This is a genomic window from Coraliomargarita sinensis (assembly GCF_003185655.1).
Lineage (GTDB): Bacteria > Verrucomicrobiota > Verrucomicrobiia > Opitutales > Coraliomargaritaceae > Coraliomargarita_B > Coraliomargarita_B sinensis.
In genome coordinates this window covers 57,672-99,443 of the sequence record NZ_QHJQ01000011.1, presented here as the reverse complement: position 1 = coordinate 99,443, position 41,772 = coordinate 57,672, and the positions used below count along the sequence as shown (strand labels likewise).

At 55.4% G+C, this 41,772-nt stretch carries 31 protein-coding genes and 1 tRNA gene (1 of these 32 cut by a window edge); 24 read left to right on the top strand and 8 right to left on the bottom strand.

The genetic code is table 11. The features are described 5' to 3' along the window. Nucleotides 1-239: 239 nt before the first annotated feature. Nucleotides 240-315, bottom strand: a tRNA-Ala gene (locus tag DDZ13_RS13470). A 20-nt stretch (nucleotides 316-335) separates the two neighbouring features. Here DDZ13_RS13470 and DDZ13_RS15540 point away from each other — a divergent pair. Next, nucleotides 336-491 carry a hypothetical protein gene (locus DDZ13_RS15540; protein WP_158279923.1) on the top strand — a complete coding sequence of 52 codons (156 nt, stop codon included), beginning with the start codon at nucleotides 336-338 and terminating at the stop codon, nucleotides 489-491. A 191-nt stretch (nucleotides 492-682) separates the two neighbouring features. On the opposite strand, the gene dnaX is transcribed toward DDZ13_RS15540, so the two are convergent. The 4 genes from dnaX to DDZ13_RS13450 all read right to left on the bottom strand — a co-directional run bounded on the left by dnaX (nucleotide 683) and on the right by DDZ13_RS13450 (nucleotide 5,552). Continuing rightward, nucleotides 683-1,849, bottom strand: a complete 1,167-nt coding sequence (gene dnaX, locus DDZ13_RS13465; protein ID WP_110131980.1) for a DNA polymerase III subunit gamma/tau — start codon at nucleotides 1,847-1,849, stop codon at nucleotides 683-685. Nucleotides 1,850-2,039: 190 nt separating this feature from the next. Then, nucleotides 2,040-3,149, bottom strand: coding sequence for an aminopeptidase (locus DDZ13_RS13460; protein ID WP_199221131.1), 1,110 nt, complete (start codon nucleotides 3,147-3,149; stop codon nucleotides 2,040-2,042). Between the two features lie 151 nt (nucleotides 3,150-3,300). Further along, entirely contained in the window at nucleotides 3,301-4,146 is an 846-nt protein-coding gene (locus tag DDZ13_RS13455; protein ID WP_110131978.1) for a class I SAM-dependent methyltransferase, read from the bottom strand. Beyond that, a complete protein-coding gene (locus tag DDZ13_RS13450) occupies nucleotides 4,146-5,552 on the bottom strand; it encodes a PQQ-dependent sugar dehydrogenase (protein WP_110131985.1) in 1,407 nt (468 codons plus the stop codon). Before DDZ13_RS13450 ends, DDZ13_RS13455 begins: the two co-directional genes overlap by 1 nt. Nucleotides 5,553-5,605: 53 nt before the next feature. Here DDZ13_RS13450 and DDZ13_RS13445 point away from each other — a divergent pair, with 53 nt between their 5' ends. From DDZ13_RS13445 to DDZ13_RS13435, 3 genes are read left to right on the top strand one after another with little or no spacing between them, the layout of a single operon-like run. Beyond that, nucleotides 5,606-6,895, top strand: a complete 1,290-nt coding sequence (locus DDZ13_RS13445; RefSeq protein ID WP_110131977.1) for a mechanosensitive ion channel family protein — start codon at nucleotides 5,606-5,608, stop codon at nucleotides 6,893-6,895. Nucleotides 6,896-6,901: 6 nt separating this feature from the next. Then, a complete protein-coding gene (locus tag DDZ13_RS13440; protein ID WP_110131976.1) occupies nucleotides 6,902-7,663 on the top strand; it encodes a TlyA family RNA methyltransferase in 762 nt (253 codons plus the stop codon). 51 nt (nucleotides 7,664-7,714) lie between these two features. Beyond that, nucleotides 7,715-7,963: a hypothetical protein gene (locus tag DDZ13_RS13435; protein ID WP_110131975.1), complete on the top strand. Its 249-nt coding sequence runs from the start codon at nucleotides 7,715-7,717 to the stop codon at nucleotides 7,961-7,963. Between the two features lie 61 nt (nucleotides 7,964-8,024). Here DDZ13_RS13435 and tatC read toward each other — a convergent pair whose 3' ends face one another. Next, nucleotides 8,025-9,164: a twin-arginine translocase subunit TatC gene (gene tatC / locus DDZ13_RS13430; protein WP_110131974.1), complete on the bottom strand. Its 1,140-nt coding sequence runs from the start codon at nucleotides 9,162-9,164 to the stop codon at nucleotides 8,025-8,027. A gap of 215 nt (nucleotides 9,165-9,379) precedes the next feature. On the opposite strand from tatC, the gene ppdK reads away from it, so the two are divergent. The 16 genes from ppdK (at nucleotide 9,380) to DDZ13_RS13350 (ending at nucleotide 31,032) form a co-directional block, all read left to right on the top strand. After that, a complete protein-coding gene (gene ppdK, locus DDZ13_RS13425) occupies nucleotides 9,380-12,118 on the top strand; it encodes a pyruvate, phosphate dikinase (protein WP_110131984.1) in 2,739 nt (912 codons plus the stop codon). Between the two features lie 146 nt (nucleotides 12,119-12,264). Next, nucleotides 12,265-13,128 carry a response regulator gene (locus DDZ13_RS13420; RefSeq protein WP_110131973.1) on the top strand — a complete coding sequence of 288 codons (864 nt, stop codon included), beginning with the start codon at nucleotides 12,265-12,267 and terminating at the stop codon, nucleotides 13,126-13,128. An 8-nt stretch (nucleotides 13,129-13,136) separates the two neighbouring features. Next, the gene (locus DDZ13_RS13415) at nucleotides 13,137-13,949 is read left to right on the top strand and encodes a GYF domain-containing protein (RefSeq protein WP_110131972.1); all 813 of its coding nucleotides are present in this window, start codon (nucleotides 13,137-13,139) and stop codon (nucleotides 13,947-13,949) included. Between the two features lie 20 nt (nucleotides 13,950-13,969). After that, a complete protein-coding gene (locus tag DDZ13_RS13410; protein WP_110131971.1) occupies nucleotides 13,970-15,391 on the top strand; it encodes a YhjD/YihY/BrkB family envelope integrity protein in 1,422 nt (473 codons plus the stop codon). A 79-nt stretch (nucleotides 15,392-15,470) separates the two neighbouring features. After that, nucleotides 15,471-17,168 (top strand): peptidyl-prolyl isomerase family protein, encoded by a 1,698-nt coding sequence (locus DDZ13_RS13405; RefSeq protein WP_110131970.1) that lies wholly within the window; start codon nucleotides 15,471-15,473, stop codon nucleotides 17,166-17,168. Nucleotides 17,169-17,186: 18 nt separating this feature from the next. After that, nucleotides 17,187-17,375, top strand: coding sequence for a DUF4250 domain-containing protein (locus DDZ13_RS13400; protein ID WP_110131969.1), 189 nt, complete (start codon nucleotides 17,187-17,189; stop codon nucleotides 17,373-17,375). A gap of 182 nt (nucleotides 17,376-17,557) precedes the next feature. Further along, nucleotides 17,558-19,435, top strand: coding sequence for a molecular chaperone HtpG (gene htpG, locus DDZ13_RS13395; protein WP_110131968.1), 1,878 nt, complete (start codon nucleotides 17,558-17,560; stop codon nucleotides 19,433-19,435). Nucleotides 19,436-19,460: 25 nt separating this feature from the next. After that, nucleotides 19,461-20,831: a sulfatase family protein gene (locus DDZ13_RS13390; protein WP_110131967.1), complete on the top strand. Its 1,371-nt coding sequence runs from the start codon at nucleotides 19,461-19,463 to the stop codon at nucleotides 20,829-20,831. A gap of 102 nt (nucleotides 20,832-20,933) precedes the next feature. Continuing rightward, a complete protein-coding gene (locus DDZ13_RS13385) occupies nucleotides 20,934-22,436 on the top strand; it encodes a glycoside hydrolase family protein (protein ID WP_110131966.1) in 1,503 nt (500 codons plus the stop codon). Nucleotides 22,437-22,488: 52 nt separating this feature from the next. Next, nucleotides 22,489-23,286, top strand: coding sequence for a heme-dependent oxidative N-demethylase subunit alpha family protein (locus DDZ13_RS13380; RefSeq protein ID WP_110131965.1), 798 nt, complete (start codon nucleotides 22,489-22,491; stop codon nucleotides 23,284-23,286). A gap of 73 nt (nucleotides 23,287-23,359) precedes the next feature. Next, on the top strand, nucleotides 23,360-24,715 hold the full coding sequence (locus DDZ13_RS13375) for a Gfo/Idh/MocA family oxidoreductase (protein WP_110131983.1): 1,356 nt from the start codon (nucleotides 23,360-23,362) through the stop codon (nucleotides 24,713-24,715). A 48-nt stretch (nucleotides 24,716-24,763) separates the two neighbouring features. Further along, on the top strand, nucleotides 24,764-25,909 hold the full coding sequence (locus DDZ13_RS13370; protein ID WP_110131964.1) for a cytochrome P450: 1,146 nt from the start codon (nucleotides 24,764-24,766) through the stop codon (nucleotides 25,907-25,909). An 18-nt stretch (nucleotides 25,910-25,927) separates the two neighbouring features. Next, nucleotides 25,928-27,409: a sulfatase gene (locus tag DDZ13_RS13365; RefSeq protein WP_110131963.1), complete on the top strand. Its 1,482-nt coding sequence runs from the start codon at nucleotides 25,928-25,930 to the stop codon at nucleotides 27,407-27,409. Nucleotides 27,410-27,536: 127 nt separating this feature from the next. After that, entirely contained in the window at nucleotides 27,537-29,012 is a 1,476-nt protein-coding gene (locus tag DDZ13_RS13360; protein WP_110131962.1) for a sialate O-acetylesterase family protein, read from the top strand. A 234-nt stretch (nucleotides 29,013-29,246) separates the two neighbouring features. Beyond that, on the top strand, nucleotides 29,247-30,308 hold the full coding sequence (locus DDZ13_RS13355; protein WP_110131961.1) for a hypothetical protein: 1,062 nt from the start codon (nucleotides 29,247-29,249) through the stop codon (nucleotides 30,306-30,308). Between the two features lie 10 nt (nucleotides 30,309-30,318). Then, nucleotides 30,319-31,032, top strand: a complete 714-nt coding sequence (locus tag DDZ13_RS13350) for an SGNH/GDSL hydrolase family protein (RefSeq protein WP_110131960.1) — start codon at nucleotides 30,319-30,321, stop codon at nucleotides 31,030-31,032. A 138-nt stretch (nucleotides 31,033-31,170) separates the two neighbouring features. On the opposite strand, the gene DDZ13_RS13345 is transcribed toward DDZ13_RS13350, so the two are convergent. Further along, nucleotides 31,171-33,381, bottom strand: a complete 2,211-nt coding sequence (locus tag DDZ13_RS13345; protein WP_199221130.1) for a sulfatase/phosphatase domain-containing protein — start codon at nucleotides 33,379-33,381, stop codon at nucleotides 31,171-31,173. Between the two features lie 183 nt (nucleotides 33,382-33,564). Between DDZ13_RS13345 and DDZ13_RS13340 the strand changes: the two genes are divergently transcribed. Further along, a complete protein-coding gene (locus DDZ13_RS13340) occupies nucleotides 33,565-34,977 on the top strand; it encodes a sulfatase-like hydrolase/transferase (protein ID WP_110131958.1) in 1,413 nt (470 codons plus the stop codon). Between the two features lie 73 nt (nucleotides 34,978-35,050). Here DDZ13_RS13340 and msrB read toward each other — a convergent pair whose 3' ends face one another. Continuing rightward, nucleotides 35,051-35,611: a peptide-methionine (R)-S-oxide reductase MsrB gene (gene msrB, locus DDZ13_RS13335; protein ID WP_233246165.1), complete on the bottom strand. Its 561-nt coding sequence runs from the start codon at nucleotides 35,609-35,611 to the stop codon at nucleotides 35,051-35,053. A gap of 202 nt (nucleotides 35,612-35,813) precedes the next feature. Here msrB and DDZ13_RS13330 point away from each other — a divergent pair, with 202 nt between their 5' ends. The 3 genes from DDZ13_RS13330 to DDZ13_RS13320 all read left to right on the top strand — a co-directional run. After that, a complete protein-coding gene (locus DDZ13_RS13330; protein ID WP_110131982.1) occupies nucleotides 35,814-39,029 on the top strand; it encodes a PVC-type heme-binding CxxCH protein in 3,216 nt (1,071 codons plus the stop codon). A 31-nt stretch (nucleotides 39,030-39,060) separates the two neighbouring features. Further along, nucleotides 39,061-40,875: an alpha-L-fucosidase gene (locus DDZ13_RS13325; RefSeq protein ID WP_110131956.1), complete on the top strand. Its 1,815-nt coding sequence runs from the start codon at nucleotides 39,061-39,063 to the stop codon at nucleotides 40,873-40,875. Between the two features lie 100 nt (nucleotides 40,876-40,975). Next, nucleotides 40,976-41,772, top strand: the 5' portion of a protein-coding gene (locus DDZ13_RS13320; RefSeq protein WP_110131955.1) for a hypothetical protein. It continues 310 nt past the right edge of the window; the window shows 797 of its 1,107 coding nt (coding positions 1-797); the start codon lies at nucleotides 40,976-40,978; its stop codon lies off the right edge, out of view.

The following is a 41,772-nucleotide window of genomic DNA, read 5'->3' as shown; positions in this document are numbered from 1 at the left end:
CAAAGACGCGCATACGGCTTCAAAAACTTTGATAACTACCGACTCAGAGTCATCGCCCAGTGCGGTTAAATATGAACCAAGAAAATAGAAAGGAAATGCTCCGGTCCCCAAACTTTGGTGTAGACCCTGCGGTTAAAGATGAACCACGAAAATAGAAAGGAAATGCTCCGGTCCCCAAACTTTGGTGTAGACCCATGCTCCGGTCCCCAAACTTTGGTGTAGACCCCCCAAGCGAAGGCTGGTGGAGCATAGGAGAGTCGAACTCCTGACCTCTTGCATGCCATGCAAGCGCTCTACCAACTGAGCTAATGCCCCTAAACAGGAAAGCAGGGAAAATGAAACAGTCACGTGGCTCGTCAACCGAAAACTTACTGGAAAAGCTGGTCTTTATCATCGAGCGCACGGATTTCCTCCAGACTTCCGTTAAATCTCTCTTCCAACACTTGCAATACTTCCGGCCCGAGTCGCTCGCTGGCCTCCTCCAAGGTTAAAGTCGGTGCCGGACGACCATTGGCCCTTTTCGCCACATCAGGCCTTGCCTCAGCAACACTCAGAGGATCGGTTGAATCCGCTTCCTCGTAGTCGGCGAAACGTGCTTCCTCTTCGGAAAATTCGTCTGGCGACTGGAACCGCGCTGTTTCAGGCGCATCGACGCCTGTCTCAGGATTGGCAGGAGGTGGAACTAGGGCTTTTTTTTTTCGCCGGACTCCCCGCCTGCCAGCCCTGAACCTGTCGAAGTGGTCGATGCCGTCGCGGCAACCTGCTTGATCAAACTATCGATGGCCCGGGAACGGGACTCTTCGGCCGCCTTGAGCAGGACCACCTCAAAGTTCACTTTCTCGGAAAGTCCTTTCTGAACGGAGGCTTCCCCGCGGTGTAGCGCGTCGAGCATCCGCATGATCGATTCCGTGCTCAGCGGGGTGCCCAGCTTCTCGGTTTTCCCGCCATTTTGGATGGCATCGAGCAAAGCGCCACGACAGTGAGCTTCAAGGTTGACGAGTACGCGGTAGAGGTCGCGCCCCTCTTCAACAAAGTGATCGACCGTGGAAATAATGGCCGGAAAATCGAGCGAGCCGAGAGCCTTGGCTAATTCAGCGATTCGATCAGCTGAAACGAGACCGTAGACATCGAGCACATCACTCTCCGTGATCTCGCTTCCACAGAAAGAAATCATTTGATCGAGAATCGACTGGGCATCGCGCATGCCGCCATTGGCAAGCAGGGCAATCGCCTTAAGTGCTTCGTCATCGATTTTAATATCTTCAGCCTGGGCAATCTGCGCGAGTTTTTCGGCAATGACGGCATCGGAGATGGGGCGAAATTCGAAGCGCTGGCAACGCGAGACAATAGTGGGCAGGACCTTATGCGCCTCGGTGGTGGCGAAGAAGAACTTAACGTGCTCGGGCGGCTCTTCAAGGGTCTTGAGCAGAGCATTAAAGGCCGCGGTCGAGAGCATGTGCACCTCGTCGATAATGTAGATCTTATAGGTGCACTGAGCCGGTGCGAATTGACACTCCTCACGCAGGCTGCGGACCTGCTCAACGCTGTTGTTGGAGGCACCATCGATCTCGATCACGTCCATACAGGAACCGCCCATGATCGCCTGACTGATCTCGGAATCATTGTCCGGGCTCACGCTTGGCCCACCTTCGGCATTCAGGGCCTTGGCAAAGAGCCGGGCCGTACTGGTCTTACCCGTACCACGGGGGCCGACGAACAGATAGGCATGCGCGATGCGGTTGGTCTCGATCGCATTGCGCAGGGTCCGGACAATATGGTCCTGCCCGACCAGTTCGTCGAACTGCTTCGGACGCCAGCGGCGGGCGATGACTTGGTATCCTGGCTCCATAAATTATGGTCCTAGAAAGCAACGGGGAGACGTGAGTGGCAAGGGGGATTTTGGGATTTCTTTGTCGTTCGGCAGGCAACCATTGCATGTCAAACGGGGTGCGGACATTCCTGTCCGCCCGCAAAAAGGCAAATCCCCCTACTGGGCCACGTGGCGGGACAAGAATGTCCCGGCTCCGCGAAATACCCTACTACGCCAGCAGATAATCCGGGTTGAGCTTGTCGAGCCCCGGCTTCACGAAGAGACCGTCTTTACGGATGACTTCACCGTCAAAGATGATTTCTCCGCCCCCGTATTCGGGACGCTGGATCTGGACCAGATCCCAGTGGACCTGCGAGCGGTTACCGTTATCGGCCTGCTCATAGGCCTGGCCCGGGGTAAAGTGGAAAGAGCCGGCCATTTTTTCATCGAAGAGGATGTCACGCATGGGCTCAAGGATATGCGGGTTGAAGCCGATAGCGAACTCACCGATGAAGCGGGCCCCCTCGTCCGAATCGAGGATCTCGTTCAGCCGCTTGGTGTGATTGGACTCTGCGTGGACGATCTTACCCTTTTCGAATTTTAAATGCACGTTGTCGAAGGAAACCCCCTGATAGACCGATGGCGTGTTATAGGTAATTTCCCCTTCGACCGAATCTATCACCGGGCAGGAAAAGACCTCGCCGTCCGGAATGTTGTGGCCTCCGCCTGACGGGATGGCACCGATACCTTTTATGGAAAAACGAAGATCGGTGTTCGGCCCCTTCAACTCGACGATATCGGTCTTGTTCATGAGCTCGACCAAGGCGTCCATGCCCTCCGTCATCCGTGCATAATCCATGGTACAGACGCGGAAGAAAAACTCCTCAAAGCTTCCGGTGCTCTGCATCGCCTGCTGGGCCATGGCCGGAGTCGGCCAACGGAGCACGACCCACTTGGTTTTGTTCACCCGGTGATCGAGGACAGGCTTCATTGCGCGCATGACCTGGGTCAGTTTCCCAGAATCCAAATCGGACATTTCGTAGATATTGTCCGAACCGCGCAAAGCGATGTAAGCATCCATCTTTTCCATTTGAGAGAGCTCCCAACCCGCTTTGGTCTCGAACTGCTCCGGCACCACATTATCCACCAACTCGCGGCTGATTCGCGCGTGCTGGACATTGACAAATGGTACGGCGCCGCGTTCACGCACGGAGCGGATCAGGGCGATGACCATCGTGTCCGGAATATCAAAGGCATCGATCAGCACACGCTCGCCCTTTTGAAGTTTGGTGGAATGGCCGGTCAAAACCGCAGCCAATTTCTCGTAATTTGGATCCATAGGAATAAAACCAACACAAAGAGTCCCGAGGTCAACCGCGGAGCAAAAGATTTAGTCGGCAGGGCCACTCGCGGCTGCGCTGATCATCAACCTCATGGATCGATGTAACGACCGTCCCCGTTGACACAATCATCGGCCTGACGAACCGATGCTAGGGTTGGGCCGACAATGAAAGATAAACATCATAGCGATTGCGCTTCCCTTCAATAATATGGCTGGGTTGCCGGTCCGTCAAAGCGGGAGCGACGCGCGGTCGCTTGACCACCACCCGATCGCGCGCCCGGAACAAGGCTTTTTCAAAAAGTTGAGTCGTATCATCATCCGGCCCCACCAGCCTGTGGAAGATCTGCATCTCTTTTTTCACCGCAGCCGATTTCTTCCGCTCGGGAAACATCGGGTCGAGGTAGACGACGTCCGGCACGTTGTCCTGCCCAAGTTCATCGAGATGTGCGATCGCGTCCGTTTGCACGAGCTGCATCCGTTTGAGAATCATCTCCAACTCAGTGTCATTCTCCCCGGCATAGTCCCGCGAACGTTCCAATCCATCACGCAAGAGGGCAGCTACTGCCGGAACCCGCTCTATCAAGGTAACCTGACAACCAAGACTCGCCAGCACGAAGGCATCTACCCCCAGGCCCGCCGTTGCATCTATCACCGTCGGCACTTTACCGCCTTTCAGGCCAACTGCTTTGGCGATCAGTTCCGAACGTCCGCCACCCTTATGTCGGCGATAATCCAGCCCCGAACCATGGAAGCCGGTATTGATGGCAAGAAAGCTCTGTTCCTCGATCAGCGCCAACTGCACGACATCCGACTCAACGACAAAGACCAGCGCAGGCAGTTCTGACAAGTGTTGTCGCAAGAGACGCAGGCGTTGCTTGGACGAGTTTAACTCGGGAACATCAACCTCGATCAAGGGTAATTTACCGTCACCGGCCAGAACGGAAGCCTTGTTCAGACTTTTCAGGTCCAAACTGTAAACGGCCGCAGGCTCCATCACTTCACGGGCACCAGGCGCACGATCCGGTCCGGCCCATTGAGAACAAGATAGAGGTATCCGTCCGGCCCGCTGGCCACGTCGCGGACCCGGCCGGCACCCTTCATAACGATGCTCGAGTTGGCAACTTCACCACTTTCGATTTCCAAGCGGTGCAATTCTTTCGAGGCAAGGCCGCCGGCAAACAGGTCATGCTTCCATTCGGGAAAAACATTACCTTCGTAAAAGTCGATCCCGCAGACGGCAATCGAGGGCGTCCAATACAACTTGGGCTGTTCCATACCCTCCATCTCGGTTTTCTCGGTGATCGGCGTGCCACTGTAATTCATCCCGTAGGTAATAACAGGCCAACCGTAGTTGATGCCGCGCTCAATACGGTTGATCTCGTCACCACCTCGCGGGCCGTGCTCGGATTCCCAGATCGCACCAGTTGTCGGATGCATATCCAGGCCTTGGGGATTACGATTGCCGTAGGTCCATATCGTGGGAAAGGCACCTGCCTTATCGGCAAAGGGATTATCTTCAGGCACGCGCCCGTCGTCATGGACCCGGTGTATTTTACCGTTGGGAAGCGATAAATCCTGAGCGTTCTCTTTTCGGCCGCGGTCGCCGATCGCGAAGTAAAGATAACCATCTTTGAAGACCAGACGGGTGCCGAAGTGGCGGCTTGTTGAGATGTAGGTTTCTTCAGGGGCCTCGAAGATCAGTTCTTCATCCAACCACATATTATCGATAATCCGACCGCGAACGATCTTCGTCATCCCCACACTGTCATTCTCTTCCCCGGCGGCGGAGTAGGCCAAATAGACCCACCCATTTTTACGGAAGTCGGGATGCAGGGCGACTTCCATCATACCGCCCTGCCCTTTGGCCCAGACATCCGGGGTATCTTCCACCGGAGGCAATAGCTCACCGTCTTCAAAGAGCCGTACCGGGCCAGGGCGCTCAGCAATCAGATAATCACCGTTCGGCAGAAAGGCCATTGACCACGGGATGTCCAAACCCTCGACCACAGTCTCCAGTTTAAAATCGTATCCACCGGAAGAATACACGCCTTTGGTATCGGCCTCCGGGGGATCCGCTTGCGCGATCTGGCGCTGTTCGTCGATATAAATTTCGAGCGCGCGAATTTGTGGCCGCGTCAACTTATCTTTAAAAGCGGGCATACCGGTCGCTGCGTTACCAGCAAGAACGTATTCCAGAAAAGTCTGATCCTTGCCGACAATCTTCCATGATTTGCGGTCGATCAATGAACCTCCTAGCCCCCCATCCAAATTCTCCCCGTGGCAAACCTGACAATGCTGGGTGTAAAGGCTTTCGACCTTACCCGTGCCGATACGAAGCTGGCCGAAACAGGAAACCGCCAAGCCGAGCAGAGAAGAACTGATTAGAATAAATTTGAGCATAATTGGTAAGTTGCGCGAAGCTTCATAAAAATCAAAAAGATTGCGCATGTAATATGCGACCCACTAGTCTGGACCATATTATGCAGGAAGCATGGCGCAAACTATTGATCCCGGATACCGGCTACGAAATTAGTGATCTTTGGCAGGTGCTACTTGTGCTGCTTGTTCTGCTGCTTAGTGCAAAATTCGTCCCCAGAACGCAAAAAGGCGAAGACAAGGTTTACAACGTCGGCCTCTGGTTTCGGGAGCAGCGCAGCTTCATCGTCTTTTGGGTGGCCGTACTTGTCCTGCATGTTGGTTTCGAACTGCTGACACCGCTCGAAACTTCGGTCTTCCAACTCTTCAACTACCTCGGGGCAGCCTGGTTCTTAATTGGTTTCGTCACCAGTTTTATCAAAAACCGTTTTTGGGCCGAATCCTGGGCCGCCGTCTTTTATCTGCTCACGGCTTACAGCATCCTCGCACTGGCCGGACCGGCAGTTGAATTTTTGGATGAGCTACGATTTGGCGTGGGGACGTTCAGTATATCCGCATGGCAGGTGCTGGCCGGCCTATTCACAATTCTTTTTGCACTCTGGATGAGCCTGGCCATTGCACGGCTCGTCGAACGCCAGGTTCAGCGGGTGCCCCGCATGAGCGGTTCGTTGAAAGTCCTGATTTCCAAAGTCGCGCGTATTTTAATTCTGGTCGTCGCAGGCATGATGGCCCTGAACGCGATGGGGATCGACCTCTCCGCGCTCACTGTCATGGGCGGAGCGATCGGCCTGGGCCTGGGCTTCGGCCTACAAAAAGTGGTGTCGAATTTCATCAGCGGCATCATTCTGTTAATGGACAACTCCATCAAACCCGGCGACGTCATCGAAATCGAAGGCACCTACGGCTGGATCAATAACCTGCGGGCCCGATATGCCTCCATTATCACGCGGGATGGCACCGAGCACCTCATCCCCAACGAGGATCTGATTACGCAAAAAGTCACGAATTGGTCGTTTACCGATAATCTTGTCCGTCAACGAATCCCCATCGGCGTTTCCTACGGCGCTGATCCGCATCAGTGTATCGAAATCGTCCTGGAAGCAGCGCGCTCAATTGACCGTATTCTCAAAGAGCCCGCTCCGGCCTGCCTGCTGACCGGTTTCGGCGACAGTTCGGTCGACCTTGAGCTGCGCATCTGGATCGCCGACCCGGCTAATGGTGTGGCCAACGTCAAAAGTGCAGCTCTCCTCGCGGTCTGGGACGCATTTAAGGCCAACGGTATCGAAATTCCGTTCCCGCAGCGCGATTTGCACATTCGCTCCAGCCATGTCGATTTCGTCAAACGGGAAGAGCCGGACCCGGAGTAACCTTTAATGCCGCCGCCTAAAAAAATACGGCTCGACGAACTACTCGTCGAAAAGGGACTGGCCGATTCACGCTCGCGGGCGAAAGCCTTGATCCTGGCCGGTAAAGTCCTTCTCGGGACCGAACGCCTGGATAAGCCGGGGCGCTCGCTTCCGGCTGACAGTGAATTGACCGTCGAGCAACCACCCCGCTTTGTCAGCCGGGGCGGTGAGAAACTGGAGGGGTTTCTTGATCGATTCGAAATCTCGATGGAGGGCCTGCCTATCCTCGATGTGGGCGCTTCAACCGGCGGGTTTACCGATTGCTGCCTGCAACGGGGCGCCACCAGCGCCACCTGTGTCGACGTCGGCCGGGCGCAGATGCATAATAAACTGATTCAAGACCCGCGTGTCACCAATCTGGAAAAGACCAACGCGCGCCACCTCAAACCCGGCGACCTCACACGCGACAGCTATCCGAGAATCGTGATGGATCTCTCCTTTATTTCACTGACTAAAGTGCTGCCCGCAGTCTGGACTTTTCTGGAGCCCGGCGGCTGCCTGATTGCGCTGGTCAAACCCCAGTTTGAAGCCCGGAAGGAAGAAGTCGATGCCGGCCGCGGCATCATCCGTGATGCCGCCGTCCATCAGCGTGTCCTCCAGGAAATTCGTGATTTCGCCCTTTCCGAACTATCCGGCGCCGAGCTCGTTGGCATGATCGACTCCCCCATTAAAGGAACCGACGGAAACCGCGAGTTTCTGATCGGACTTAGGAATAAGGGGCAGGGATAAGCGTAATTTCGTTTTGACAGACCGGTTTTCAGGGCTTCTCTCATCGACACGATGGAAAAATCCTACCAAAAGCTGCTCAATCCGGTGCACCATGTTATCGCCAACGTGCTCACTCTCGGATTCTACATATTCATGGCAGTCATCCTGCGTCCTTTTACTTTTTCGCCGGAACCGATGATCGCCCAGCTTCAGGCCTGCTTCGCCGCAGTCCCAGTGGCCGCCACCTTTTGGTTCGCGATCTACATGTTCCTGGTCGTGCTGATGGATCAGCTCAAGCAGCGCAAAGAGAACGCCAAATAATTTTTCCGCAGATAAAAAAAGGGCCGCCCCAAAAGAGGCGGCCCTTTTTTTTGTGTGCCCCCTACTCGAGAGCCTCGTCTTCTTCCTCGCGCTTCTTCCGTTCGATGCGCATTCCGGTCCAAATCGCCAATTCGTAAAGACCATACATGAAGCCGGTGGTTGTCGCCAACGAGATGGGGTCGCCGCCGGGCGAAACCAGCGCGGAGAATATCATAAGCCCCACGAAGACCATGCGCCGGACACGCTTGAGTGTCTCCGTATTGAGCACGCCCATGTAAACCAAGAGGACCACCACGAGCGGAAACTGAAAAAAGAACCCGATCGCAAGTGAAAACCAGACCACCATGTTATAGTAGTCGGAGGCAGCCCACAGGATATCAAAACCCAGATGCTCGTTCAGCCGGACAGTGAACCCCAAAGCCAGGGGAAGGATGATAAAGAACGCAAAGGATACCCCGATCAGGAATAACAGAAAGGCAGCGTAGCAGGCCGGGCGCAGAACTTTACGCTCTTTCTCGGTAAGTCCCGGAGCGACAAAGCTCCCCAGGAAATATAGCATGAAAGGCATGGAGAGCGTGAGCCCGCCGAGCAGGGCAATCTGGAAGAAAACCGAAATCACTCCCATCGCCTTGTAGGTAATCAGATTTTGCCCGGCCACCTCGGCGGAACCATAGGCTTTGTTCAGAGGCATTTGTATCCATTCGGCAATCGTCTTGTGAAAAATCACCACCACGGCGACACCGATAATGAAGGCGATCACACTGCGGCCGATCGTCCAGCGGAATTCCTCCAAATGCTCAAGGAAGGACATGCCTTCTTCGTCACTGTCTTCATCTTCCGAATCATCGCCTGACTCCTGAACACCTTCGTGCCTGCGCTCCCGGGTTAGAAAACGGCCCGCAGCAGACCGGGGCTTTCTTGGCACGTCGTATTCGTCCAGCCCGTAGTCCTCGATCTCATCATAATAATAATCGGAAAGGTCGGGATCCGTCTCTTCGTCAAATATCTCGTCAAACTTTTCCGCCTCGTCGATATCATCGATCGGGCTCGAGCTATCATCCGCTTTCTTGTCATCGGATGCGGCGTCGTCCTGACCCGAATCCGGGTCGGGTTTTTTGGGCCTTTCGTCCTCAGGGGCACCATTCGTCGGCTCTGATTCCTCAAAGTTTTCGTCATCCTTTTCAGGTCGGTCGTCACTCATTTGTTTTGGAGCTATGCAAGTGAGTCGGCGGCTGGCAACTCCAATAAGAAATTCCGTGCCGCATTTTTTGATTTTTGTTTTTCACCCGTCTACTTGCGTTCTAATCCGTTGACAGCCATGTCGAAATGCTTTTTCAACGCCACCTTCCACGCCGAAGGCGTCCCGAGGCCGGGACAAATTCGGACCTCAACTCGATCCAGAACAAGGTCGTTCCCATGCCAGCTAAGAAAGCAAAAAAAGCACAGAAGAAGACTGTCAAAAAGACAGTGAAATACAGCTATGACTTCGGTAAGAAGACCGACGGCAGCGCTAAACTACGTGAACTCCTGGGTGGCAAAGGTGCCAACCTCGCCGAAATGGCCCGCATTGGCCTGCCGGTCCCTCCGGGTTTCACGCTCACGACAGAAGTTTGCACCTACTTCTACGCCAACGGACGCAAATACCCGGCGACACTGGCCAAGGAAGTGAAGGCCTCCGTCGCCACGATCGAGAAGCAACTCGGCAAGAAGCTCGGCGCTGAGAAGAACCCGCTCCTCCTTTCCGTCCGCTCCGGTGCCCGCGAATCCATGCCGGGCATGATGGACACCATCCTCAATCTCGGTCTGAACGACAAGACCGTCAAGGCACTTGCCAAAGAGTCCGGCAACGAGGCATTCGCTTACGACTGCTACCGCCGCTTCATCCAGATGTACGGCGACGTCGTCATGGGCGTGCAGGCCCGCAGTGAGAACGAGCACTGCCCGTTCGAAGAAACGCTGGAAAAACTCCGCAAGGAAGTCGGCGTCGAATTGGACAACGAACTCACCGCCGCCGACCTGAAAGAATTGATCAAGCGCTACAAGGCTGTGATTAAAAAGCGCACCGGCACCTCCTTCCCCCAAGACGCCTACGAGCAACTCTGGGGCTCCGTCGGTGCCGTCTTCAAATCCTGGCAGAACGAGCGCGCCATCCTCTACCGTCAGAAGTATGGCATCCCCGCCGAGTGGGGCACCGCTGTTAACGTCCAAGCCATGGTCTTCGGCAATATGGGTGAGACCTGCGCCACTGGCGTGGCTTTCACCCGCGACCCCGCCAACGGCGAGAAGGTCTTCTACGGCGAGTACCTCATCAACGCCCAGGGCGAAGACGTGGTGGCCGGTATCCGCAACGCGAACCCGATCGCCAAGCTCGCCGAGGAAATGCCCAAGGCACACGCGGAACTCGTCTCCGTCTGCAAGAAACTGGAGAAGCACTTCAAGGACATGCAGGACTTCGAGTTCACGATCGAAGATCGCAAACTCTACATGCTGCAGACCCGTAACGGCAAGCGCACCGGCCTCGCCGCAGTTCGCATCGCTTACGAGATGAACAAGGAAAAGTTCATCGATCAGAAGACCGCGCTGAAGAAGATTCCGGCCGACTCCATCTCCTCGCTGCTCGTCGCGGTCTTCGACCCGGCTGCCGAGAAGAAGGCCAAGACGCTCGCGACCGGCCTGCCCGCCGGTCCCGGTGCCGCCTCCGGCAAGATCTGCTTCACAGCGGAAAAGGCTGAAGCCGTCGCCAACAAGGGCGGCCGCGCCATTCTCTGCCGCGTCGAAACGACACCGGAAGACCTTCGCGGTATGATCGCCGCCGACGGCATCCTCACCTCCCGTGGTGGTGTCTCCTCGCACGCCGCACTCGTGGCCCGTCAGATGAACAAGGTCTGCGTCTGTGGCGCTTCCGACGTCGTGATCAACTACGGCGCCGGCACACTCAAAGTGGGCGGCAAGACACTCCGCGATGGAGATGATATCTCCATCAACGGCACAACCGGCGCGATCTACGCTGGCTCCGTCGAGACCGCACCGTCCGAAGTCAACCAAGTGTTGAACGGCAAACTGAAGGCCAAGGACAGCTACACCTTCAAGATGTACGACCAGGTCATGAAATGGGCCGACAAGCATCGTAAGCTGGGTGTCCGGACCAACGCCGACACGCCGGACCAGTCCGCCGCCGCCGTCGCTTACGGCGCCGAGGGCATCGGTCTCTGCCGCACGGAGCACATGTTCTTCGAAGGCGACCGCATCACCTACATGCGTCAGATGATTCTGGCCACGGACGAGAAGGAACGCCGCAAGGCTCTCAAGAAGCTGCTGCCGTTCCAGCGCAGGGACTTCACCGGCCTGTTCAAGGCCATGGGTGGCCGCCCTGTGACGGTCCGCCTCCTCGACCCGCCTCTCCACGAGTTCCTCCCTCACGACGAGTCTTCCAAGCGCGAGCTGGCCAACTCACTCGACGTGAATGTGGACGTGATCTCCGAGCGCGTACACGCACTGCACGAGGCCAATCCGATGCTCGGCCACCGCGGCTGCCGTCTGGGCATTTCCTATCCGGAAATCACCGAGATGCAGGCTCGGGCCATCTTCGAGGCGGCTGCGGCCTGCTACAAGCTGAAGAAGCCGGTCAAGGTCATCCCGGAAGTCATGATTCCGCTGGTTGGTTTCGCCGACGAGCTCAAGAATCAGGTCGAAATCGTCCACCGCGTCGCCGCGGAGGTAATGGAGAAGAAGAAGGTGAAATTCAAGTACCTCGTCGGTACCATGATCGAGGTGCCGCGTGGCGCCTTGACCGCCGACGAGATCGCGGAAACCGCTGAATTCTTCAGCTTCGGCACCAACGACCTGACGCAGACCGGCCTCGGTATGAGCCGCGACGACGCCGGTTCCTTCCTCGGCAAGTACAAGGAACTCGACATCATGCCGCAGAACCCGTTCGCATCGATTGATGCCAAGGGTGTCGGCCAGCTGGTCGAGATCGGCGCTGAAAAGGGCCGCAAGACCAACAAGGACATCAAGCTCGGTATCTGTGGTGAGCACGGGGGCGACCCCGCCTCCATCAAGTTCTTCCACAATGTTGGACTGAACTACGTGTCCTGCTCGCCACCGCGCGTTCCGGTCGCACGTCTGGCTGCCGCGCAAGCCGCACTCAGCTAGTCGAGATCCCCGACTCGCTTTCACGAAGCCCCTCCCGAAAAGGAGGGGCTTTTTCGTGTCAACACTTCGTAAATCAAACGGTCGGTAAAAGCTTGGATTTGCTAGATGACTCGACAACATGAAGTTTATTAGAGCCAATATCTTTCATGAAGCATTCTCTGTCCTCCATCAAGACGCTTGCTGCAGCGCAAAGTGTACTCAGCAGTGAAGCAGATCAGGTTGCCCAACTTGAGGAAGTTCTCGGCCTGATCGGGCAAACGCTCGAGGCAGACCGCGTGGGCTTGTTCAAGTTGAGCCCGGATGCAGTGCTGCTGGAACCTCTGGCCCACTGGAGCGACGAAGGTGTCAGCAAACGGGACAATACTCCTCTGGTTGTCGATGCGCTTGAAGAACTGAGCACGGGGGTCGACAATGTGATCGGCGAGCCGATCTTTCAAGAACACCACTTCACCGGGATGCTCCTGATCGAAGCGGCCGGCACCGATGAGTCATCGGAGTTGGAAGCTAGGGAATTTATTCGAAATGCGACCGTAATGCTGGCTCCGAAAGTCGCCTCCGGCATTGATGCACCGCCGCCGCCAAAGCTCCACCGACCCGACGAGGAACCAAAAGCGGATAACTCCGACGACCTGCACATCCTGATTGTTGAGGATGACGAAGCCAACCTCTTCATGATTCAGAAGTTCATCGAAAGATTCGGAGCGGTTCCACATGCCGTGCGGAACGGGCATGATGCGATTCAAATCTGCAAAGAGATCAAATTCGATGTCATCCTGATGGACCTTACCATGCCGAAGCTCGACGGGTTTGACGCGACCCGTGAGATCGTGACCGGTGCCAACCTGAATCGCAACACACCCATCATCGCCGTTACCGCCGACGTTACAGACGGCATCGAGCGACGTTGCCGAAAAATCGGCATGCAGCATTACATTGCCAAACCGATTCGCCGGGACACAATTATACGTGCCCTGACAGACCTAACCAACAAAAAGCCTGAACAGAACTAGCCTGACTTATGCCTGACTACTATATCCGCACACCTGAGCAGGACGAGTCCCGGGGGCCCTTCAACATATCGAAGTTGCTTACGCTTGCCGAAGCAGGCCAGGTCACGGAAAACACGCTCTATTACGACGAGGAAAAAGAGGAATGGGTTCCTCTGGGGCTCAATGAAGAGTTGATGGCTCAAGTCTTTCCCAAAAAAGAGAGCATTAAACTCCGGATCGGGCACGACGAGGAGAAGGAGGGATCCGAAGAAGATTCAGGCGAGGCAGGTGGCATCAGTGTCGAAAACATGCTCAAGGCCGCTGAAGCCGACACCGAAGAAACCCGCCACTTGAAACAAAGCCAAAAGAGTTTCGAACGGGCCGTGGCACTTGCTTCCATGACGCTGGGCCTAATGATGCTCTTATCGGCGATCTCGTTTATTATTCCGCACCTTGACGCGATTCAGGGCGCATCGAACGAAGGCACTTACGGCAACCTTCTCAACCATCCCTTCTTTCTCGTGGGAATGTTCGATCTCATCATGGCAGTCCTGCTACTGCTTTCAGTCACTGACATTTATCCTCTGATTCGCGGTCGCGGCATGCTGGGCCTCGGCTTCGGCGTCTATGTCGGCTGGGCCTTGAGCGATCCACTGCTCATGCTGGCTTTCGGGTTAGGCGGAGCGGGCGTCTTCCTCGCCACCATCTCGCAACGACTTTCGATTATGCTCCTCTCTATTGTTATGGGGATCGGAGGGAACGGCGCTCTTGCCTACCTGGCCCTGAACGACCGCTTTGCGGAATTCTACAGCTCGATTCTGCTCAGCCTGTTCACGCAATAAGTGCCCCCGGGGGAAGAGTTTTGCACAACAACAAATCAGGCAAAAAAACGACCCCACTGGATGAACTGAAAGTTTATGCAGACCGGACACGTGACCTCATGGGGCGGGACATCTGGGAGCTGGAACATCTCGGGCGTAAGACCGTTCGTGCGCGGCTCTATCACCTTCTGCGTATACTCACACTCACCTGGCAGGGTCTGCGACGAAATAAGATCCCCGTTCAGGCGGCGGCGCTCACCTTCTACTCCCTGATCGGCATCGGCCCCTTGATTGCGCTCGGCATTATGATTTCCGGCTTTGCCCTTGAAAAAGGTAATAATGAAATTGTGATCGAAGGCATTTATAACGCGATCGCCTTTGCCGCTCCTCAAATCGCCCTCGAAGGTGAAGGCGGCGACACCCTCTCCGATCAGATGATTGAGATCATCAATCAGTTCAGCGCTGCCGCCAGTTCGGGCACGGTGGGTGCCGTCGGCCTGATCATGCTCTTCTTTATCGGCATTCAGGTACTGTCTTCGATCGAAGGTTCATTCAATTCACTCTGGGGGGTGGACAAAGGGCGGAAGATCGGTGAACGCATCGTCACTTACTGGACCTTTATCAGTCTGGGTGCAGTCGTCGGCACTTTGTCGCTGACCCTCATCGCGGCCAATGCATTTGTCCAGATTGCCAGTGACCTGCCTTTCGGCACGACACTGGCGTCACTTATCCAGTTTTTCTCCCCGGTCATCACCTTTGTCCTGATCTCGACACTACTGGCATTTTTCTTCCGGTTCATTCCGAATACGCGAGTCGAATGGCGGCCGGCTTTCTGTGGGGCCGTACTGGTCGTCATCCTCCTGCACCTCTACAATATGTTGTCGTTCCTCTACGTGAACCGCGTGGTCCAGACGAACAGCCTCTATGGCTCGGTCGGAATTATTGTCATTCTCATGCTGGGTCTCTTCATCTTCTGGCTGCTGATTCTTTTGGGAGGACAAGTCACTTACGCCGTGCAAAATGCCGACTTCCTGACCAATGAGAATGCCTGGCAAAAAACCAGTGAGCGGGCCCGGGAGGTCATTTCGCTCGGAATACTCTTACTTGCAACCAGACGCTTCCAGTCGGGACACCCACCCATTCATTCCAGCGAATTACTTGAAAAGCTTCGCGTTCCCAGCCATATTCTGAATACGAGTATTGCCCGCCTCTGTAAGATCGGCTACCTTGTGCCCATCGAAGGAAAAAACAGCGAGGAAGAGCGGAACCGCGCCTACCAACTGGGTAAACCGGCAGAGAGTATTACCCTGGGCGACTTCAAACAAAGTATTGAAGCCTACGGCAACAACGAGGGGCTGGATATCGTGACTGCGGTTGATCCGGCAATACGGGCCTATTTGGATGAGGTTCTTTCGCTAAAGGATTGCCCCAGTGCATCGCGCAAGCTGAGTGAACTAGTATAAGCGGCTTGATCGGCCAACCAATAGGTTGACAGGGCAGTAGCCGCACCTAACCTCCGTCGGTTTCTGATTTTCCCAACTCATGATTTCTTGGATTCAACACCACCTTATTCGCCACGGGCGCTGGATATTCCTCACCCTGTTGGCCGTCATCATTATTGCCTTCGTCTTTACGATCGGCAACACCCCCGGTTGCACGACAGACCGGTCGAACTATCAGGAAAGCCTTTTTTACGGCATTGACCTGAATTCCCGTCTGGAAGCAGGTGAGATCGGGCAAAAGGTTTCGTTGAGTGCGATGCTGAACGGACAGCAATTCCGCAGCGACCAACAGTTCCAAAATGCTCTCACCGGCCGAATTGCCATGTTGAGCCTGGCCGACGAGATCGGCATCCCGGCACCAAGCCAGGAGGCCCTTGCGGAGTACATCAGAACCAAAAACGCCTTTCGTGGCCCGGACGGCAATTTCAGCACCGACAGCTATGTGAATTTTGTCGACAGCTACGAGTCCAACCCCCGCGCACCCAAAGGTCTCGTGATCAAGGCACTTGAAGAGGACTACCGTATCGAACAGGTCAATGAGGCTCTGGCAGGACCGGGCTACCTTTTGCCTGCCGAAGCATCCGCGCAGGCCCGGCAAAGCCGCACCAAACTGAGTCTCGCTACAGCCGGGCTCGCTTACAATGACTTTCAACCGGAAATCGAACCGGACGAAGCAACGCTCAAGGCTTACTACGAAGAGAACAAACAACGCTACGAGATCCCGGAACGGGTGCAGGCCAGCTATGTACTTTTCGAGTCCGAGCGCTTCACTGGCCAAGCGGATGAAGCCGACGAGGCTGAATTACGCGAACACTTCGCCGCCAACCGTGCCGACTTCGTTGCCGGGTATGAGGCCGCCAACCAGACAGATGCCAGCAGTGACGGCGAAGAGGCTGAGGCGGAAGGAGATGCTGAACCGGAAAAACAGACTGAAACTGTCACTTTCGATAAAGTTCGTGAAGCCGTTGCCCAAAGCTATGCGGAGCAGCAGGCCTCGCTGGCAGCAAATGAAGCGGCTCAGGCGTTCGCCTATCAACTCTATCGTGACAGTATTGAACTCGACTCGGCCAGCTTCAACCAGTTGCTGAACGATAACGGAGTCAGCCTGACCGAGATCGAACCATACACCGAAGCGGGTGCACGTCAGCGTGCACTCTCACCGGAAATGCTTGAATCCGCTTTTGCTCTGACCGGCAAGCGCTACTACTCCGACGCTTATGAAGTCGATGGAGGCTATGCCGTCCTCATCTACAAGGGACGTATCGAACCCAAAATCCCACCCTACGAGGATGTGGCTGCTGAAGTCGCAACGGACTACAGCACCCAGGAGAAGCGTCGTCTTTTTAACGAGAAGGGCGAAAGCCTTAAAAGCGAACTGGAAACCGCGGTATCCGAAGGCACGGCGTTCGCTGAAGCCGCCGAGTCACTCGACCTTGAAGTCACAAGCTACGAAAGCTTCGAAGTGAAGGATGCTCCGTCAGATTTGAACCGCTCCGCATTGCAACAGGCACAGTCCTTGAATGAAGGTGAAATTTCGCCCATGCTGACTTTGCGGGGCACCGGAACCTTTGTCTATGTCAAGTCGAAGGAAGTGCCTGAACTCAGCGAAGAAGATCCTGATCTGGCACAAACGCGCACCATGCTTGAACGCTGGGCCAGCTTTACCACTCGTAGCGATTTGACCAACGAACTCATCCTACGTGGGCTACCTGCGGAGAGCACAGAAACAGCCGAGTAATCCACCTGCCGGAATTATATGGATTGGACGAAGTTTGAATCCATGGATCCCCACCTCTTGGTGGGATTGGTCAACACCGAACTGCGTAACCACTCGGACTCGCTGGAGGATCTCTGCCGCTCGCACGATATCGATGTGGAGTCGCTCAAGGCGAAACTGTCCAGCGCCGATTACCACTATCAAGCGGAACAGAACCAGTTCCGTTGACTTCTAGTGTCGCAGGTCCGGAGATCTGCGGCATGAAGCACGCCGCCCGGGAAAAGTGACCCGACCAGGCGCGATGCGAACCGGACCGCATCCCAGATCCCGCATCCCTCCCACCAACTCTTGATTTTTACTCAAGTCCTTCTAATTTCCCGTCTTTTCTTCTCTAGAAATCCAATCCAATCATGAGCACACAAGCACCTGAACGCCACGAATTCCAAGCCGAGGTCAAGCAAGTCCTCGATATCGTCGTCCACTCACTCTACACGGACAAAGAAATCTTCGTCCGTGAACTGGTCTCCAACGCTTCGGATGCCACTGAGAAACTGCGCCACACGCAACTCACGGAGAAAGAAATCTTCGATGCCGACCTGGACCTGGAAATTCAGGTCACTGCCGACGAAGAATCCGGCGAAGTCACCATCCGCGACTTCGGGATCGGCATGACCCACGATGAGTTGATTGAGAACCTCGGTACCATCGCCCACTCCGGTTCGAAAGCCTTTCTGAACGCACTCAAGGAATCCGGCGAGAAAAACGAAAACCTGATCGGCCAATTCGGTGTCGGATTCTACTCTGTCTTCATGGTCGCCGAGAAGGTCGATGTCTATACCCGCAGCTGGCACAAGGATGGCGAATGCCTCCGCTGGTCCAGCGACGGTTCCGGTGCCTACGAGATCGATACGGTCGAAGGTGAGCGCCGCGGCACCCGTATCGTCATCAAACTCAAGGAAGAATACAAAGAGTTCGCCAAAAAAGACCGGATCGAAGCAATCATTAAAAAGTATTCCGCCTTTGTGCAGTTCCCGGTCAAGGTTGAGGGCGAGGAGCTCAACACCGTGGGCGCGCTCTGGCTCAAGAATAAGAGCGAGATTACCGACGAGGAATACAAGGAGTTCTACAAGTTTCAAGCCAACGCCTTCGACGATCCGCGCTTCTGGCTGCATTTTTCCGCCGACGCCCCGCTTGAAATCAACAGTATCCTCTTTGCCCCCACCGAAAACATGGAAGGTTTTGGCTTTGGGCGCATGGAGCCCGGGGTGGCACTCTATTGCCGCAAAGTCCTGATCGACAGCGATCCGAAAAATCTGCTGCCGGAATGGTTGCGCTTCGTTCGCGGTGTCGTGGACAGTGCCGACCTGCCGCTCAACATTTCCCGCGAGTCGATGCAGGACAGCTCGCTGATCCAGAAACTCAACAAGGTCCTGACCAAGCGCTTCCTCAAGACCCTTGAAGAAAAGGCGAAGAAGGAGCCTGAGGTTTACGACGACTTCTGGCAAAACTTCGGCCTCTTCCTCAAGGAAGGCGTGACCACCGACTTCACCCACCGCGACCAGCTGCTCAAGCTGCTTCGCTTCGAATCCTCCTACACCGAGGAAGGTAAGACAACTAGCTTGTCCGACTACCTGAGCCGTGCGCCGGAAGGACAAAAGGAAATTTACTATCTCTCCGGGCCAAGCCGAAGCGCCATCGAATCCGGCCCCTACTTCGAGGCCTTCAAGGCCCGCAATATCGAAGTGCTCTATCTCTACGAGCCGATCGATGAGTTCGTGATGAATCACGCCCGCGCGTTCGAAGAGAAGAACTTTGTCTCAGCCGACAGCGACGACATCGACCTGGATGCGATTTCCCCGGAAACCGATACCGACAAGCCGGAAGCACTGGCTAAGGAAGACTCCGAAGCCCTCTGCTCCTTCATCAAAGAAAAGCTGGGCGATGAAGTCAGCGAAGTCACCACCAGCGAGCGCCTCGTCGGCAGCCCGGCCATGATTGTCAACGCCGACAAGATGATGACCGCGCAAATGCGCAAGATGATGAAGGCGATGCAACAAAAGGCAGGCGGCCCGGATATGGGCGGCGAACCACCGGTCAAGCTGCAGGTCAACCCGCGCCACCCGCTGGTGAAGAACCTTGCCGGACTTCGCGATTCCGATGGCGAACTCGCCACCCTCATCAGCCGGCAGCTTCTCGACAATGCCCGCGTCGCCGCCGGTCTGCTGGAAGACCCCAGCGCCATGCTCCAGCGCAATTACGAGATCCTGGAAAAAGTGAGTGCAAAATAATTATTAGCCTGACAGCCTTAATGGCATGCAGGCTTCTGTGATTTCCAAATATGCCGGTATCGCCCTACTGCTCTGCAGCGGCGCGATATCGGCATTTTCTTTGCCACAGTCATCACCCCCAAACGTCATCCTCTGCATGACGGACGACCAGGGCTGGGGCGATACGGCCTACAACGGCCACCCCGTCTTACGGACGCCGCATCTCGACCGGATGGCTGCCGAAGGGCTTCGCTTTGATCGCTTTTATTCGGCGGCACCGGTTTGCTCACCGACCCGGGGCAGTGCGCTCACCGGTCGTCATCCCTACCGCTACGGGATTTTTTATGCGAATGTTGGAAGCATGAAAGCGGAGGAAATGACCTTGGCTGAGATATTAAAGCGCAATGGTTACGCGACCGGCCACTTTGGCAAGTGGCACCTGGGGACACTCACGACGAAAATTAAGGATTCCAATCGCGGCGGCCCGGACAACTTGGATGAATATTCCCCGCCTTGGGAAAACGGCTTCGATAGCTGCTTCTCCACAGAGGCTAAAGTACCCACCTATTGGAAAGAGGGCGACTATGAGAAATATGGCACCCGCTACTGGACCGGCCCCGGCGAGATGGTGCCTCCTACTGAAATCTCGGGCGATGACTCCAAGCTGATCATGGATCGCGCGCTACCTTTTATACGAAAACAAAGCGAAGCGGGTATCCCCTTTTTCACTGTCATTTGGTTTCATACCCCGCACCTCCCGGTCGTCTCGGCTCCACCCTATACGGACGGCTACGAGGAGCATGGGGACTACTACGGTTGCCTGACCGCGATGGACGAACAAATGGGACGACTTCGCGCCGAGCTTGAATCACTCGGTGTGTCGAAAAATACCATGCTCTGGTTCTGTTCGGACAATGGACCAGAAGGCAATGACAGCGACCCCGGAAGAACCGGCGGCTTACGCGGGCGAAAACGTAGTTTGTATGAAGGTGGCGTACGCGTCCCGGGCTTACTGGTTTGGCCTGCCATGATTAAGGAAGCTCGCCGTGTCGATTTCCCGGCCAATACAAGCGACTATTTTCCAACAATTTTGGATGCATTGGGATACCGAATGCCTGAAGCACTGGCACGCCCCTACGACGGTGTCAGCCTGTTGCCTTTGATTCGCGCTAAGGTAACGCAGCGGCCCAGCCCCATGGCTTTTGAATCCAGGCAACAACTCTCTCTCACTGGCAACCGCTACAAAGTCTATAGCAAGGATGGTGGTAAAACCTACGCCCTCTACGATCTGATTTTCGATCCTGCGGAGACGACCGACATTTCCGAAAAACAACCGGAGGTGCTGGAGCAAATGATCCACGACCTGCAAACCTGGCAAGCGTCATGCGCGGCAAGCAACCGTGGAGAGGACTACTGAAGTCAAGAAGTCACCATTTGTAATGACTGATGCAAATAAAATAACCCTCCAATTCATCTTTAGACGACCCTTTTAACCAGAGAGCTTACTTCTTACAGAATAATGAAACACTGTTTGTTGATTTCGATTCTCCTTCTTTCTTTAAACACAGTTCGATCCGCTGAGATCTGGCAGATTGAAAGCACTTTGGGGTGGCATGCAGCCAAAGCGGAAAGCGAGGGGATTGACATTCTTGGTGGCATTGCCAAACCCGACGGCAAAACGGGTCGATTTCGAAGTATCCTAAAAAGATTCCCCCATAAGGTTTCCGCCCAAACAATCACCTTCTATCAGGCACCGCTTTGGTTAAACTGGCAACCTGTCGAAAAAGTGCTCCCAAGCAGCTTGGGGGATGCCCCGGTCTTCTTAAGTCTGGGCCCTGATAATTACTGGGCCTTCGGGCTCAACGAAGCGGGAGCTAGTGAAGGAACGGACGCTTCGCTCAAAGGCTTCGACATTCCGCTGAAGACCACGGAAGTGGGAAATGTCTTCGCCGCTCCGGGTGCTTTTTCGGGCCATACCGGCGGCGGCTATCACGCTTGGCAGAGCAAAGACATGAAGCACTGGGTGCACCATGGCCAAGTCACCAACCGCCGGGCAAAGTGGACAACAACGGCAGAATATTACGACGGGAAACTCTACATTTATTACGACTTCCCCAACGACCAGGACCCTCACGTCTACGTGGATGAGGATCTGTTTGATGGCAAACCAGGCGAGGACATGGGCATGGCCTTTAAAGACCCCTCGGATGGTTCCGATTGTACCATCATCCGCGACCTGGACGGCAAGTTCCACCTGATCTACGAAAACTGGAGCCCGATCGATGCCAGCAAGCACTCCTGGGATTCCCCCTTGGCGGGTCACGCCGTTAGCGATGACGGGCTTTCCGATTTTAAGATTCTGCCGCCTGCGGTGGACGTTCGTACCGAACCGACCGGAGTCTTCAAGGAATTTGCCCACCCTCACTGGCACAAGGATGACCCCGCCAATTATCCCCAAAAGCCAGGGCAAAAGCGCGCCTTTGCCCGCTACGAGGTCCACGAACCCGAGCAGAATGCCTTTGGCGATTGGGCCGCCATCAGTATCGGTGGACAGTACTACCTCTTCGGAGATTTTCACCCCGCAGAAACACGCAAGCGACAGGAGATGAGCGTTGCCTGGTTCACCGCTTCCGACATCGATCAACCATTTGCTTTCTGCGGCAATATCGGCTCGGGCCACCCGGACCCGGACATTGGTTTCGCCGAAGGGCAATTTTATCTGCTCACACAGACAAAAAACGATTTCGTCAGCCCGGGCCCGTGGGTCGAGCGTGTCGAGACTCGTGTCGCTGTCGATACGACGGGCAATGGCCAAATCGACTATTGGTCTGACTGGCAGGAAGTGAAGGAGAACTACGATCACATCCCCGGCTTTGCCAAACAAATCAGCCGAAAGCCCGCAGCACTGGATCTCAGCCAACTACCGGAGGGCTACGGCTTCTGCTTTGAGTTCAAGGTGACCGACACCACGGAGAACAACGCCTCGCCATTGATCGAGAAAGTAAGGTTTTCCTTTGAATAATCTGGTGGAATCCTGATTCCTACAGTCTATCTCAGACAGCGCTCAAAACATCATGCCGAAGCCCTGGCAACGCACATTCAATAACAAGGGCTTTGACTGGTCATTCCGCATACGGACTGGCCAGGCCCGTGATTTCTTCTCACCGACTCCGGAAGGACCACGCATTCTCGAGCACAAAAGAAATGTCCTCAAATCTGATTCATCGCGATATCTCGCCGAATGCGAGGACGCGAAGCCACTCGTCAGACGACTGTACGAGCAAGCCGTATCATGGGGCATCCTTTCCCGTAAGGATGCACATCCGCATGACCTGCGCTCTCTCAGTCTGCAATTAGAGCCCGACATTCTTTTGGTCGATGGATCATCCCTCGCATTTCTAGCCGGCAGCGTCTGCATGCCTTCCTCCTGGAGTTTAAACCGAACTCTAGGCAAACCGGTTCACGAAGTACACGCCGCCGTCCCCAAGCTTAACGAAAAAATCGGCCAGCACATTGACCGCTTCCTGCGCAGTATTCCATCAGGCAAATCATTCTACCGGGAAAACTGGAGTATTACCCTGACCGACGAACTGGACTACCATCCGGACCTCAAGCGGCCCCGGCCAAACCAAGACACCGCAGTGGAAGATTTATATCTACGGCTGGAGCACCAACTCTTCACCTCCGTCAATTACGGGATCATCATGGCCATACGTATCGAAACAGTGCCATTTGAGTCGATCCGCAAGCATCCGCAGACTTGGAATAATTTGGCCGAAACCATCCGCAGCATGCCGGATGATGTCGCCGACTATAAGGGCATGCTTCACTACCGGGACTCCCTCGCCGAGCAGATGCAGGCAGCAAGCTGAATTTCGGAACTTAATCGGTTGATCGGCTACCGAGATAGTGACAGCCTATCGACCCTCGTTACCTATGGATAATATGCATTCCCTATCCCGACGTCGTTTCCTGAAAACCTCCGCTGCCGCAGGTGTCTGCTCGCTGCCCCTCTTCTCTATCGCCCGGGCTGGCGAGTCGGCCAACAATAAGATCAACGTCGCCGTAGTTGGCGCCGGCGGAATGGGCGGCTACGCCTACCGCCGCGCACGCGACATGGAGAATCTCGTCGCGATCTGCGATGTGGACTTTGCGCGGGCCTCCCGCGCACTGGGTAACCACCCCAACCTTCCACGCTTCAAGGACTTCCGGGTCATGCTTGACAAGATGGGCGACCAAATCGACGCCGTCGCCATCTCCACTCCGGATCATACCCACTTCCCCATCGCCATGGCTGCCATCGAACGCGGCAAACACGTCTTCGTGCAAAAGCCACTGGCCCACAATATCTGGCAGTGCCGAATGCTGCAAAAAGCCGCGACAGAAGCCGGCGTCGTCACCCAAATGGGTAATCAGGGGCACTGCATGGAGGGCATGCGACGGATCAAGGAGTGGTATGATGCCGATCTACTCGGCGATGTCAAAGAAGTGGTCACCTGGACAAACCGGCCCACTGGCCCCTGGTTTGTGCCACCGTCCAGCTTTCCGCCACCCGGCAACGAAGTTCCCGACACACTCGATTGGGATCTCTGGCAGGGGCCCGTAGCAGCGCGGCGCGAGTTCAGCCGGGCCTACGTGCCCACCCGCTGGCGCGGATGGTGGGACTATGGCGTAGGGTCCTTGGGCGACATCGGTTGCCATACCTTTGATGCACCCTTCTGGGCTCTCGATCTGGACATGCCGACCAAGGTCGAAATCGAACGCGAGACGCCCCCGCATCCGGATTACATTACCATGAGCTCGCTGGTGACTTATCATTTTCCTGCTCGGGGCAAGAAGCCACCTGTCACGCTGAAGTGGTACGAAAGAGGCTACGACGTGCCCAAGCCGGACGGTTGGCCGGCCGACAAGCCACTCCCGGAAGAAGGCGGCATGTTCATGATCGGTTCCAGGAACACATTGATGCACCCGGGAATGCGCCCACGCAGCCCGCGTATCATTCCGGAAGAACGCCGCCGTGAACTGCGCGACAAGATCTCCGGCATAGAGCGCCTGCCCAGCGGCGGCAGAGGACCGGTCGAAGAATGGTTTACCGCGATCAAGGGCGGCCCCGAGCCCGGCTCGCCTTTCGACTACGCTGCGCCACTCACGGAAATGGTCCTGCTTGGGGCCCTCGCCCAACGCAGCGGGAAGACGATCGAGTGGGATAAAGAGAACATGAAAGTGAAGGGCCAACCTGAACTTGACGCATGGATCAAAGAACCGGTCCGCGAAGGATGGGAATACGGCGAAACGGCTTAGGAGAGATACTCTCTCGCAAGTAAACTTAAATAACATACAGCTACTTTAATGCAGGACGTGCCCGACCCATTCCGCGAAGCCCGCCGCGCAGGCCCGGTCATGAAATGCCCCTTTCATGGCGAGGATATCACCATGATTTTGCGCCATGGCGATGTGCGGGCTGCCGCCAAGGACTGGCAGACCTACAGCTCCGATGCGCCCTTCCGCGTGCCCATCCCTTCAGAAGAAAAAGTCCGCAGTATTCGCCAGCTCCCCATCGAGACCGATCCACCAGAGCACACCGAATGGCGCGCCATCGTTAACCCTTTTTTCCAGCAAGCCAAAGAACCGGAGTATATTGCCCGCGTCGAATCCTTGATCAATGACTTGCTCGATCATGCCCTGAAGAAGGAAACACTGGAGGTGGTGGGCGAACTCGCACTACCTTACCAATCCCGGGCACTCACTTATCTACTCAAGGTGCCCGAGAGCGAAGCGAACACTTGGATCGATTGGGGCGTTCACGTCTTTCGCGGCGAAGGAGGCACATTTAAAAAGGGCATCGTCCTGGAGGATTACCTCAATGAACAGTTTGACCGCGCTGAAAAAAAACCCGGTGAGGACTTTTTCTCCGCATTGGTACAGGCAAACTTCCAGGGGCGTCCACTCACACGCGAGGAAATGCTGGGCTTCGGCAACCTCACTTTTGCCGGCGGGCGCGACACAATCATCCACAACGTCTCTTCCATCATCGCCTACTTCAACGAGCATCCGAGCCAACTCAGCTTTCTGCGCGAAGAACCGAAACGACTGATTCACGCCACGGAAGAGTTCATCCGTGCCTACATGCCTCTGACGCAAATCGGCCGCGTCTGCCCCGTCGATACCAACGTGCTGGGAACTCCGGTTAAGGCCGGCGAACGGATCGGCCTGGGATGGGCACCCGCTAATTTCGACGAGGCGGTCTTTGACGATCCGGAGACGATCGATCTCGCCCGCAAACCCAATCCGCATTTGTCCTTCGGCTTTGGCAAACACCTATGCCTCGGGGCAGCCCATGCCCGTCTGCTTATCCGCATTTTGCTTAAGGCACTCTCGGAACGGATTGAAGGCATTGAGGTCATTGAGGCCAAAGCGAATATTGAACACGAAAAAAGCTTCGACCGGGCCAATGGCTTTGACAGCCTTATGGTTGCACTGACCGCCCGTGTATAGATCAATTAAGACTTATTTATGAAACTGATATCACTCCTTGTCACCATTGCTCTCGCATCAACTGCCTCCGCCACCAACGTCATCTTTATCATGGCCGACGATTTGGGCTATATGGATGTCGGTTTCAATAATCCGGACACCTTCTACGACACACCCTCCTTGAACAGTTTGGCGAGGGAGTCGATGATCTTCACGGACGGTTACGCCGCCAGCCCGGTCTGCTCGCCCACCCGCTCCTCGATCATGACCGGCCAGTATCCGGCCCGCACCCGCAACACCGATTACTTTGGAGGACCGAACGGGTTCGATCATGAGTTGCCCGCGGACCTGACCGATCTCAGTCAGATGAAGTTCAAATGGATGGGCAAACGCCCGGTGCTTCCCGCTCCCTACATTCAATCATTGGACCACGACCACATCACGCTGGCCGAATATTTCCAAGCCCGCGGCTACGCCACTATGCATGCCGGCAAGTGGCATCTCGGTGACAAAGGCTCATGGCCGAAAGACCACGGTTTCGACATCAACAAGGGGGGAGTGCGTGGCGGTGGCCCCTATACCGGCGACCAATACTTTTCCCCTTACGACAACCCAAACCTGTCCGACGGGCCGAAAGGCGAACACCTGCCGGACCGCCTGGCCACCGAGGTCGCAGGATTTATCACCGAAAACAAAGACCAGCCTTTTTTCGTATATCTACCCTTTTACTCCGTCCATACGCCCTTAATGGCGCCGGACGATTTGGTCGAAAAATACGAAGCCAAACGCGAGCGCCTCGGGCTGGAACCCGCCTTTGAACCGGAATTCCCACGCGAAAACCGCACCGTGCAGGAACATGCGATTTATGCTGGTATGGTCGAAGCCATGGACTCCGCTGTCGGCAAGGTGATGCAAGCGGTGGAAGCCAACGGGCTGAAAGAGGACACTATCGTGGTCTTTTTCTCGGACAACGGTGGCCTGTCGACCTCCGAAGGTTCCCCCACGAGTAACCTGCCCTACCGTGCGGGTAAAGGTTGGGCCTACGAGGGCGGCGTACGCGAACCAACCCTGGTCAGCTGGCCGGGTAACATCGTTACGGGGACGAACAGCACACCCATTATTTCCACCGACTTCTACCCGACCCTTCTTGAACTCTGCGGCCTCGACCCTATCCCATGGCAACACAAGGACGGCACGAGCTTCGCCGAAATCCTCAAAGACCCCGAAGCGGAATTCAACCGCGAGCCTCTCTTCTGGCACTACCCGCACTGGGGCAACCAGGGCGGCATCCCCTACAGCGCCATCCGCGAGGGTGACTGGAAGCTGATCAAGTTCTACTACAAGAAGGGTATCGAACTCTACAACCTGGCCCGGGACCCGAAGGAGCAATATAACCTGGCCGAACAGCAACCCCACCTGGTGAAGACCTTATCCAGTAAACTGGAAGCGAAGCTGAAGGAAACCGACGCTATTCTTCCCATCGTGAATCCGAATCCGAAAAAGGATTTCAAGAAGTGGTAAGGAAAAAATCAAAGCCACTTTTCTCGACCCTCAAATGCTGCCCGGTTCGTTAATTATGGAACCGGCTGTCGGGCATTAAGGTCACAGTTCGCTCAAAGTTCTACATCGAAACCTAAACGAGTAAATCATGATACACCGACCCAAACATTGCATGCAGCGACTGTTGCTGTCATTCTCAATCATCCTTGGCTTGTGCTTCGGCATCAATGCCAGTGCCAAGGAAGCACCGGTCAAAGTCTATATCCTCTCCGGCCAATCGAATATGGTCGGTATCGGCCAAATCGATGGCGGCGGCTCGCGCTGGGGCAAAGAAATGATCGATCCGGTACTTTCCGTCTACCCGGGGCCCTACGATGCCGCAGCGGATTACGATAAAATGGAGCCGAGCGAAACGCTTAAGCTCGAGAGCTTTGGCGGCACCAAGCCTACGCCCTACCCCAACACCGGCGTGCAAATTGTCCGCGGCCAGGTCCAGATGCCGGAAACCGGGGTTTACGAATTCCGTCCCGGATATGGCCGTTCGGAAGAAAACATCATGGTGGTCAACGGCCAGGAAGTGTACCGCAAAGAACCGGGTGGAGAAGACAAGCACACCCCCATCAAGCTTGAGGCCGGCGAAAAGGTTCCTTTCAAGATCACTTACCTGAACAATCGTGCCAACGGCCTCGGCTGGTATGCCCGTTTGGATATTCCCGGCACACTGAAGACCGTCGTGCGTCACGACGGCAAATTCCAGTATCTCATCGATGACGACGGCAATTTCGTCCCGCGCGACGATGTCTGGTACAAGGGTGTCGTTACTGCCGGGGGCAGCGATTGGCTGAACGCCGGCTTCGGTGCGGGCAACAACGCGATCGGCCCAGAACTTGGCTTCGGTCATATGGTCGGCAATTACCACGACGAACCCGTGCTTGTGCTGAAGGCGAGCCAGGGCAACCGATCGCTGGGCTGGGACTTCCTACCACCGAACTCGGAGCGTTTCGAATACACTGACGAAGATGGTACCACTTGGGTCTATGCCGGTTACAAGGATACACCTTCCCGCTGGGAGAAAGGCACCACTCCGGAAAAACCCAGCCACAACTGGTATGCCGGCAAGCAGTACGACGATTGCTTCAATGCCGCCAAGGACGTGCTGGCCAATTTCGATAAGGAATTTCCTCATTGGGCCGGCCGCGGCTACGAGATCGCCGGCTTCGGCTGGTGGCAGGGCCACAAAGATGGCGGCGAGCAGGGTACGGGCAGTGCCAACCCCTATGCTCAGCGCTACGAGCACAATCTTGTCACTTTGATCAACACGCTGCGCAAGGAATTCAATGCACCCGACGCACCATTCGTCGTCGCCACCTGCGGCTTTGGCGGAGGTAAAAGCTGGGAGCCGGGCAGCAGCGCCGACACCATTTTCAATGCCCAGATGAATGTCAGCGCCCCTTCTAAACATCCGGAATACAAGGGCACTGTGAAGTCTGTCGATACCCGCCCCTTCTATCGCCCACCGGAAGTATCACCCCGCAATCAGGGCTTCCATTACCATGGAAATGCCGAGACCTACATGCTGGTCGGCGAAGGTATGGGCAAAGCTATGGTTGAGCTCAAAAAATAAGTTCCCATTTCACCCCATGACAGCCGGGCTCTTAAACGAGCCCGGTTTTTTGTCTCTTCCTCTACAGCGAGAGGCAACATAACCTTAAATCCATCATTCCGATATCGTCTTTCTACGTCAGAACAATTTGGTAAACTGTTTATTGAAAATATAGCTGCAGTCCTACCTATGTAGACAAAATGTTGTCATAAACGCGGTCTCCTGACACCGTTGTGAAGATATCACCTACCCCATATGAAACAATTTTTCGGAAAAAAATCACGTAGCACCCTCGCCTTGGTCATTATGGTCAGTTTCGCACTGCACATCGTGGCTGTCGTGATTTTTGGTACCATTAAATTTGTTTCCGCGGTTCTGCGCGAAGAAACGGTCTTCGAAGCAGCTCCGGTGGCCCCACCACCGCAAAAAGAGCCGGAATACACCGTTAATATTCAGCAAAGAAATGAATCCACGCCACCGCCCCGGCCACCGGCAATCGTCGTCAACAATCCGTCTGAACTCGATATCCCCGCACTCAACATTGATGTCAACGTCGACAGCAGTTCCGTATTCGGTCGCGGAGGCGGCGGATTCGGCGGCAGTGGCATTACCGGTATGCGCGAGATGGCCATGGAATTCAAACTGACCGACTTTGGATATACCGGAAAGACCGAAGGCACACTTGAAGCGACCCTAATCGACCTGAAGCGTGACCGGTCAGGCGACCCAATCAATATCAGCAGAAAAGGAACGATTCGTGAATTCACCGATGGCTCCTGGAATCTGGGTAGCTTGACGCGGAAATTCTACACGGCGGAAAATAAACTCTACGGCTCGTACTGGATGATTCCAAACGGGTCCGCTGATAAAGCGCCAAAGTCTTTCGGGGTGGAAGGCGAGATCGAGCCCAGTGGGATTGTGGCCTTCTATGAAGGGACCTACACGCCCCCAAAAGATATGCAGATACGCCTCTGCGGGATGGCTGACGACGTCTTAATCGTACGTTTGAACTCTCGCATTATTCTGGATGCCAGCTGGGAACCCGGCTACAGCGATGAAGGACTGGATGACAGCGGCCCCAACTTGCCCGGGGTACCCAAGAACATCCGCTACGGCGACTGGATTAACCTGCGCGCAGGTGAGACCTATGACTTGAAAATTCTGCTTTCCGAAATTCCCGGTGGCGCGTTTTGCTGTTTCCTCTTCTATCAGGAAAAAGACGACGAAAAACTCCGTGTTTTCTCAACCAAGGAGCTTACCGGTAAGGAAAAGCGCATTCTTCGGGATATGGGCCCAGCTGTAGCCGACGCCCTGTAATTATTCTACTATGCGCTTCTCCATATTCGTCATATCGATTTTTGCTTTATTGGGACCAGCGGCAGCCGATTCCTTCTATACGCCTGAACGGGACAAATACAGGGTTGAAGCAGCAGAGGAGAATGAAACGGAAGAGCGACTGCCCAAGGTACTGCTCATCGGCGACTCCATCATGGGTGGCTACTTCAAACAGACGAAGGATTTTCTGCAAGACGAGGTACAGGTCTTACGCCACCCAGGCAATGCCGGAGAAACCCGCAACGGACTCAAAAAAATCGAAGACTGGCTCGGTGAGACAGAATGGGACCTTATCCATTTTAATTGGGGCCTACACGATCTTTGCTACCGGCACCCCGAGTCCAAAGTTTATGGCAAGCGTGACAAAATCCGCGGAACGCTCTCTGTCCCGCTGGAAGAGTATAAGGAAAATCTTGAGAAGCTGGTGCAGCGCCTGAAGGAGACCGATGCCACCCTAATCTTTGCCACCACGACGAAGATCCCCGAAGGTGAAGCGGGCCGCTTCGTAGGCGATGACGCAAAATACAACGAAGCCGCGCTGGAAGTCATGAAGCGATACGGGGTTGCGGTGAATGACCTCTACCGAATTTCAAAAGATTTTGGCCCAGAGATGTATGTTGCGCCCCGGGACGTGCATCACACAGGAAAAGGCAACAAGGTACTGGCCGAGGCCGTCGCGGATGCGATTCGCAAGCAGCTGGACTGAACTAGAATTTCCAGCGACTACCCGGATGAGACCCTCGTAGCACAGGCGTCTCGCCTGTGTCACGATCGGCATCAAATGGGTAAGACCTTGCCCTTTACGGCCCCCAGAAGCCAAGGTAGAAACCAGTAAAGTACTGCGTTATTTGAGCAGCTCGACCAAGGTCGGCTCCATGGCTTCGGCCCACATGCGGTAGCCCTTTTGCTTCGGATGGAGCGCGTCGGGCATAACCTCCTTGGTCAGGACGCCTTCCTCGTTCAAGAACGTATCAGTGAGGTCGAGCCAGTGCACCTGGTCGTCATAGGCATAGGTTTCGATAATACCATTTATCTCCTCGTTACGCACGCGCATCTTGTCATCCGGTTGCTGCCCCCGCGGGAAAACGGAAAGAAGCAGGATTTCCGATTCGGGTGAACGGTCCTTTAAGAGTTCCACAATCAACTTTATCCCCTCGGCTGTTTCGGCCGCCGGGGTCAACCCGTGCCCGGTATTGTTCGTACCGATCATGACAACGTAGGCCTTGGGGTCGACATTCTCCAGCTCACCGTTGAGCAGGCGCCAGAGTACGTGCTCGGTGCGGTCGCCGGAGTAGCCGAGGTTGAGCGCCTTGCGATCGCCGTAGAACTCATTCCAGGTTTCCTTGCCGGCGCCTTCCCATCCCTGGGTGATGGAATCACCGATAAAGACCAGTTCGTAGTCACTGCCGTTTGCAGCGACTTTACCCAGTGTTTTCTGGTAACGCTGCTTCCACCAACCCTGGCCGAGGCGGTGGGCCGGCAGGGTCGAGTCACTCATCCGGTATTCATCCCGCAAATCGTGATAGAGTGTCTTCATTTCCTTCAGGACCTGAGCATAGCTGGCGTCATCGTGCAGGGAATTCAGCTCCTGGGGGTCCACCTTGAGGTCAAATAGGTTCCAGGAGTCATCCCTGGTGAAATGCATGAGTTTGTACCGGCCGTTCGTGACGCCGTCGTGTGCGGGAACCCGGTGGGTCATCTCCCCGCTGTAGAAGTAGTAGAGGCCTTCCCGCCAGTCCTCCGGTGCCTTGCCCCCAGCTTTCAGTACGGGCAAAAGGCTGCGCCCCTGGATCGTCTCGGGGATCGCCGCGCCGGCGATCTCAAGAAAGGTGGGTGCGTAGTCGATATTCTGAATCAGGGCCTCGCTGCGGGTGCCGGGCTCGATCACACCGGGCCAGCGAATCAGGAAGGGCATGGCAAAACTCTCCTCGAACATCCAGCGCTTGTCATACCAGCCGTGCTCGCCGAGGTAGAACCCCTGGTCGGAGGAATAAATCACGATGGTGTTCTCCGCGAGGCCGCTCTCATCCAGATAATCCAGAACTTCACCGATCCCCTCATCGAGGGAACGGATGCAGCGCAGGTAATCTTTGATGTAGCGCTGATACTTCCAACGGGTCACGTCCTTATCCGTCATCTCACCCGCCTCGATGGCGGCCAGCAGTGCCTGATTCTCCTCCTCATAGCTGGCGTCCCACTGCTTTTTCTGTGCCTCGGTCATACGACGGTATTCATAGTTCGGATAGGAGCCGAAATACTCGGGGTAGGGCGTTTCACCGTGAAATTTCATGTCCCACCCGTAGAAGAAATTATCCTCGATACTCATTTCCTGATCTTTCAGCGAAGGATGACGATTGGCATAGTCGTCGAAAAGCGTCGCCGGCTCGGGAATCACAACATCATCCCAAAGGTCCATATGCCGTAGCGCGGGTGACCAATTGCGGTGCGGGGCCTTGTGCTGGGCCATCAGTACAAAAGGCTTATCTTTATCCCGACCTGATTTCAGCCAATCGATCGTGCGCTCGGTCACCACATCCGTCACGTAACCCTGGTACTGCTTCTGGCTGCCGTCCTGCTGGATAAAATGCGGGTTGTAGTAGCTCCCCTGTCCCGGCAGGCGTTCCCAGTAGTCAAAGCCCTCGGGCTCGGTTTTCAGATGCCACTTACCAATGAGTGCCGTCTGGTAACCGGCTTCCCGCAGCAGCTTCGGGAAGGTCGTTTGGCTGCCATCGAAGGCAAAATTGACATCCTCGAGGTACTCCTTGTCGAAGTAGCCATTGTCGAGGTAGCCGTTAATGTGGCTGTGCTTACCGGTCAGAATCGCTGCACGGGACGGTCCGCAGATGGAGTTGCTGCAATAGGAACGGGTAAAAATAGCACCTTGATCGGCGATACGGTCGAGATTGGGCGTCGGGGCGATCTCTTTCAGCGGGCCGCCATAGGCGGAAATCGCGTTGAGCGCGTGGTCGTCCGAAAAAATAAAGAGAATATTGGGGCGATCTGCGGCTGAAACGGCAGAAGCCAACAAAACTAAGGTTGCGGAGAATAATTTCACGGTGGCAGTATAGGCGAATACTGATTCTCTTTTGCAAGCCATTGTTCCCCTTTTACCTCAAAAGAGCGGCACCAATTGCAGTTCAAACGCGTATTTTGATTGAACTCACAAGTGCGAACAAGAGCCTTAACTGGAATTAGAATCAAACTTTCACCTGACATCTTGGCGAAGCATCAAACTAGAATGAAATCTTTCCACGGCACCCTACTTTTATTGGCATGCACTCTAATCTGCGGTTGTGCGCAGACTCAAGAGCTCCCGCAGAAGCAAGCACACCCGAATGTGATCCTCATGATGGCGGATGATCTCGCCAACGAGGACCTTTCCTGCTACGGTAGCACACGCATTGAAACACCGCATCTTGACGCACTCGCCGGTCAGGGCCTGAAGCTCAACAGCTATTACGCGGGGAATCCCGTCTGCTCCCCCTCCCGTATGGCTCTTCTCTCGGGCTCCTATCCGGCCCGTCTCGGCTGGCGCTGGGGCGTGATGGGGTATGGCTTTCCGCCCAAGAGCGGTATGTCGCCAAAAGTTTATACCGTGGCCGAGGCTTTCCGCGATGCCGGCTACCGCACCGCCATCTCAGGCAAGTGGCATCTGGGCCGGAAAAACATGAGCCCGGAAGAACAGGGGTTTGAATCGGCCTATTACATCTACATGTCGAACAATCAGGGCCGCGATATGTATCGCGACGGCGAACTGGTGCAAAAGAAGTGGGACAACCGCCTGTTGACGGAAACGTTTACCGAAGAAGTCATCCGCGTGATTAACGAGCCCGGCGAGGATCCGTTTTTCCTCTACGTTCCGTGGACGGCCCCCCACTTCCCCGCCGATCCGCACCCGGATTGGCACGGCAACTCCGGGGAGGATAAATCCGGCAAGTATACCGACGTGGTGGAAGAACTGGACTACCGTGTCGGCCAAATTCTGGAAGCGCTGGATGAAGCCGGCAAAGCGGAAAACACAATCGTCATCTTCACCTCCGATAACGGCCGCCAGCCCGGCCAGTCTGGCCCCAGCGACAAGCCGCCGTTCAGTGGCGGTAAGTGGCAATCCCTGGAGGGTGGCACGCGCGTCCCTTGCATCGTGCGTTACCCCGACTTGCTGCCGGAGGACAAAGAAAACAACCAGATCGTGGCCGCGATCGACCTTTTTCCCACATTGGCGGATGCCTGTGGTGTCAATATCGACTTGCCCGAGCAAAGCCAGAAGTTGGACGGCGTCAGCACTTGGGCGAACCTGAGGGGTCTGAAGTCCGAACTGGCTCGCGATGAACTGTTGTTCTGGCACGGCAAAGGACGGGCCACGGCCATCCGCAGTGGCAACTGGAAACTCCACTTCAACTACGGCGCGAAGCCACCCGAAGACCCGGAACTCACGGACGGCCCGGCATTATACAACTTGAAGACAGATCCTATGGAGAAGAATAACGTCGCCGACGAAAATCCGGAAAAGGTGGACAAACTGCTGGCCCGGGCCAAAGAGCTGCTGACCGATATCTACGGGAATCAGGTTCCGCTGGGTACATGGCCGGGCGTAGAGCTTGAGGAGCAGCCGATTAAAGCATCCGAGGTCTGGGGCCCGTGGATGAAATAGCTCGTCCTAAAGAACTTCTCTGTGTGATCATTGAGTGACGAAAATCTCAACCGCGCTGATAATGATGATTGCGCTATCGTTTTGAACCATCGCCCCCTTCTTCATACCAGGCCTTAACTAGATCTTTAATCTCCTCGACGGATTCCGCTTCTTCGAATTTCAGCGAAGCAGAATTGATGCAGTAGCGAAGGCCGGTCGGCTTGGGCCCATCGTTAAAAACGTGCCCTTGGTGTGACCCGCAGACCGCGCAGTGAACCTCGGTGCGGACCATGCCGTAGCTGGTGTCACGATGTTCCCCGAGCGTGCGCTCGTCGATCGGTTGGGTAAAGCTGGGCCACCCGGTCCCGGAATCAAACTTGTCCGTACTGCTGAAAAGCGGGACGTCACAGCCGATGCAGCGATATAATCCGGTTTTTTTGTTATCGTGGTAGGGGTTGGCGAAGGCTCGTTCCGTACCTTGCTTACGGGCCACGTTATACTGCAGATCGGTCAAGCGCTCGCGCCACTCCTCGTCTGTGCGCTGCACGGGAAATTCACCGCTACTTAAGTCAACATGGGAAGGCAGCGCGCAAGCAGAAGCGCATTGGCTTACATTCTCTTCGCTGGACTGGGAATTCATCGGTTTTTCAGGCATAGCTAGTAAAAATAGAGTACCGCAAAAAATTGCGGCAAATATTGAAACGATTTTTGGAGTTCTTGTTCGCATACATGTAGGACATCACAACTAGTATGCCTATTCCCTGAAAACACAAATGGGTTCCATTTACAGCAGTCCTGAAATGCGACCTTCTTTTCTTTTCTTTTCACTATCGGCGACACACTCCACTCTGAAAAATATGACATTTAGGCCACTCTCCCTTGGCGAATTGATCCTGACGCTCACCGCCTGCTTCGTAATTTTACATACGGCCGACGCCGGCCCGGTCATGGAGGAGTTGGAAGCCCGGACACACATCGTCTTGCTGGGCAATGGACTTGGCTCGCAAATGCTTGATTACGGCGAGTTTGAGACCCGATTACACCAGGCCTTTCCCGGGCATCGACTGGTCGTTCGAAATCTCTGCTTTGAAGGTGATACGGCAACCTACCGTCCCCGCGCCGGCCGTAACGCCCCCTGGGCCTTCCCTGGTGCCGAAAAGGTCAGCCAGGGCTACCCGAGGCACCGCGGCAAGGGCGTGGAACCCTCCCCCAACGAGTGGCTGGAGATTTGTCAGGCGGATATCATTCTCGGTTTTTTCGGCTACAATGAGTCTTTCAAGGGTCCGGAGGGCCTGCGCCAGTTCACCGCCGAACTGGAGGCGTGGATCGAACATTCTAAGGCGCAGTCTTATAACGGCGAGGCCCCTCCTCGGCTCGTACTCGTCTCACCGATCGCATTCGAGAACCTTTCCAGCCAGACAAACCTGCCGAAATCCGACAGGGAGAATGCCAATCTGATTCTCTACGCTGAGGCCATGGCCAAAGTGGCCGCGCGACATGGGGTTGGCTACGTTGACCTCTTCCACCCGACCAACAGTGCCATGAAAACGCGGGAAGGACCTTTCACGCTGAACGGCTTCCTGCCGAACACACGCGGGAACCGGCTCATTGCCGACTTACTCATGGAGCAGCTCTTCGGCATTGCACCGGCGAAGGAAGTTGACGGTGAACTCCTCAAGGCAGTGCTGGAAAAGAACTGGATGTGGCGGCACGACTACCGCATCGTCAACGGGGTGCACGTCTACGGACGCCGGCGCGCACCTTACGGGACCGTCAACTACCCTCCGGAAATCGAAAAAACCCGTCAGTTGACGGCTAATCGGGACCAGGCGATCTGGGCGCAGGCACAGGGAAAACCCTTCGATCTGGAAGCCGCCGATGCCGCCACGCGTCAACTTGAACCCATCGAAACGAATTTCCGTCGTGATATCGATTTTATCGGGGAGAGCGACTCGATCGAATCCTTTAAAATGATGGACGGCTTCAAAATCGAACTTTTCGCCGCTGAGAGCGATTTCACGGACCTGCGCAACCCCATCAACATGAGTTTCGACAACCGGGGCCGGCTCTGGGTCTGCGTCTCACCCAGCTATCCGGCTTATCGCCCGGGTGATCCGAAGCCGGACGATAAACTGATCATCTTCGAAGACACGGATGACGACGGAAAGGCCGACAAGCAAACGGTCTTTGCTGACGGCCTGCACCTCCCCATGGGCTTCGAGTTGGCTGCGGATGGCGTTTACGTCGCACAGCAGCCGGATCTGGTTTTACTGCAGGACCGCGATGGCGACGGTAAGGCGGACCACCGCGAAGTCGTGCTGCGCGGCTTCGACCCCCACGATACACACCACTCGATCGGCGCGTTCTGCGTCGACCCAATGGGCGGCCTTTACATGCCCGAGGGCATCTTTCTTCACTCGCAAGTCGAGACAGCGTATGGCCCCCGTCGCAACAGTTGGTCGGGGGTGTGGCGCTACGATCCTTTCGACCAACGGATCGAACGCTACAGCCGCTCGGTTTATGCCAACCCCTGGGGGATCGCCTTCGACGATTGGGGCCAATGCTACATTGCGGATGCCTCGCCCGGCACAAATTGGTGGGGGCTCCCGCTCTCGGTCAGGATGCCACCGGGCAAATACGTCGGCAAAACCAAGCAGTTTGCCCCGAAAAGGGCGCGCCCGACTTCGGGGGCGGAGTTTATTTCCTCGCGGCATTTTCCGGAAGAGCTTCAGGGCGGCTACATGGTCAATAACGTGATTGGCTTTCACGGCACAAGTATCCACAACGTCCGCGAAGACGGTTCCGGATTCACCGGAGAACACCGGGGCGACCTGCTCAGTTCGCGCGATCCGAACTTCCGTCCGGTGGATCTGGAATTCGCACCCGATGGATCGCTCTATATTCTCGATTGGCACAACCCGCTGATCGGACACATGCAACATTCCACCCGCGATCCGAAGCGGGACCACGACCACGGTCGCATCTACCGCGTCACCTATCCGGAGCGGCCTCTGGTCAAGCCGGTCAAAATCGCCGGAGCCTCGATTGATCAATTGCTCAAAGCACTGGAAGAACCGGAGATCCGCACGCGCTATCGCGCCCGACGCGAGCTGAGAAAGTATTCTGCGGAAGCTCTTCTGCCTAAGATTCAAGCATGGCTGGAAGAAAAGGACACGGCATCTCCCCGCTACGAGCATCACCTGCTTGAAGCCCTGTGGGCCACCGCCGGTTCAGGGAAGGTGGATCCGGAATTGCTGGACCAGGCCTTGAACGCCTCCGCGCATCAGGTGCGGGCTGCTGCGGTCGATGTGGTGCGCTTTCGCAAACACACCATTCCCAACCATACCGGGCTTTTACTTAAAGCCGCTTCGGACTCGCACCCCAGAGTGCGTTTGGCGGCCATGGTCGCGGCCTCGTGGCTCGACAATGAAGACGGGGCAAAGATTGCCAGCGCGGCTCTGGAGCAGTCTTACGACATGTGGATGACTGAAGCCTATGAAGCGGCCTTGGGCACACTGCAACCGTACTTCCGTTCATTGGCGCTCAAAGGTGCCTTAAAAGCCACAGGCAACTCCCGCACCCGCGCTTTTCTGGAAGGCCGATTAAGCATTAACGAAGAGCGTAAAAAGAAAGCGCCCGAACCGAAGCTCCCGCCTGAAGAGTTGGCCCTCTTTCGCCACGGAAAGGAAGTTTACGCCCGCGAGGCCCATTGTGTCACCTGTCACGGGGAAGATGGCAAAGGTACCGACATCTACCCGCCACTCACTCCGAACGCCTGGGTTAGAGGCGACGACGAACGTTTGATCAAGATCGCACTCAAAGGGCTCTGGGGACCGATCAATGTAGCGGATAAGACCTACGACCCCGGCAATGGCGTGCCCCCCATGACGGCATTTGAACATCTCCTTGATGACCGTGAATTGGCGGCCGTTCTCACCTATGTGCGCCACAGCTTTGGCAACAAAGGCCCGTCGATAAAACCTGAACAGGTCGAAAAAGTAAGGGCGGAGACAAAAGACAAACAAAGCTATTACCTGGTCGAGGAAATTTTAGAGGAACATCCGATCCCTTAAAATCAGGTCATTGAATCGAAATCCCCCAACTATGAAAGTACTCGTCTGCCTGTTCACATTCTTCGCATCGCTTGGTCTCTACGGACAATGGTCGGTGATCTCCGACGATCCGAAAAATGATCCGCGTGGTAAAAGCGTGCTCTACCAGATTTTTACCCAGGAGGAATGGGATTCGAGCAACTTTGCCGACGAGTCGGATCTTCAGTGGTTTCGTGATGCCAAATACGGCATGTTCATTCACTTTGGACTTTCCGCTTACAAGGAGAAGGACCTGAGCTGGGGGATCTGCCAAACCCGTGTGTTGCCCGACCAGGGTGAGGGCCCCTACCCCAAAGAGGAATGGACCCGGTGGAAAGACGAGATGGCGCTTCCGGAATTTGATGCGGAAGCCATAGTCCAATGCGCTATCGACGCCGGTATGCGCTATATTGTCGTCATCGCCAAGCATCACGACGGGTTTCACATGTGGGATACCGCTTACTCGGACTTCAAGATCACCAACACCCCCTTCGGTCGCGATTATCTGAAAGAAATCGCGGATGCCTGCCACGAGGCGGGCTTGAAGTTTGGGATCTATTATTCACAACGGGACTGGTATCATCCGGATTACATGCCGGTCGATCCGGCGAAGTCCGAACGCGTGCCGGGCAGAAGTCTTTCCTGGCGGCCGAAAGCGGGGGAAAGCAATACCCTGGGCGAAAGACACCGGAAATACATCGAGTACCAATTCAATGCCTGCCGGGAGTTGGCCACTAAATATGGCAAGCTTGATGTGTTCTGGTTCGACGCGCTCTACTGGGGCGGCATGTTCAGCGCGGACATGTGGGAGTCTGAGCGACTGACCCGTATGATCCGTGAACTGCAACCGGGCATTATCATCAACAACCGGGCCAGCCTGCCCGGAGATTTTGACACGCCGGAGCAAAAGATCGGCGCCTTTCAAAAACACCGCCCTTGGGAGAGCTGTATTACGCTCTGCAAAACCTGGGCCTACAGTGACACACGGATCCGGCCACCTGAGGAAATCATTCGCCTCCTGGTCAATTCCTTCTGTGGCGACGGCAACCTGCTTCTTAGCTGGGGCGCGCTCTGGAGCGGCGCTTTCCATCACGATCAAATCGAAGTTCTGCGCGAGAGCGGAAAATGGGTCAAACGTAACGAGGAAGCCATTTTTGGCACGCGCGGCGGCCCCTGGAAACCGGCAACTTGGGGCGGCAGTGCCCACCGCGGCAACAAGGTTTACCTCCATTTGACCAAACCGCTGCCTTACGATGAACTCGTGTTGAACGGTCTGCGCGAAAGTGTTGTCTCGGCACAGATCCATAAAGGTCGGGCCCTCGATTTTTCCCAATCTAATAAAAAACTGAAAATCCGGGTTCCCGAAGCCGTGATCGATCCTTACGCAACCGTGATTGAACTCACACTGGACGGGGAAGTGGATTATGTCATCGAAGAAGCGGTTTCCGTTTCCATGTTCAACAAACCGGCCTACGGCGGGCAGATCCACGAATCGGGCAATGTTCGACTCAACAAGCAGAACAACAAACATATCATCGATTTGGGAAAAAGTTACTCGGTAACCGGCCTGCAATTAAATCTGAGACGGGTGCCCGACAGCGGACCTCCGGCTTTTGAAGTCCACACCTCGACTGATGGCTCAAACTGGGAGACCGCCGACTACCAACCCGGCCGACAACTCTCTCAGGATATTCCGATTCTGCGCTACGAGGCCGGGGCTTTCATCCCGGGCAAACCGGTTCGGTATCTTAAAATCGAACGGCTTCACAAGCACCCGGGTAATCTGCCGATCCAAAGCAGCCGGGTCTTTGGTTTTGCCGAGGAGTAGTAACTGTTCAAATAAGTTTCCCTGTCGCCGAAGCCTTCGGCTAAAGCTTCGAATTGTAATGAAAAACTTGTTTGAAGAATAATCGGACAGGGTTTTCCACTTGAGAAAGCTTCCGCATGAGACAGCCTACGACCAAGCATCACATCCGGATAGTTTTTCACTGAACCATCCACTCAACCCGGATCCTTATATTACCATGCACTACCCCATCACTCTGAAACCAAATATCGAATTTGGCATCGTGCCCACTCACCTGCGCTTTGTTGGCGGACTGGTGCCGGATGATCAGGGCAAGTTACCCCGTACTGCCGGTGGGGAAATCGCCGTCGTGGCCGGCGTTCGCGATTTGATTGAAAAGACCCCCGTCCGCTTTACCTGCGTGCAGGTCTCCCTGTTTCCCGGTACGTTGACCGAAGACCTCGACCTCATGGTGCCCGGCCTCAAAGAGCTGGGGCTGGACGTCGACTTCGTGCTCATGGTTGACGGCGTTAATCCGATGGATCCAAACGATGAGGACGGCGTCATCGAGCAACTACTGCCACTGCTCAAGTCAGCCGTGCAACACGGCGCACGCCACGTTTCCTCCACTTCGATCGAAGAGTGGATGGGCTCAGAACCCGGTCGTGAGGGCGCTGACTATCAGGCCGCCATAGAGCAAAACGCCAAGCTGCACGTCCGTGCCTACGAGGAGGCCGAGCTGGAAGGCTCTTCGGTACAAAGCTGGAATATCGAATTCCTCCGCCCGGGAGAGTTCAAAACATTTACCACCCTGCAGCGCGGCTGGGAATGTATCCACGGCATCAACGAAAAGCTGGGCAAGCCCTTCTTTAAAATTCTGGTCGATGCCGCACACTGTGCCGACTCGGGGGTCCCCTTGGCCCAAAACCAGGCTCTGGT

Coding starts and splice junctions, on each gene's coding strand:
- DDZ13_RS15540 (WP_158279923.1), top strand. CDS start 336: ATGAAACAGTCACGTGGCTCGTCAACCGAAAACTTACTGGAAAAGCTG.
- dnaX (WP_110131980.1), bottom strand. CDS start 1,849: ATGGAGCCAGGATACCAAGTCATCGCCCGCCGCTGGCGTCCGAAGCAG.
- DDZ13_RS13460 (WP_199221131.1), bottom strand. CDS start 3,149: ATGGATCCAAATTACGAGAAATTGGCTGCGGTTTTGACCGGCCATTCC.
- DDZ13_RS13455 (WP_110131978.1), bottom strand. CDS start 4,146: ATGGAGCCTGCGGCCGTTTACAGTTTGGACCTGAAAAGTCTGAACAAG.
- DDZ13_RS13450 (WP_110131985.1), bottom strand. CDS start 5,552: ATGCTCAAATTTATTCTAATCAGTTCTTCTCTGCTCGGCTTGGCGGTT.
- DDZ13_RS13445 (WP_110131977.1), top strand. CDS start 5,606: ATGCGACCCACTAGTCTGGACCATATTATGCAGGAAGCATGGCGCAAA.
- DDZ13_RS13440 (WP_110131976.1), top strand. CDS start 6,902: ATGCCGCCGCCTAAAAAAATACGGCTCGACGAACTACTCGTCGAAAAG.
- DDZ13_RS13435 (WP_110131975.1), top strand. CDS start 7,715: ATGGAAAAATCCTACCAAAAGCTGCTCAATCCGGTGCACCATGTTATC.
- tatC (WP_110131974.1), bottom strand. CDS start 9,164: ATGAGTGACGACCGACCTGAAAAGGATGACGAAAACTTTGAGGAATCA.
- ppdK (WP_110131984.1), top strand. CDS start 9,380: ATGCCAGCTAAGAAAGCAAAAAAAGCACAGAAGAAGACTGTCAAAAAG.
- DDZ13_RS13420 (WP_110131973.1), top strand. CDS start 12,265: ATGAAGCATTCTCTGTCCTCCATCAAGACGCTTGCTGCAGCGCAAAGT.
- DDZ13_RS13415 (WP_110131972.1), top strand. CDS start 13,137: ATGCCTGACTACTATATCCGCACACCTGAGCAGGACGAGTCCCGGGGG.
- DDZ13_RS13405 (WP_110131970.1), top strand. CDS start 15,471: ATGATTTCTTGGATTCAACACCACCTTATTCGCCACGGGCGCTGGATA.
- DDZ13_RS13400 (WP_110131969.1), top strand. CDS start 17,187: ATGGATTGGACGAAGTTTGAATCCATGGATCCCCACCTCTTGGTGGGA.
- htpG (WP_110131968.1), top strand. CDS start 17,558: ATGAGCACACAAGCACCTGAACGCCACGAATTCCAAGCCGAGGTCAAG.
- DDZ13_RS13390 (WP_110131967.1), top strand. CDS start 19,461: ATGCAGGCTTCTGTGATTTCCAAATATGCCGGTATCGCCCTACTGCTC.
- DDZ13_RS13385 (WP_110131966.1), top strand. CDS start 20,934: ATGAAACACTGTTTGTTGATTTCGATTCTCCTTCTTTCTTTAAACACA.
- DDZ13_RS13380 (WP_110131965.1), top strand. CDS start 22,489: ATGCCGAAGCCCTGGCAACGCACATTCAATAACAAGGGCTTTGACTGG.
- DDZ13_RS13375 (WP_110131983.1), top strand. CDS start 23,360: ATGCATTCCCTATCCCGACGTCGTTTCCTGAAAACCTCCGCTGCCGCA.
- DDZ13_RS13370 (WP_110131964.1), top strand. CDS start 24,764: ATGCAGGACGTGCCCGACCCATTCCGCGAAGCCCGCCGCGCAGGCCCG.
- DDZ13_RS13365 (WP_110131963.1), top strand. CDS start 25,928: ATGAAACTGATATCACTCCTTGTCACCATTGCTCTCGCATCAACTGCC.
- DDZ13_RS13360 (WP_110131962.1), top strand. CDS start 27,537: ATGATACACCGACCCAAACATTGCATGCAGCGACTGTTGCTGTCATTC.
- DDZ13_RS13355 (WP_110131961.1), top strand. CDS start 29,247: ATGAAACAATTTTTCGGAAAAAAATCACGTAGCACCCTCGCCTTGGTC.
- DDZ13_RS13350 (WP_110131960.1), top strand. CDS start 30,319: ATGCGCTTCTCCATATTCGTCATATCGATTTTTGCTTTATTGGGACCA.
- DDZ13_RS13340 (WP_110131958.1), top strand. CDS start 33,565: ATGAAATCTTTCCACGGCACCCTACTTTTATTGGCATGCACTCTAATC.
- msrB (WP_233246165.1), bottom strand. CDS start 35,611: ATGCCTGAAAAACCGATGAATTCCCAGTCCAGCGAAGAGAATGTAAGC.
- DDZ13_RS13330 (WP_110131982.1), top strand. CDS start 35,814: ATGACATTTAGGCCACTCTCCCTTGGCGAATTGATCCTGACGCTCACC.
- DDZ13_RS13325 (WP_110131956.1), top strand. CDS start 39,061: ATGAAAGTACTCGTCTGCCTGTTCACATTCTTCGCATCGCTTGGTCTC.